Source organism: Mesoflavibacter sp. (genome assembly GCF_964226795.1).
Classification (GTDB): Bacteria; Bacteroidota; Bacteroidia; order Flavobacteriales; family Flavobacteriaceae; genus Mesoflavibacter; species Mesoflavibacter zeaxanthinifaciens.
In genome coordinates, this window is the sequence record NZ_CAXQQP010000016.1 from 57,672 (window position 1) to 115,342 (window position 57,671).

The window sequence follows — 57,671 nt, forward strand, 5'->3', positions numbered from 1 at the left end:
TTATCTGATTTACCTATATGATTATGTTTTCTATCAATCCAATCTCTTAAAAATTCAAAATTAGGTTGAATAATAGCTGCTGGCATTTTTTCGCCTTCCCCAACAACCATTGCTTGTTCTATAAATCTTGACTGTTTTAAGTCGTTTTCTAAAAGGGTAGGAATGACATATTTTCCTCCAGAGGTTTTAAACATTTCTTTTTTACGCCCCGTAATTTTTAAGAAACCATCAGGATCAATTTCACCCTTATCTCCTGTATGAAAATAGTCTCCTGTCATTACACTAGCCGTTTTTTCTGGATCTTTGTAGTAACCTTTCATCACGTTTGGTCCTTTAATTAGGATTTCGCCATCTTCTGCTATTTTTACATCTACATTTCTTATCGGTTTACCAACGGTACCAACCTTAAAATGATTTTCTCTGTACATGCCTACAGAAATAACAGGAGATGTTTCTGTTAATCCATATCCTTCCATAACCTTCATGCCTGCAGCACAAAATATGCGTGTTAATCTTGGTGATAAAGCTGCGCTACCAGATACCATAGTAGTTAACTCGCCACCTAAAGCAGCTCGCCATTTACTAAAGATTAATTTATTAGCTATTTTTAGTTTAAACTCGTACCAAGCACCATTTTTACCGTAAGGTTCCCATTGTTCTCCTAATTCTATAGCCCAATGGAAAAGTCTGCTTTTTATACCGCTTAATTCTGTTCCTTTTGCATAGATTTTGTCATATACTTTTTCTAACAATCTAGGTACAACACTCATTAAATTTGGTTTAATATCCTGAGCGTTTTCTGCAATTTTATCTATTGCTTCTGCAAAATAAATACTTGTTCCTGCATATTGATAAATGTAAATTAATACACGTTCAAATACATGGCAAATTGGTAAAAAGCTTAATACTTTTGTTTGACCAGTAGAAATTGGTAATCGTGGTATACTATCTAATACGTTACTAGTAATGTTATTATGACTTAGCATAACACCTTTAGGCTTACCTGTTGTACCAGAAGTGTATATTATTGTAGCTAAATCATCAGGTGTTACTGCATCTTTTCTAGCTTCAACTTCTGCTTGATTACTATCATCTTTTCCTAAATCAAAAAGTTCTGAATAGTGTTTACAGCCTTCAATATGATCAAAAGAGTAAACTTCTTTAAGCTTAGTTTTGTCTTTAACTTTGTTTATTTTTTCTAATACTTCTTTATCTGAAACAAAGCAGTATATAGATTCGCTATGATTTAAAACATACTCGTAATCTTCTGCAGATATGGTCGGATATATAGGAATATTTTGCGCACCAAGTTGTAATACGCCAATATCTACAATATTCCATTCTGTTCTGTTTGTAGAAGAAATTACTGCAATTTTATCGTTTTTATTTACACCTAATCTTAATAAAGCTCTACTTAAAGCATTAGCTTTATCTATATATTCTTTGGTTGAAGTTGCTTCCCATGTACCATTTTTTTTGGTAACTAAAGCAGCTTCTAGGTTGTGTTTTTCAAGTTGGTAATAAGGAAAATCGAAAAGTCGGGTTACTTCAATCATTATATTTAAATGAATTAAGGGGAATGCAAATTATGAAAAAATGATTTAAGGTTAACAAAAATTATTAAAATTTAAATAAAGCTTTCATTTTTTTGCCAAAAAAGGAGCTGTAATTAAACAGCTCCTTGCTAACTGATTGATAGCTTAAAATGATACTTTTAATATATTTATTTAATAACTAACTATTTTTAAATGAATCCCTTAACTTTCATTTAAATTAAACAAATAGTACCATTTGATAGCTAAAGTATTGAATTTATAATGAAACGGGATGTAAAATATCGTAAAAATTAAATTGTTAAATATTTTCTTATTAAAGAATTATCTCTTTTGACGTATTCTGAAGGTTTTATTTTCATAAAAAGCTTAAAGTCACGATTAAAATGAGATAAATCATAATAATTATAAAATTCTAAGGCTTGATTAAAATCAATTTTATTACTCTCGTAAGCTTTCATTAAATGCCAAAACCTATAGAGTTTAATATATTTTAAAGGTGTTAAGCCAACTATTTTTTTAAATTGAATCTCTAGATTTTTTTGTGATATAGTAAGAAATTCTAAAAGTTCATCTACAGTAATTCTCCCTTTTTTTTGATGAATCAAATCTACAGCAATATCAACATAATTAACATTCTTATTATCAATTTTGGGCAAGTCATACATTAAACTTTCAAAGTCTAAAGCAATTTCTTTAGCTGTTTTATCAGGATTAAACAACGGATTTATTTGTTCATAAAATTCATTACAAAACTCTGATAATGGAATATGAGAATCTGTTATAGAAGACATTTGTTTTCCTAATACCTTGTGTAGTGTGGTTGCGCTAAAATTAGCAACAAAAACTCTAACAGGTTTTTTAGGTATAAACTGATAGGATCGGTAAGATTGACCAGATATAACAAGTCCTTTGTTAAAAAAGGACTTGTTATTAATTTTAACTTCATGTTTTACGTCAGAGAAGAAATAGATAATATGACTTTGAGCTGTAGGCAATAAATCTACTACGTAAGGAAAGTCATTTTCTTCAATTTGTACTTCAACAAAAGAGCCAATAAGCTTGTTAGGCCTATGGCAATAAATTCTTTCAAACTTCATTTATAATACTTTACACACTTTTAAGTGAGTGAAATGTAATAAAAAAAGATTGAAATATTATACGGTTTTTAATTTTTTTTGTTTTCTATCCATTTTCTAGCTTTTACAAAAGCTTCTATCCAAGGGGAAACTTCATCTTTTCTGTTTTCTGGATAATTAGCCCAATTCCAAGGGAAAATAGAACGCTCTATATGTGGCATTGTTACTAAATGTCTTCCGGTTTTATCGCATAACATTGCTGTATTGTAATCAGACCCGTTAGGATTTGATGGGTAATCATTATAAGCATATTTAGCAACAATATCATAATTGTTTTCATCTTTTGGAAGGTTAAATTTACCTTCACCATGACTTATCCAAACACCTAAAGTACTTCCTGCTAGTGTTGACAGCATCACCGAATTGTTTTTTTGTACAACTACAGAAGTGAAAGAACTTTCGTGTTTATGAGAGTTATTATGTACCATTTTCCCATGATTTTCATGCTCTGGATTTATCAGTTCTAACTCCATAAATAATTGACAACCATTACATATACCTACAGAAAGTGTATCTTCTCTTTCAAAGAAGTTTTTAATAGCTTTGTTAGCTTTGTCGTTATATTTAATTGCTCCAGCCCAACCTTTTGCAGAGCCTAAAACATCACTATTAGAAAAACCTCCAACTGCACCTAAAAACTGAATATCTTCAAGTGTTTCGCGACCAGAAATTAAATCGGTCATATGCACATCTTTTACATCAAAACCAGCTAAATACATAGCGTTAGCCATTTCGCGTTCAGAGTTACTTCCTTTTTCTCTTAAAATAGCAGCTTTTGGTCTATCTGAAGATTGGTTTTTGTTGTAAAAACTTAATTCGCCAGTAAAATGTTTTGGAAAATAATAGTTTAGCGGTTGTTTTGCGTAGTTTTCAAAACGTGTTTTTGCTAATCCGTTAGCTGTTTGCTTTTGATCTAATAAATATGAAGTTTTGTACCACATGTCTCTTAGTCTAGAAACTGTCATTGTATAAACTTCATCATTATTTATAATACTTAATACATCGCTTGTAGTTGGTTTTCCTATGTTGAAAAACTCAATATTAGCATCATTTAAAACTGTTTCTATTGAATTATCGGAAGCTTGGAAAACTATTCCTGAATTTTCAGCAAATAATAACTTTACCGTGTCTTTTTCATTTAAAGCAGAAAGATCAAGCTCAGCACCTAAATTGATATCTGCAAAGCACATTTCTAATAAGGTGGTTATTAATCCACCAGAAGCAACATCATGACCAGCAACAATTTTTTGGTCTTTTATTAATTGTTGAATCGTGTTAAATACCGTTTTTACATAACCAGCATCTTTAACGTTTGGTGCTTCATTACCAACTTTATTTAAGATTTGAGCAAAACTACTTCCGCCTAATTTAAATTGATCTTGTGATAAGTTGATATAGTATATATCTCCGCCATTTCTTCTTAAAACAGGCTCAATAACATTAGTGATATTATTACAATTTGCTGCAGCAGAAATAATAACTGTACCAGGAGAAATAACCTCTTGGTCAGGATATTTTTGCTTCATTGATAATGAATCTTTTCCTGTAGGAACATTTATGCCTAAGTCTATAGCAAAATCTGAAATTGCTTGAACAGCTTCATATAATCTAGCGTCTTCACCTTCATTTTTACAAGGCCACATCCAGTTTGCAGATAAAGACACCGATTGTAAACCATCTTTTAATGGTGCCCAAACAATATTAGTTAAAGCTTCGGTAATACTATTGCGGCTTCCAGCAACTGGATTAATTAATCCTGAAATAGGCGAGTGACCTATTGATGTTGCTATACCTTCTTTACCTTTAAAGTCTAATGCCATTACACCAACATTGTTTAATGGTAATTGTAATGGTCCTGCACATTGTTGTTTAGCAACTTTACCACCAACACAACGGTCTACTTTATTGGTAAGCCAATCTTTACAAGCTACAGCTTCTAACTGTAACACTTGATCTAAATAATCGTAGATTTTGTCTTTATCGTAAGCGATTTTACTGTAATTAGAAGCTACAGTTTTATCAGTCATTATAGTTTTTGGCGAGCTTCCAAACATATCTTCTAAAGCTAAATCCATTGGTTTGTCACCATTAGTTTTAGACTGGAAAGTAAAGCGGTTATCGTTAGTTACATCACCAACGGTGTACATTGGTGCGCGTTCACGCTCGGCAATTTTGTTTAAGGTTTCGATGTGTTTTTCGGCAATAACTAATCCCATTCGTTCTTGAGATTCGTTACCAATAATTTCTTTAGCAGAAAGTGTTGGATCACCAACAGGTAAGGCATCTAAGTCAATTTTTCCACCGGTGTCTTCAACTAATTCGCTTAAACAATTTAAATGTCCACCAGCACCATGATCGTGAATAGAAACTATAAAATTCTCGTCACTTTCTACCATTCCGCGTACAGCATTAGCCGCACGTTTTTGCATTTCTGGGTTAGAACGTTGTACAGCGTTTAGCTCTATTCCTGAAGAAAACTCACCTGTATCTGCAGAAGAAACTGCAGCTCCACCCATTCCGATACGGTAATTCTCTCCACCAAGAATTACAATTTTATCACCATTTTTTGGAGTGTTTTTTAACGCTTGATCTGCTTTACCGTAACCAATTCCGCCAGCTTGCATAATCACCTTATCAAAACCTAAAGCTTTAGCATCTTCTTTATGTTCAAAAGTTAAAACAGATCCGCAAATTAAAGGTTGTCCAAATTTATTTCCAAAATCTGAAGCACCATTACTGGCTTTTATTAAAATATCCATTGGTGTTTGGTATAACCATTTGCGTTCTGGAAACGCTTTTTCCCACGGACGATTGTCTTCTAATCTAGAATATGAAGTCATGTAAACCGCTGTTCCGGCTAAAGGTAAAGAACCTTTTCCTCCAGCAAGTCTGTCTCTAATTTCTCCACCAGATCCTGTTGCAGCACCATTAAAAGGCTCGACAGTAGTAGGGAAGTTGTGTGTTTCTGCTTTAAGCGAAATAACAGATTCATAATCTTTAGTTTGATAAAAATCCGGAACATCTGCACGTTTTGGAGCAAATTGTTCAACTACTGGACCTTTTATAAAAGCCACGTTATCTTTATAAGCAGAAACGATATCGTTTGGATTAGTTTCTGAAGTCTTTTTAATTAATTTGAAAAGAGATGTAGGCTTTTCTTCACCATCGATTACAAAAGTACCATTGAAAATTTTATGACGACAATGCTCACTATTTACTTGAGAAAAACCAAACACTTCAGAGTCTGTTAATGGTCTTCCTATTTTTTTTGAAACGCCTTCTAAATACTCAACTTCTTCATCACTTAAGGCTAAACCTTCTTGAGCGTTGTAAGCAGTTATATCTTCTATGTTTTTAATGGCTTCTGGTTGAATGTTTATAGTAAAACTATCTTGATTTAAACCATTAAATTTCTCTGAAATCATAGGATCATAATCCTTAAAATCTTGTGTGCAAGATTCAAATTCTTCAATTCTAATGATGCCATCAATGCCCATATTTTGGGTGATTTCTACTGCGTTGGTACTCCATGGAGTAATCATTGCTGCACGTGGACCAACAAAAAAAGCATCTAAGGATGCTTGTTCTATTTTAGGCTGGTTGCCAAATAACCACGTTAATTTATTGATAGTTTCAGTAGATAATTCTTTTGTTGCTTGAACAGCAAATACTTTACTGTTTTGGTTTCCGAAGAAATGAATCATTATTTCAGGAGTTTTGTGTTGTTTTTAAAGCATCAAATTTACATCTTTTAGTTAGATTATTTTATTAAAAAGTTGTCATTTTTTTTTAGTTATTCACGTGGTTATTAACCATAAAAAAAGCGACATCTTGGTGTCGCTTTTTTTATTAACAAGTTTGATAACTTATTCTCTAATTAATTTTTTTGTAATACTACCATTACTAGTTTCTAGTTTTAGGATGTAAATTCCTTTTTTAAGACTAGATACATTAATTTTTTTGTTGTTTGTAGTTACCGTTCCGCTTAAAATTTTCTTACCTAAAATATCATAGATTTGATAGCTAGTTGTTGATTTTACGTCTGCGTTTAAAGTGTTTCCTTTAATTGGGTTAGGGTAGATTTTGAATGTTGATTTTTCAAAATTTGAAGTTGATAATGTAGGTTGCCCCAAACTATCACAAGTGTCTTGAAGATAACTATCCCATTCTGACAAACTAAAAGAAGTTGTAGGATTAGTAATAGTAGACTTTCTAACTAAAGTAGTGTTTTGAGCAAAAGTAGAAGAGTTACCTTCTTCTCCTATAATATCAATTAAAGTTCCGTTTTTAAATAAACCAATAGCGTCATTACCATTAAATCCTGTGATTGTATTATTGGTGTAATCTGCTTCAGATTCGCAACCTAAAGATAGTCCGCTGTTTACAATTACGTAAACATCTCCAGCAGCAATTGAAGCACCTGAAGGAAAAGAAACATCACTTCCAAAGCTATTACCGTTTGAGCCTAATCTTAAAGTGTAATTTGCTAATTGTACAGTTGAGTTTGTATAATTAGCAATCTCTAAAGCTTTATTATTACCGCTACCTTCTATGTACTCAGAAAAGAATAACTCGTTTATACCTGCTGGAACATTTGTTGTCATTTCACAATCTTGATTACTTACATTTGAAGTATTTCCTGCTGCATCTAAAGCATAAATTGTAAAGCAGTAGTTAGTTTCTGAAGTTAATCCTGTAACAGTAAAATTAGTTACAGCTGTTGAGGTGTTTGTATAGAAAGAGCCATCTACAAAAATATCATAACTTGCTACAGCAACATCGTCTGTTGAAGCCGTCCAAGTTAAATCTATTGTAGATGCAGTAGCATTGGATGCTAGTAAATTTGTTGGAGTAGTTGGCGCTGTAGTGTCTGTTGAAGGATTCCAAATTAAATTAGCATAAGCTGGATTGTCTACAAATGGGTTACGATTACCTTGTGATAGATAAGCAGCATCATTTCGGTCTATTTCAAATTGAGAAGGAGGATATGTATTATGCCAATCTAACATAGTGTTAATAAACCAAGTTTCATAAAATTGATCACTTGTTCCGTTTAATGGATTGTATTGAACTGTATGTGGATCCCAACCTGAGTCGTCCCAATTGTCTTCGTATCTTACTGCAAAATATAACATTGCACGTGCAACATAACCTTTAAATTCGTCTATAGGTTCAAAACACCTTCCTGTGTAACCATAATTATTTCCTGTTCCCCATTTAGAACCATTACTGTAAGATGTATTAGTACTTGTTACTACACCAAATGGGTAATTACTACGTCCATTATTTACAAAACCATCTGTAGGTATTACGTGATGGATATCTGATACCATTGGAAGGTTTTCTGAATTATTAAAAAATCCTTGAGGAAATAAATGTTCTCTATTATAGCATTGTCCTTCTGCGTTGTATGATCCACCACATTGGTCTGAAACAGAATGATTATAATTATAAGTATCTGTTTGTGATGGTTTTTCTGTATAAATATCTAATACAGAGCCATCGTTTTCATAATAGTTATCGGTATCTGTTAATGCGTATTCTTGATATAGATTATCATAACTATTACTATTCCAGGTATGACCATTTGTTATGATAACTTTTAATTGTGTTTTTAAGGTATAACCAGTACCTGTTGCTGTACTGTAATATCCTGCAGGAACTTGAGCAAAGCCAAAAGATGTAATTAATAAGGCTATTAAAATGTAAATTTGTTTCATTTAGTTTTAATTTTGGGAGAATAATTTATTTTCTTTTTAATAAAGCCATGTAAAATCCGTCAAATCCAGACTCATGAGCCAATATTTTTTTATCTTTTACAAATGTAAAATTCTTTCCTTCTTCTGAAGCTAAGAATTTATCTACCTGCTCTTGATTTTCTGATGGTAAAATAGAACATGTAGCATAAACTAATTGTCCGCCAGATTTTACCATTTTAGAATACGAACTTAAAATTTCGGCTTGCGTGTTTTTAATTCGGTCTAAAAATTCTGGCTCTAATTTCCATTTAGCATCAGGATTTCTTCTTAAAACGCCTAAACCAGAACAAGGTGCATCAATTAAAACACGGTCTGCTTGGTCATGTAATTTTTTAATGACTTTGGTAGAGTCTATATGTCTAGGTTCAATATTATGCGCGCCATTACGCTTTGCACGACGCTTTAATTCTTTCAACTTATTTGCATAAATATCTAAAGCAATTATTTGTCCTTTATTTTGCATAATAGAAGCTAGGTGTAATGTTTTACCGCCAGCACCAGCACAAGTATCTACTACACGCATACCTGGTTCTACTTGCAAAAAGTCTGCCACTAATTGAGATGATGCATCTTGAACTTCAAACAATCCATCTTTAAAAGCTTCGGTTGAAAACACATTAGCACGTTCTTTTAAACGTAATGCGTCTGGATAATCTTTTAAAGTTTCGGTGTCTATATCTAAGTCAAAAAGAATATTTTGAAGCTTTTCTTTAGTCGTTTTTAAGGTGTTTACTCTTAAAATTACATCTGCTTGCTCGTTAAGGGCTTGGATTTCTTTAGTCCATTTGGCTTCTCCAAGTTCTTTTACAGCAATGTTGTCGATCCAATCTGGAATAGACTCTTTAATTTTTCTAATTTTAGAAAGCTCGTCAAAACGTCCTTTAATTTTTCGTGTTGGTGTGTTTTCAAAATACTTCCAATCTGGTAATTTAATTCCTTTTAAAGTTGCCCAAACCGCAAACATACGCCAGATATCATCTCTACTAAAAGGTTCTTTTACGTTAGCAATTTCAGCATATAAACGCTTCCAACGTACGATGTCGTAAGTGGTTTCGGCTACAAAAGCACGATCACGACTTCCCCAACGTTTGTCTCTTTTTAAAAGTTGTTGTACTACTTTGTCTGCGTATTGACCTTCGTTAAATATTTGAAGTAAACCGTCTACGGTTGCAAAACATAAGTTTCTGTGTAAGCGCATATTTTAAAATTTAAAAGCAGACAAAGTTAAGGTTTATATGTGGATTTTGAATGACTTTGTTAAATATTTCAATTTGCTTTTCTATTTTTATTGAAAATTATTAACGATGAAATTATTCCTTCAGTTTATTATAGCCTTCATGTCTCTACTAATTGTCTTTAGTTGTAAATCTTTAAAAGAAGAAAGTCGTACTGAAAAGGAAGTTAAAAATTTTACTTCAGTTGAAATTGAAACTTTAATTGAAGATTCTACTTTGAATGTTAGAGCTTTGGAATATTTCGATACTAATAAATCCTTTGGCTTTTTGACTTCAACAGGTAATCTTGGAGGAATACTAACAAGAGATAATGAATATGATAATAATGAAATTAATAAAGTAGTGTATCCAACTTTTATAGATAGTACTAATTCAAAATTAAATTTTAGATCTTTAGCTTTAGTAAATAATTTAGGTTTTGCATTAAGTATTGGTAATCCAGCATTGCTATATCGAATAGATTCTGAAGGAGCAATAGATTTGGTCTACCAAGAAAATCACCCAAAAGCTTTTTATGATTCTATGGAATTTTGGAATGACCAAGAAGGTATCGCCATTGGTGATCCTACTGATGACTGTATGAGTATAATTATTACCAGAGATGGAGGAGACACTTGGACTAAATTGTCTTGTGAAGATTTACCAAAAGCTAATGAAGGTGAAGCAGCATTTGCAGCAAGTGATACCAACATTGCTTTAGTAGGCGATAAGACTTGGGTAGCAACAGGAGGAAAATCTAGCCGAATATTGTTTTCGGCAGATAAAGGAAAAACTTGGGATGTTTTTGATACGCCAATTATACAAGGAAAAGAAACTACCGGAATGTATAGTATAGATTTTTATGATGAAAACCATGGTTTTGCAATTGGTGGCGATTATACAGATGCAGATGCTAACCAAAAGAATAAAATAGTGACTAATGATGGCGGAAAAACATGGCAAGTTGTTGCAGATGGAAGTGGACCAGGTTACCGTAGTTGTGTGCAATATGTTCCAAACAGCAATGCACAACAATTAGTCGCGATAGGTTTTAAAGGTATAGATTACAGTGCAGATGCAGGACAAACCTGGAAACATCTAAGCGATGAAGGTTATTATACATTAAGATTTTTAAACGATAGTACTGCTTATGCAGCAGGAAATGGTCGTATTAGTAAATTAAGTTTTAAATAAAAAAAGCAGCCATTTGGCTGCTTTTTTATGTTTAGTCTTTTCGTGCTTCTCGATGTCTACCTCTAAACTCTTCAATCATCTTACGTTTAAAGGTGCGTTCTGCATGCATTAACTTTACAATTTTCTTGTAGCTTATTACTTTAGTAAGTTTATCAATAAAAGCTTTTTCATTTTTTACTTTAGCTTCTTCATTTGCTTGCATTTCTTTAAGTAACGCTTCAGATTCTGATTCGGTAAGTTTTTCTATATCTAAATCTTTTCTTTTCTTTATTGAAGATTGAAAATATTTATGTTTTTCTTCTTCGTGTGCATTATATATTGGCCAAAAGTTTTCGGCTTCTTTTTTTGTTAAGTCAAGTTGCTCTGTAATATGGGCAACTTTTAGTGCTTTTAATTTCTCACTTATTTTTTTTGTGTAACCTTTTTCTTTTTCTAATTGAGCAAAAGTGCTTATAGAAACAAATAATAAGATTATAGTAAATATTTTATTTTTCATGTGTTAAGTTTTTATTCGTCTAAAAAATCTTCTAAATCTATGTCGTCTAAATAGTTGTCTATAGAAATACCGTTATAGTCAATAAAATCTGTTTGTGATAATTGATCGGTTTCAATTAGGTTGCTAATATCATTAAGTTCAACTTCATTTAAAATATAGGTTTCAACAGTATTTGTATCTAGGTTGTCAAAAGTGACTTGTGTTTTAAAAGGATTTAAATTAAAAAATAAAACAAACATTGCTGCAATACTGGCTACTGTAATTATAGTTTTTTTGTTGAATAATTTAATTATTTTAGTCTCTTTAGTTTTGCTTAAAATATTATCCTCAATAGTATCAAAATAATTGTCTGGTGTTTTAAATCCAGAATCTTTGCCAATTTCTTCTAAACTAATTTGAGACATAATTTGGTCTTCAATAGTATTAAAATAGTTATTTGGTGTTTTAAAACCAGATTGTTTGATGTTATTTAAGTTTTCTTTTTTCATTTCAATATTTAGACGCTTTTTTTTAATAAAGGTTTAATCTTGAGTTAAGTAGGTTTCTATTTTTTTTACGGCAATGTGGTATGATGCTTTTAAAGCGCCTTCGCTAGTTTCTAAAATTTCAGATATTTCGCTGTATTTTAAATCTTGAAAGTATTTCATGTTAAATACTAATTGTTGTTTTTCTGGTAGCGTAGCTATTGCTTTTTGTAATTGTAATTGAATTTCTTCTCCTTCAAAATATACGTCACTTTCCAAATTTTTAATTGCTAGACTATTAGTTTCTTCATTATTTATATTTAGTCTTTTTGCGTTTTTTTTAAGGAGTGTTAAGGCTTCATTAGTTGCAATTCTGTATAACCAAGAATATAATTTACTTTCTCCTTTAAAGTTATCTATGTTTTTAAAAACTTTGATAAACGTGTTTTGTAAGACATCGTCTGCATCGTCATGGGATTTTACTATATGTCTAATATGCCAATATAAACGCTCTTTATAAAGCGAAATAAGCTTTTTAAACGCATGATTTTTTTGATCTTGCGATTGTAATTGTGCTATTAATTGGTTTTCGTCTATTATCATATAATTTGTTAGACTATATTTTATTTACATGGTTTAATTGCTTGACAGAATTTAGATTTTTTTAACTAAAGATTAGTTGTTTTTAGTATGGACTAATCGATACAGTATTTTTTTTAATATTTTAAATGCTATTAGTCGTCTCCAAATTTAACAATGAATAAAAAAAGGATAAACATTTGTTTATCCTTTTTGTTTATTTAGAGTTTTGTTAGTCAAAGCTTTGCATTTCTACTAACCTTTTGTACATACCATTTTTTGCTAACAACTCTTGATGTGTTCCTTGTTCTACAATTTCGCCTCTTTGCATAACTACAATGTTATCTGCATTTTGTATTGTAGATAATCTATGTGCTATGACTATAGATGTTCTGTTTTTCATCATGTTTTCTAAAGCTTCTTGTACTAGCTTTTCGCTTTCTGTGTCTAGTGCAGAAGTAGCTTCGTCAAGAATCATAATAGGTGGGTTTTTAAGTACAGCTCTTGCAATACTTAAACGTTGTTTTTGTCCGCCAGAAAGCTTGTTACCAGCATCACCAACATTAGTTTCTATTCCTTCTGGTAGGTCGTTTACAAATTCCCAAGCATTTGCAACTTTTAATGCATCAATTACTTCTGCATCGGTTGCATCTGCTTTACCTAATAATATATTATTTTTTATAGAGTCATTAAATAATACGGAATCTTGTGTAACTAATCCAATTAGGTGTCTTAAAGCGTCTAATTTGACTTCTTTAATATTGGTATTATCTATTAAAATTTCTCCTTTATTTATATCATAAAAACGAGTAAGTAAATTTGCTATAGTACTTTTACCGCTTCCAGATTGACCAACTAACGCTACTGTTTTTCCTTTTTCTACTTTTAAATTAAAGTTTTTAAGAACAAGATCTTTATTGTTATAAGAAAAGTCAATATTATTAACTTCTATAGCATTATTTAGATCATTTAAATCTACAGGGTTTTTAGATTTGTAAAAATTATCTTCTTGGTCGATAAGTTCAAAAACTCGATCTGCTGCTGCTAATCCATTTTTTACAGCGTAAGAGGCTTTAGATATTGCTTTTGCAGGAGTTAAAATATTATAGGCTAATCCCATGTAAGCTAAAAACTCTGATGCTAAAAGTACTGGTTGACCATTAGGTAGTTTTTCTATTAAAACCATTCTACCTCCATACCAAAGTAGTGCGCCAATAGTTAAGATACCTAAAAACTCACTTAAAGGTGAAGCTAAATTGTTTTTATTACCTATAGAAACTCTTAATTTAAAAATTCTATTAATAGAATCGAAAAAAGTAGATTTAACCTTTGATTGAGCGTTGTAGCTTTGTATTACTTTAAGTCCACTTAGACTTTCTTCAACTAAAGAAATAAAAAATCCAGATTCCTTCTGAGCTCTTGTGGATTTAGATTTTAAACTTTTGCCTATTTTGGATATAATAAATCCAGATATAGGAATAAAAATAAAAACAAATAGTGTTAGCTTAACACTTATTTTAAGCATTATAGCAATTGTAAATATGATGGTTAAAGGTTCTCTTACTATAAGTTCGAAAATGAGGAAAAATGAGTTTTGTAACTCTCCTATATCACCAAGCATTCTAGCCATTACGTCTCCTTTTCTTTTTTCTGAATAATAAGAAATAGGTAATGATAGAATTTTATCAAACATTTTTATTCTTAAGTCTTTTAAAACTCCATTTTTAAAATATGTAAGGTTATATGCAGCTAAATAGTTAAACAGGTTTTTTAATAAAAAAGTAATAATAACTATAGATATAACTAGTAATAATGCAAATTGAGGACCTTTTTGTTCTGTTAATTCAGAAATGTAATAGTACAGCAATTCCTTACCATAACTTGTAATTTCTAAAAACGAAGTATATACAGGTTTTTTGATGTTTGTTTTAGTCTCGTCAAATAAAACTTGCATCATTGGTATTAATGCTACAAATGATAACGAACTAAAGAGAGCAAAAAGAACATTGAATATTACGTTAGATACTATGTTTTTTTTATAAGCTTTTGCGTAGGGAATTATTTTTTTTAGGCTTTTATCCATTTAATTAAGTTGCATATCATTTATGATAGCGTCTATTTTTGCTTCCAATTTTTGTTCCGTTATAGTGAAGTCTGACACATTGTCTAAAGTAGTATTTACACTAATGTAAAATTTAATTTTAGGCTCGGTACCACTTGGTCTTAATGCTATTTTACTACCATCTTCTGTGTAATAAATTAGTACGTTAGATTTTGGGATTTCTATCGTTTCTGTAGTGTTGTTAGTTAGGTTTTTAGCTTCTGATAATTGATAGTCTTCAATACGTATAACTTTAGACCCGTTAACTTCTGTTAAAGGATTTTCTCTAGCGTCAATCATCATTTGTTTAATTTGTTGCGCGCCTTCAATTCCTTTTTTGGTCATTGATATAAGTCGTTCTTTATAAAAACCGTGTTCTAGATACAGATTTATAAGTTCTTTGTAAAAACTACTATTTTTTGCTTTGGCTTGTGCTGCAATTTCAATCGCTAGAAGGGAAGAGGTAACAGCATCTTTGTCTCTTACAAAGTCGCCAACCATAAATCCAAAACTTTCTTCGCCACCACCAATAAAGTCTAAGTCCGGAAAGTCTTTAATCATCTTAGCAATCCATTTAAAACCAGTTAGTCCGACTTTGCATTCTACATTATAAGCTTGTCCTAAAACAGACATCATTGGTGTAGATACAATTGTACTGCCAATAAATTGGTTGTTGTTAATTTTGTTATTGTTTTTCCATTGTTTTAAAAGAAAATCTGTCATTAAAACCATGGTTTGATTTCCGTTTAAAAGCGTCATTTTATTATCAAGATCTCTTACTGCAATACCTAATCTATCACTATCAGGATCTGTCCCAATAACAATGTCTGCATTAACTTTTTCTGCTAATTCTAAAGCCATTTTTAAAGCTTCAGGCTCTTCTGGGTTAGGCGAAACTACCGTAGGAAAGTCACCGTTTGGTTCGCGTTGTTCTTCAACAATATGTACATTTTTATATCCAGCACGTTTTAACGTTTCAGGAATGGTTGTTATAGATGTACCGTGTAAAGATGTAAATACAATATTTAAGTTATCTTTTGCGTCTTGACTTGTGTTAAAACTTCCGTTTTTAACAGATGCGTTTAAAAATACATCATCTACATCTTGACCTATGTATTGAATATTTTCTTCTTTTGCTTCAAAGTTAATTTCTGAATATTCAAGGTTATTTATTTCTTGAATAATTTCGGCATCTTGTGGCGGAACTAATTGTCCTCCATCTTGCCAATATACTTTGTAACCGTTATATTCTGGCGGGTTGTGTGATGCGGTAAGTACAATTCCACAATGACAATTTAGATGTTTTAAAGTGAAAGAAAGCTCTGGTGTAGGACGCAAATCTTCAAATAAAAACACTTTAATATTATTTGCCGAAAACACATCTGCAACTACTTTTGCTAGTGTTTTACTATTATGTCTACAATCAAAAGCAATAGCTACTTTTAAGTCTTGATTAGGAAAACTTTTATGTAAATAATTGCTTAAGCCTTGTGTATTTTTTCCAAGTGTATATTTGTTGATACGATTTGTACCAATACCCATAACGCCGCGCATACCACCTGTACCAAATTCTAAATTTTTATAAAAACTTTCCTTTAATTCTTCTGGTTTTAAAGCGATTAAATCTTTTATGTAATCTTGTGTTTTTTTATCGAAAGTTGGCGTTAACCAAGTGTTGACACGTTCTAAAAGTTCTGGGTCAATATATCTCATAACGTAAATAAATTATATACAAAAGTAAGCATTTACAAAATGCTAAAGTTTTTACTCTTTTAAATTTAAAGATTCTTTAATTAAATAGCGTTTTTTGTTTGCGTTTTGACGTAAAATAATTTCTCCTAAAAAACCAGCTATAAAAAACTGAGATCCTAAAATCATTGTTGTAAGTGAAATGTAAAATTGAGGTCGTTGTGTAATTAATCTTCCTGTTGGATTAAAAAATAGCTTATCAATACCTAAATATACAGCAAAACCAAAACCAACAATAAACATAATAACACCTAAAGCACCAAATAAGTGCATAGGTCTTTTTCCAAATCTAGATATAAACCAAATGGTTATTAAGTCTAAAAAACCGTTAATAAAACGATCCATACCAAATTTTGTTTCGCCATATTTTCTGGCTTGATGTTGTACGACTTTTTCACCAATTTTGGTAAAGCCAGCATTTTTAGCAAGTACAGGTATGTAACGGTGCATCTCGCCATTAACATCTATATTTTTTACTACGTTTTTATTGTAGGCTTTTAGTCCGCAATTAAAGTCATTTAATTTAACACCAGATGTTTTTCTTGCAGCCCAATTAAAAAGCTTAGAAGGTAGGTTTTTGGTAAATTTATTATCAAAACGTTTCTTTTTCCAACCAGAAACAAGGTCAAATTTTTGTTTAGTAATTAAGTTGTAAAGTTCTGGTATTTCTTCTGGATTGTCTTGTAAATCTGCATCCATAGTGATTATTACATCACCTTTAGCTTGGGCAAAGCCTGCATGTAATGCTTGAGATTTACCAAAGTTTTTTAAAAATCTAATTCCTTTTACATTTTTATCTTGCTCTTTTAAAGAGCAAATGGTTTGCCAGGATTGGTCTGTGCTACCATCGTCTATAAAAAGAATTTCATAAGAAAAACCATTGGATTTCATGACTGATGAAATCCAATGGTGTAACTCTGTTAAAGATTCTTGTTCGTTAAGTAGTGGTATGACTACTGATATATCCATAATTCAACTTGAAAATTATTTCAAATATAGAATTATTATGCGTTATCATCAGATTTTTTCATGATTAATGCAGCTATTAAACCAATTATACTAAATATAACAAGTTGGATAACTAAAGACTGTAATACGCTACCAATACTAAATTGGTTTGGTTGCTCGCGCATTTTTTCAACGGTTTCAACAATTGATTCTTCTGGAGCGTTCCAGTTTCTCATCATCTCTGCAGTTCCTTCAATAGTTTTTTCCTTTAAAGTTATAGCAGCATCAGGATCAATAACATTGAAAAGAACTATTGCTACCACACTAGCTACAATTAATCCAATTAATACCGTTATGAAGTAAGATGTAAAAGCTTCTTTAAATGATATAAAACCATTTTGAGACTTTTTAGATTTTACTATAGATATAATACCAAAAATAATAATAGCTAAAAGCATTGCTATTCCTACAAATGGATTTGTTAGTAATTCAAGATTAACAGCATACGATACAACGTATACAACAGCGATAAAAAGCCCTAAATACAATCCATAATTAGATGCAATAGATTTAATAGTTTTTTCCATAATATTTTGATTTAAGTTAGTATTTGTAAGTTAGTATAATTTTACAACAAATTGTTACATAAAAAATGAAATAAAAAATTTTAATAAATTTGTTGTTGATTTGTAAAAAATGCTTAAATTTGCACCTCGAATTTAGTAAAGACACAAAAGCATTAAGCGATGAAAAAAGGTATACATCCAGAAAATTATAGATTAGTAGCATTTAAAGACATGTCTAATGAAGATGTTTTTATAACAAAATCTACTGCAAATACTAATGAAACTTTAGAAGTTGATGGTGTTGAGTATCCATTAATTAAAATGGAAATTTCTAGAACATCTCACCCTTTTTACACTGGTAAGACTAAATTAATTGATACAGCTGGACGTATCGATAAATTCAAAAACAAATACGCTAAATTTAAAAAATAAGTTTAGACGCAATCATATATTAAAAGCCTTTCAATATTTTTTGAAAGGCTTTTTTGTTACCGCTAATTAATCTATTTTTATATTTTAATCTAAAAGTTACAATGAATTATATTCTATTTGACGGACCAGTAAGAAACCAATTACTACCATTTACATATACAAGACCAGTTGCAGATATACGCGTAGGTATTTTGACCATTAGAGAAAAATGGGAACAGTATCTTAAAACAACCACAACAACGGTAACCGAAGATTATTTGTCGGACAAATATCCCATGGTAGAAATGGAAGAAAATATTATGCTTAATGCGTCATATTTACCAAACCCAGAATTAATAGAATTAATAATTGGTCTTGAAAAAAATCAAGCAATTTTTAAAGATGAAGACGTTATTGCTTTTTTTACTACAGAAGCCGAAGAGGATATTGATTTTGATAAGTTTGAAGCGATAGAATTTGATAACGATATACTAAAAATAGAGCATACTTGGGATATTTTTTCTAAAAACGGAGAAGCAATACAACAAGATTTTGATTTATTGACTAATGACCGTACATCGCAACCAATACCATCAAGTAATAACGTAATTGCACCAGAAAATATATTTATAGAAGAAGGCGCTAAGCTTGAATTTACAACTCTAAACGCTAGTTCTGGACCAATTTATATTGGTAAAAATGCCGAAATTATGGAAGGCTCAATCATTAGAGGTCCGTTAGCATTGTGTGATAATGCTTCTATTAAATTAGGAGCTAAAATTTACGGTCCGACTACTATTGGTCCATTTTCTAAGGTAGGAGGAGAAGTTAATAACAGTGTACTATTTGGATATTCTAATAAAGGACATGATGGGTTTTTGGGTAACTCTGTTTTAGGCGAATGGTGTAATCTTGGTGCAGATAGTAATAATTCTAATTTAAAAAATAATTACGCAGAAGTAAGACTTTGGGATTATGATACCGAACGTTTTGCTAGAACTGGACTTCAGTTTTGTGGTTTAATGATGGGTGATCATAGTAAATGTGGCATAAATACAATGTTTAACACAGGAACAGTTGTAGGTGTTAATGCTAATATTTTTGGAAGTGGCTTCCCAAGAAATTTTGTGCCAAGCTATAGTTGGGGCGGAGCATCTGGGTTTTCTACATATTTAACTAAGAAAGCTTTTGAAGTAGCAGAAGTAGTAATGTCTAGAAGAAATATAGAGTTTACATTACAAGACAAAGCTATTTTAGAACATGTTTTTGAAATCACAAAAAAATATAGAAAAGACTAAGATTATCTAAAAATTTTGCATTTAATAAAAAAGTATTTTAATATTGGATATACTTAAAACTGCCCCAAGTTTATGAAACTAATATTTAAGGATGTAAAGCTATTCACTTTGCTATACTTTTTGGTGTTTATAATTGATACTTTTATTAAAAATTCTCAGTTTCGTTTCCCTTTTAGATATATTTCTAAGACATTTTTAATCTTAATTTTACTATTATTTTATATAGTTAATCAAAAAGATTTTAAAATTAAAAGGTTATTTCCTTTTCTAACTATCCTTTTTATATACATTGTCTTTGTTGCTTCTTTAATTTTTGACAATTTAGGAGACTTCTTTATACCTGTTTTACTTTACTTTTTTGTATCTATGTTAATCTTCTTATTTGCTTATCTAAGGTATGATGTGGTAAATAGTTTAAGTTTTTATTTAGTTTTTGCAGGTGTTGTATGTAGTGTGTTTTCAGATTCTATATCGGTATTACAATCGTTTTACAATCAAAACTTTGGTCTTAATCAGTATTCTGTAATGTTATTTTACGGATTATTTCAATATCTTGTAGTGCTTGGTATAACAAAAGAGACGGTTTTAATTAATGAATAAAGTAAACTAATGTTAACGATAATTTTAATTATATTTATAGGAAAACATTTTATCAAATTAGCTGAAGCTTATAATAAAAACAAGTGGTTGTATGCTGTTTTAGGAGTAATAAGCTATTATGCAGGATCAATAATAGGTGGTGTTATTATTGGTGTTTTAAGCGAGGTTTTTGGTTGGTATATAGATTGGGAAAATACTTTGTTAATGACCTTGATCGCGATACCTTTTGGTCTTGGTACCGTAGCCTTGTTTCATTATTTATTAAAGAAAAACTTCGAGCAAAATAAACCAGAACCAATTCAAAGTATAGAAGATATTGGCAAATCAATAGAGGAAGAAAAAGAAGAAGAAAAGCCTAAATTCAGAATTTAAAGTTCTTTTTTAACCCTTTTCAACTGCAATAAATTTATAGGATTATTACCTATACCTGAAACTTTTTTTTGTGTAAATCTTACCACTTCATCATAATATAAAGGTACAATAGGTGCTTCTTTTAAAACTAAACTATCCATTTTAGAATATAGCTTAGCACGTTCATCTACATTAGATTCTAAAAAAGATTGTGTGTACCAAGTGTCAAAAGTTTCATCTTTAAAGTGTGTGTAATTTGGTCCGTTTGGCGCAAAATTTTCACTGTAAAACAATGATAAATAATTTTGGGCATCAGGATAATCTGCAACCCAACTTGCTCTAAATAAGTCTAATTTACCATTTGCTTTACCTTCTTTTAAAGTTGAAGCTGGTATTACATCTACATTGACAATAAGTCCTATTTTTGTCAATTCTCTTTGTATATACTCGCAAAAATTAAGGTAATTACTTGTCGTAGTAATGGTTATTTCTGGGTTTAAATTGCCAGTTTTTGTTTTGTAGTTTTCAATAAGTTGCTTTGCTTTTTCTGGGTTATATTCAAAACCAGTATTTTTATTATAACCTGGTAAACCTTTTGGGATAAATCCACCATTTGCGGGTATACCAATACCGTTACGTAAATAGGTTATCATTTTTTTTCTGTCAAAACCGTAATTAATTGCTAATCTTAAATTTTTTGAGTTGATTTCATCTTTTCCACTATCCATAAAAAAGGCTAAATATTCCGTATTTAAATAAGGACCTTTTATGATATTTACGGTTTTGGTGTATTTCTCTCTAAGTTCACCTTTGGTTGTTAAAATTTCATCTTGATAAGAAGCATCTAAGCTATTTAAAAAATCAAGATTACCTTGTGCAAATTGCATAAATTCACTTTGTTTATCTGGTAAAAAAGTTATAGCTACAGCTTCTAAATATGGTAATTGGTTGCCTTTAGCATCAGTTTCAAAATAGTTGTTATTTTTTCTAAAAACTAACTTTATATTTTCTTCCCAACGTTTAAATTTAAATGGACCAGTACCAATTGGGTTGGATCTAAAGTTGGTGCCGTAATATTCTACAATTTCTTTAGGGACTACACTGCAGTACTTCATGGTTAGTAAGCCTAAAAATGCAGGGAAAGGTTGCTTTAGTTTTATAGTAAAAATACTATCGTTTTCAGCTTTAAAGCTTTCTACTTTATTAAAAACCCAACGACCGGAAGAGGCTACTTTTGGATCTAAAATTCGGTTAAAACTATATTCAAAATCTTGTGCTTTTACAGTTCTGGTGCTGTCTTTTTTAAACAATTTATGTTTATGAAAATAAACATCATTTCTTAATACAAATCTGTAAGTTAAACCATCTGGAGAAACCATCCATTTTTTTGCAATACTTGGTATGACTTTTAGACTGTCATTCATTTCAACCAACCCATTAAATAGTTGATTAATAGCCCAAATATCTGCATTGTCTTTAGCAAATGCGGGATCTAAAGAGCCTATGTTTTTGTGTTCATTATATCTAAAAACTAAATGGTCTTTATTGTCTTTTTTAGTTGAATTACAAGACCAAAACAGTAGTAAACTAAAGCTAAAATATAATAAGTGTTTCATTGATTAGTTTTCTGGTGTAGCTCTCCATTTTAAGATAGTATTGCAATATAAGTAAGTAAAAACAATACCAACAACAAATAAAATTAAACTTGACCACAAACCTAAGTCACTTAATAGAACAAAGCAATTTTCAGTTCTTTCAGAATAATCAGGAAATTTTAAGCGACACGCATCGCTTTGGTGTGATGTAATAATAGCCATAATTAATAATACGTAAGCGACAAATCCAGACAATGTTAGATTGATAAAAATACTGCCTACTAGCTTATTTAATTTAGTGACTCCAAATAGGCCAATAATTATTATAATGGATGCAATTAATAATATAAAATACATCATAAAGTATTCAAAATCAATACCACCACTTCTTGAGGTAAAGCCTATAGCAGCTGCTACTAATGATATAAAAATAGTAAGTAATATACCGCTAACAATAGTAAATAAAACAGATTTTAAACTGGTTACTCTAAAACAGAATATAAGTAATGCAATTGCAAAAGCAATCCAAATAAAAGCATGTATGCTAGCATCTATAATAGTTTTGTTTTTTATATCGTCTAAGTTTTCAAATACAATTTTAAGATGATCTGAGTCAAAAAACTTGTTAGTCATTATTTTATCTTGATAGACTTCAAAGTCAGATCGATCTATGTTGGATCTGTAACTTTTTTTGTAAGGATAATCTCTGTTGCTTATAAGGTGTTTTACTTCAAAACCTGTTGGATTGTAAACCATTTTAAACCAGCTGTCTGTGTCTAAATTGGTTTTTATTCTATACTTTTTAGATACTTGTAAAAAGCTGTTTAACAACTGTTTTATTTCATCTGGGTTATTTCTGTTTAATAAATCAAAATTTCCTTTTTGTACTAATTGTTTTTTAGACACATTTCCATATCTATCGTCTAAAGGATTGTATTCATATCTAGAGTATAAATAGTCAACATCGTCTTTATCATAACTGTAAAATATTTTGGAATAGTTGTAATAATTTGGATTAGCAGATTTTAAATATGCAGAAACATCTACAACAGAATCTTTATAAGCATATATTGTGGTAGTGTCTTTATGCTTATAATACACGTAGCCTTTTACATTATAATGAATAGGTTTGTCACTATCATAATAAGAGACAAATTTTAAGTTATAAAACTGATATTTTTTTCCTAAAAAATCAAGATAAGGTTTATCTAAATCAATTTTAGAGTATTCAGTTTCACAATGTAAAGAATCAAAAGGTTTAGGATAAACTAGTCGGTCTACAGTATAGTTTTTTAAAGAGTGCGATAAAAATACACTAGCCTTATTAGCAGTTAAAACTTCATTTTTAGTAATGTTATCAGGATATTTATTGACGATATATGTCTTTAAACCAAAATTATACGAGAAGTAGAAGGTTATCGAAAAAAATATGATAATGAAGTATAATACAAACTGCTTAAATAGCTTAAAAGCAGTTGTTGGATAGTAGTTTTTAAACGCGTTGTTTTTAAACATAAATACTAGCCAAAGTACTAGCATAACTACAGAAATCATCATGCTAAAGAAAATTGCGCCATTATCAAAAAAGATATTTTCTGCGCCTCTATTTTGTAAGCTTTCTGGGTTAGTTAATGTAATTAAACCAAATAAAAAGAATAGAATATGAATTATTAAAGAAGCACCTAACATCCAAACTACTTTGGTGTTCCATAATGTTGGATGACGCTCGATTAAATATTTATTTATTTTAGAAATGAATTGCTGCATTTTGAATAATAGAGATTAGGATACAAAAAAACGTCTGGTAGATTTAGTTATGTTTCTGGTATAGGTCACATCAATTTGATGATTGCCTAGCGCTTCTAAAACTTGATAAAATTGAGTGTTAGCATCAAAATATGCTACATAAATTCCGCCATTAAAAACTAATTTTTCAAGTTGTAAAGGATTAAAAATTTGCTGAAGTTTTTCACGTTCGCAATTACAATCAATTTCTATGATTAGTTGATTTTTTATTGTTGTTTCTTCAGTTTCAGAGTTGTTGTTATCTGTGTATTTTCCGTTTTTTAAATAAATAACCTTATCCGAAACTTTTTCAACTTCATATAATTGTTGAGAGCTTAAAATTAATGCAATAGGATGATTTAGTGAGTTGCAAATAGATTTTAAGTCTTCAAGGATAACTTGTTGTGCTAAAACATCAAGGTTTGCTAACGGCTCGTCAAGTAATAGTAATTCTGGTTGACGCAATAAAGTTCTTGCAAGTTCAAAACGCATTTTGTAACCAGAAGATAATTCGCTCCATTTTAAATGTTTGTAATCCCAAAGACCAAGTCTACAAATCATCATTAAAACTCTGGTTTCATTTTCTTCTGGACTAATTCCATAATTAGACAACACAAATTTTAAGTTGTCTTTTAAACTACCGTACCATTTTTGGGTACGTTGCGGTATGTAAACTAATTTATATCTTAGTTCAAAATCGGTATTTACTTTACTATCAAAATCATAGTTTAAATTACCAGAAGTATGTTTTAACTCTTTAGCAAGTACACGTAAAAGTGTTGTTTTTCCGTTTCCATTTTCACCAACTAAACCATAAACATTTCCTTTTTTTATAGAAAGATTGATAGGTCCTAAACTAAAACTATTAGTTCCATAACTTTTAGTGATGTTTGTTGCTGTGACAATAGGTTTAAAATTGTTGTAAACTTCAATAGGAATTTTAGAAATATCCTCTAAAACCTTCAAGCATTTAGTTATAAACTCGGTTTCGTTATCAGGATGTTTAGATTTCCAATCGGTAACTTCAATAATTTGTTTGTAAATCTCTAAGTTTTGTGTGTCTAAAGCACAATCCATAAGTTTTCTGTAGCCTAAAACAGTATCTTTATTTTCAAAAAAACGATAGACTTCTTGTAGTCTTTTTTCTAATGTAGACATATTGATTTTAAAGGTTTAAACGCTTTTTATAGCAGGAAAAATTACGTATTTTTGCAGCCACAAATTTTAATAGCACTAGGTAAATATAACAAAACTTACTTAGCATAAACACGAATTGCATTGAATAACAAAAAGAAAGTTGGCTTTTATACTTTAGGTTGTAAACTTAATTTTTCTGAAACATCAACCATTGCACGCTCCTTTAAAGACGAAGGTTTTGAGCGTGTAGACTTTAATGATCAAGCAGATATTTATGTTATAAACACATGCTCTGTAACCGAAAATGCAGATAAACGTTTTAAAACCATAGTAAAGCAAGTGCAAAAAGCAAATCCAGAAGCTTTTATTGCTGCAGTAGGTTGTTATGCGCAGTTAAAGCCACAAGAATTAGCAGACGTAAATGGAGTAGATTTAGTGCTTGGTGCTACCGAAAAATTTAAGATTACAGATTACCTAAACGATTTGTCAAAAAATGATTTTGGCGAAGTACACTCGTGCGAGATAGAAGAAGCCGATTTTTACGTAGGAAGTTACTCCATAGGTGACAGAACACGTGCTTTTTTAAAGGTGCAAGATGGTTGTGATTACAAATGCACGTATTGTACAATTCCTTTAGCTCGTGGTATTTCACGAAGTGATACTTTAGAAAATGTACTAAAAAATGCTAAAGAAATTTCAGAAAGAAACATCAAAGAAATTGTCTTAACAGGCGTAAACATAGGCGATTACGGTAAAGGCGAATTTGGTAATAAAAAACACGAACACACATTTTACGAATTAGTACAAGCTTTAGACGTAGTTGAAGGTATAGAGCGTTTACGTATCTCTTCTATAGAACCTAATTTGCTTAAAAATGAAACTATAGATTTTGTAGCCCAAAGTAAAACGTTTGTGCCACATTTTCATATTCCGCTACAAAGCGGAAGTAACGATATGCTTAAAAAAATGAGACGTCGTTATTTAAGAGAATTGTATGTAGATCGTGTAGAACAAATTAAAAAAGTGATGCCTCATGCTTGTATTGGTGTAGATGTTATTGTTGGTTTTCCTGGTGAAACTGATGAGCACTTTTTAGAAACCTACAATTTTTTAAACGAATTAGATATTTCATACTTACACGTATTTACATATTCTGAAAGAGAAAATACAGTAGCAGCTACAATGGATGGCGTTGTGCCTAAAAAAGTAAGATCAAAACGAAGTAAAATGTTACGAGGATTAAGCGTTAAAAAGCGTCGTGCATTTTACGAGTCACAAATAGGTACAAAAAGAACCGTACTTTTTGAATCAGAAAATAAAGAAGGTTACATACACGGCTTTACAGAAAATTATGTCAAGGTTAAAGCACCATGGAACCCAGAATTAGTCAATACGCTTCATCAAGTCCAGCTTACTAAAATAGACGCAGACGGTTTAGTAAGATTTGATTTTGTAAACGTAGAAGTGATATAAAACAAAACATCCGAAGTGATTAACCTCGGATGTTTTGTTTTTAAGTTAAATTAACCCTAATTAGATTCTTACACCAACAGGTAATAACCTTTTAAATTGGCGGTTTTTTCTAATAAATTTAGCAATGTAAGGACTTGTTGGGACAACGCTTAAGTTGCGCTCTTCGATATTATCAAAAACTATTTTAATAAAATCTGTTTTAAACTCGTCATTATCAAGTGCTTCAGGAACAATTAACTTGGTTAAAAAAATCTTTTTTTCTTGAAGAGAATACTCAATTTTAGCAAAATGATCATCTATTTTCAGTTCAAATTGACGTAAAAAATCGTTGTCAATCAGCTCAGCTGCATCAATCATATTTATAAAGTTTTATTAATTATCAAGGAAGTTTCAAAAATAGTACCAAACTATTTTTTAGTTTTATACTACAAATTTACAAAAAATAATAACAACAATAGTTGTTTAAGTTGTTAAAAGCTTATGAATCAGCAGTTAATACCAGTTTACTTAATGCCAGGTATGGCGGCAAATCCTACAATTTTTGAATATATAAAATTACCCGAAGATCAGTTTGAAATTTTTTGGTTATCGTGGAAAATGCCTTTTAAAAAAGAAACTCTACAAGATTATGCCAAACGTATGTGCGAAGAAGTAAAGCATGAAAACCCTGTACTTTTAGGTGTGTCTTTTGGAGGTATTTTAGTGCAAGAAATGAGTAAACATATTAGTGTAAGAAAATTATTTGTTGTTTCTAGCGTTAAGACTAAACATGAGCTGCCAAAACGTATGAAGTTGCTTAAAGTAACAAAAGCTTATAAATTGCTTCCTACGCAATTAATGGGTAATATAGATTTATTAGCAAAATATGCTTTTGGAGAAACGATTACTAAACGTGTAGAGTTGTATAAAAAATACCTATCTGTTAGTGATAAAGCTTATTTAGATTGGGCAATAGAGCAAGTAATATGTTGGGAACAAGATCAACCAATACCAGAAGCTATACACATACATGGCGATAATGATATGGTGTTTCCGTGTTCTTACATATCAAATTGTACAAAAATTAAAGGCGGAACACACATTATGATTATAAATAAGTATAAATGGTTTAACGAAAATTTACCAAAACTAATCCTAGGTATTTAATAAAAAATCAAATAAAATTTTTAAATTTAGAAAAAGAAATAATGAAGATGAAGTTAGTTAAAAACACATTAGCAGCAGTTGGTTTAGTCGCTATTGGAGCATTATCTATCAATGCTATGCAAGAAGCACCAACAGACGAAAATTTTACAAAAAAACTTATAAACGATTACAACGTATACGCATTACAAGTTCCGGATTATATGGATTTTGCAGGCGAAGAAGTACCATTATCTAATCCTGATATTTTAGAGCGAATGGATAGAGAGCTTTTAGTAAATACCTATTGGCAATCTAACGGTCTATTAATGTTTAAAAGAGCTAAAAAATACTTTCCTATAATAGAACCTATTTTAGCAAAACATGGCGTGCCTGATGATTTTAAATATCTAGCAGTTATAGAAAGTGGCTTAACCAATGCTAAATCACCAGCTGGAGCAAGTGGGTTTTGGCAAATAATGAAAGCTACAGGTCGCGAACATGGTTTAGAAGTTAATGATAATGTAGATGAAAGATATCATCTAGAAAAAGCAACAGAAGTGGCTTGCGATTATCTAAAAAAAGCAAAAGAAAATTTAGGTAGTTGGACACTTGCAGCTGCAGCTTATAATGCTGGTAATGCAGGTATAAAAAGAAGGTTAGATGCACAACAAGTTAAAGGTTATTACGATTTGTTGTTAGGTGAAGAAACTGGTCGTTATGTATTCAGAATTTTAGCTTTAAAAGAAATTTTATCAAACCCTTCAAAATATGGTTTTAATTTTAGAGATAAAGACTTATACTCTAAAGTACCAACATATTTAGTAGAAGTAGATACAGCAGTTACAGATTTTGCTGGTTTTGCAAAGCAGTTTGGTATAAACTATAAAATTTTAAAACTACACAATCCTTGGTTAAGAGAGCCGCATTTAAATAATAAATCAAGAAAGCAATATTTTATAGAATTGCCTAAAGAAGGTTATTATAACATACAACCTTAAATGATAGAGTTTTTACAATCACATTGGTGGACAATAGCAATAACGCTAAACTATATATTGGCACTAATTGCAGTTGTTACCATTCTATTTAAATCTATAAACCCAACAAAAACACTAACATATATTATTGTATTGTTAGTGTTTCCTTTTTTTGGTTTAATCGTTTATTATCTGTTTGGTCAAGAGTATAGAAAAAATAAAATCTTCAATAAAAAAGACATTTTAAATAATGAATTAATACAATCTATTGAAGATAAATTAGAAATAAAACCCGAAGCTTTAACTTTTTATGAAGCAGAAGCAGAAGAAGATCAAATACGTTTAGTTCAACTACTTCAAAAAAATGATAAATCACCATTAACACAGTATAACGATGTTGAAATTATAATTAATGGTGAAAATAAATTTGAAAAGCTCTTTAAAGATATAGAGTCTGCAAAACAACACATTCACGTAGAATATTATATTTTAAAAGATGATAAAATTGGCACAAAATTTTTAGAGCTATTACTTAAAAAAGCAGATCAAGGTGTACAAGTAAAGCTAAGCTATGATGATGTAGGAAGCAAAATTTCATCTAAAATGAAAAGAAGGCTTACGCAATCTTCAATAGAGCATCATCCGTTTATGCCAGTATTATTTCCAAAATTTACTGGTAAAATGAATTACCGAGATCACCGGAAAATAGTGATTATTGATGGCGAAATTGGTTATGTTGGAGGAATAAATGTTTCGGACACTTATGTGAATTATCCTGAAAACAAAAAGTATTGGAGAGATACACATCTTAGAATTACAGGTGAAGCAGTTTTTACACTTCAAGTTCAATTTTTAACCAACTGGAATTTTGTTTCAGATAAAAAAATAGAGCTAAATCAAACCTATTTTCCAAAAAATAAAACAGAAACCATTACTCCAATTCAAATTGCTGCAAGTGGTCCTGATACCGATTGGGCAAACATTATGGAAGCTATTTTCTTCTCAATAGTAACTGCAGAAAAATACGTGTATATAGCGACACCTTATTTTATTCCTAATGATCAAATTATAACCGCAATGCAAGTGGCTTCAAAAAGTGGAGTAGATGTTAGGATTTTAATACCAGATAAATCAGACTCTTGGATAGCACAACATGCAACAAACTCTTATTTAGAACAATTGTTTGATGCCAATGTTAAGGTTTACAGGTACAAAAAAGGATTTACTCATGCAAAAACAATGGTTATTGATGATGTCTTTACAACCATTGGTACTTGTAATATGGATTATAGAAGTTTCAATATTAACTTCGAAATTAATGCATTAATCTACAGTAAAGAACAAGCTTTAAAAGCAAAACAGATGTATTTAAACGATTTGGATGATTCTTTGTGTATGGACTACGACCAATGGAAAAACAGAGGTAAATTAGAACGTTTAAAAGAAGCTTATTGCAGGCTTTGGGCTCCGTTGTTATAATTATTTAATTCAAAATTTTTTAGTCGTATATTTAAAGGGCTAAATTGATAATGAAATTAAAACATCAACCAACATAAATATTTATAAAGTAAAAAGAATAGTTTGGGTTTTTATATTCTTTTTTCTTACACATTGGTCTGTAATTGCTCAATTACCAGACTTTAATCTAGTAGTAACTGCAACTGACGAAACGTGTTCTGGTAACGGTGCTTTGACAATGAGTGTTAATAATACAGCAGTTGGAGCAACAATTACATATTCATTATTTTTACTACCAGACAGTACAAATCCAATTGCAGAAACTACAGCGTCTTCTTTTAGTAGTTTGCCATCTGGAGATTACATTGTCGTTGCGACACAAACTCTTGGAAGTGAAGAAAATGAGCAACAACAAGACATTACAATTAACAATTTAACTACAACTTTAGATTACGATATTTCGCATTCAACCACGTCAAATTGTGACGAGTTTGGCACAATCACAGTAAATATAACATCTGGTAATCCTGTGTCTTACGAGGTGATTTCTGGACCAGAAACGGTTGCTCCTCAAACTTCAAATGTTTTTACAGATTTGCCTCAAGGTACTTACATTATTAGAGTTTATGACGATTGTGATAATGCGCTCTCAAAAACCTACACCATGTTACTAGATATTAATGACTTAATTATAGGCGAAGTAGGTTTGCCAATTGTATATGATAATTGTGATGAAGCAGATGTCGAAATTTCTATTGATGCGGCAGAAGGTACAACAATAATTTATCCGCTTTCGGTAACGTTAACACTATATCCACCAGATGGTTCTCCAGAGATTGTTTTTAATCAAAATATTACAAGTGGAGACGATTTAAATTTTACAATAAATCAACTAATTCCGTTATTTGGATCAGATAGTTTTGATGTAAATATTTCAATTCAAGATTCATGTCAACTTCTATTTGAATCTGATCAAATTGTAAACCCAAATCCAAAAGTAAATTTAACCACGACAGAAGAATTTTGTGGCGAATTTTTAAACGTAGCAATAAACAACTATTTGCCACCTTTCACTTTAAGTTTTACATCTGCGCCTTCAGGTTTTAATCCAACAGATTACAACAATAGTTATCCAGGACCATTTACTGAGGATGATGGAACTATAATTTTTGGTTTTGACGATAATCCAGTACCAACAGGTATGTACACTGTAGAAGTTGTAGATGCTTGCAATCGTGTAGGAACGGGTACTATTTTTGTAGACGAAGTTGTTGTAGATCCGTTAGTAATAACAAGCAATAATGGATGTTCTGCAAATTCTGGTATTTTAGAAGTTAGAATTCCTGAGCGAGAAGTGATTACAGCAACCATTATTAGCGCACCATCATCATTTCCAGAAATATTACCATTTAATGCAGACGAGTTTATTGTTGGAGATATTTTAACCATTCAAGATAACAATCTTCCTGCAGGAGATTATGTTGTTACTGTAGTTGATAATTGTGGTGTAGAATATACTTTAGATGCTAATATTCCGGTGTTTCAGTTTCAAGGATTAAATGTATCAACGCTTCCAAATTGCGAAACAGAAACAGGTTCTTTAAATCTAAGCAGTAATCATGGACAATTATCAGAAATTATTATTGTCGCTGCACCTTCCGCTTTCGCGGAAACTATTCCTTTTAATGGTACCAATTTATTAGATGCAAATGGTAACCTTTTTATAAATAATTTACCCGTTGGTGATTATCAATTTGAATCTACTGATACCTGTAATTTTGATTACACAACTAATGTTACCATAAATAGCTATACCAGTAATCCTTTTGCATACTCATTAACCAGAAACTGTGGTTCTTTTGATGTTACTATTAATGATTTAGATCAAACAGTAACTAACCAAACATATTGGTTGCAATATTACTTTGAAGAAAATGAAGTTTGGGGACATCCAAATACCGGTGTAGCGTACACAGAAGGCGATATCCCAAATAGCACAACTGCTATTGAAATAGAAAATATGGAAACACTCTACAATATCTTTTTAACAGGAGATTTTAGATTGATAAAAGTATTTCAATCTATAAATTCAGAAAATCCAGACGTGTATTGTTTAGATCAATTTGCCAATTTCACTGTATATTCAGATTTAGTCATTTCAGGAGTTTATAATCTAAATTGTTCTAGTGGCGGTAATCCGTCAGACGTCGTAGTAGAAGCTATTGGTGTAGCGCCTTTCAATTATAGTATTATTTCCCCAATAACAATAAATAACGGAACTAATAATGTGTTTTCAGGCTTACCTAATAATATTTACGAAATTAGAGTAGAAGATACCTGCGGAAGCATTGAAAATATAACCATTAATCTCGAAAATTTATTACCATTAGCTAGAGCAAACCAACCAGACGACTTTATAATTTGCAAAGCAGATGGTATAGACCAAGAAGTGTTTCAATTAGACACTCAAAACGAACAAATTTTAGGAAATCAAAATCCAAATAACTACACAATAACCTATCATTTATCCCAGTCTGATGCAGATACAGGTAATAATCCGTTGCAAAATCAATTTACAAATAATACCAATCCTCAAACGGTTTACGCAAGGGTTATACATAATAATTTAGCATTGTGTCATGCAACAACGTCATTTCAAATATATGTTGGTCAAGTACCTGTTTTAAGTGAAGAAGAAACAGTTTACATCTGTCCTAATGGTACAGCAACATTAATAGCAGATTCTGGTTTTGATGTGTATTTATGGTCAACAGAAGAAACAACACAAAGTATAATTGTAGATCAAGCTGGTACTTATACAGTAACTATTATAGATGAAATAGGAGACTTTTATTGTGAAAGCACAAAGAATTATCAAGTAATAAATTCAGAACCAGCAACTATCGAAAATATAGAAATTTCAGATTGGACTGCTAATGAAAATTCAATAGCAGTAATGACTTCTGGAGCAGGAAATTACCTATATTCTTTAAATGGAATTGATTATCAAACTCAAAACACTTTTTCTAATTTAGAACCAGGAGAATATAGAGTTTACATTAAGGATAGTAATGGATGTGGTATTGTAGATAAAGACGTTTATCTATTACATTACCCTAAATATTTCACTCCAAATGGAGATGATATAAATGAATTTTGGCAGATAAAATTTGCTAATCTAGAACCAGATTTAAAAGTCTTTATCTTTGATAGGTACGGTAAATTGTTAAAACAATTTGGAAGTCAAGACGCTGGTTGGGATGGTACTTATAATGGTAATACTATGCCAACCAACGACTATTGGTTTGTTGTAACCAGAGCAAATGGTTTAACTTACAAAGGGCATTTTACGTTAAAACGATAAACGCCTATCTGCTTCTTCTTTTTTGAGACCTTAAAGATCCACCTTGACCATAATGTTGCTTAGGCATTTGCGCCTGCTTCATATTTTGCTTCATCATTTTTATTTGGTCAGTAAGCATACCTTGTTTGTCTAGTTTTTGTGCTTCGGCAAGTAGTTTTGTAGCTTCTTGTTTTCTTCGTTTAGAAAAAGCAATACCAGCTAAGTTTAATTTTGCCATAGCCATATCGTGATCCATCGACAACCCTAAGCTTACTGCTTTTTTAAAATAACGTTCTGCTTCATTTACATTGTCTTGAGATACCATTATCCCGTGTAAAAAGTTATAATACCCTTGTTGCTTTTTTACTAATGCAGCTTCAGGATTTTTAATTTTATTAAGCCATTTTTTTGCGCCGTCAAAATCTTGTTTTCTTAGGCGTAAAAAGGCAAGAAGAATAAATTCATTTTTAAAATATAAAAACAGGAATACTAAAGAAAGTAAAAGGTACATGATACCATTACCTATTTCACCATCAATAAATTGCCAGATTGCAACTCCAAATATTCCTACCGCTAGTATTAGTTTAAAAATTTTATTGTACATGTTTTATTTAAATGGTTTATATGTTGTTGTTGAAATTATTGTTGTAGGGATTTCTACACTTTCCATACCTTTCATAATAGAAATTCCTTTTGCTATAGAAGTTATTTTAGCTTCTATTGGCCAACCAGAAGTTTTGTTAGAAGTGATAACAGATTGTTGCGTACCTTCTAAGCTCATGGTAAGTGTATCTTCTTTAGATGTTAAAGTTATGGCACTATTGCAAGAGATATGTAAATTGTTATCAACCTTATCTAGTTGCCAAGTATTCTTAGCTTTCATGTCTCCTTTAAACTCATTATTCCATGATTCACCAATAGTTACCGTTTTATTTGGATACATAAAAGTAAACTGACCAAGACTTTCAATAAGACTTTCGCCTCCAAATTCATTTCGTATAGATTCTTTCATGATTTCTTTAGTAAAATTATCAAAATCAAGATCGTTAATCATATTGTTAATTAAATCCTCGGTACCAACTAAACTTACAATTTTTCCTGTTTTTAGCATGTTTATCTCTAAAGCAGTTTCGGTTAACCCTTTAAAGATTTTTCCTTCTACATCGTCTTCATTAATATCTTTTTTAGTATCAACATTAAATATGGTTCCTGCTAAATTGGAAGTGGTTTTCATGAAAAATGAATCATACTTAAAGTTAATAATATAAGAGCTATCTGTCTCTTTTTTGATGTGAAACAGATAATCTCCACCAAGATTATTAATAATTTTATGTTCTTGATCATTCATTTTTTGAACAATTTCTTGCTCAGAAACCTGAGTAATCTTTAAGGTGTCACCAACATTTAAGTTATATCCAAGATAGTGTTGTGCTTGTGTAACACTAGTAAAACCTATCAAAAGGACTAATAAAAATAATTTTTTAAAGGACATAAAAGCATTGTTTTATTTGCTTTTGCAAAGAAACTAAAATTTTATTGAAAAATATTTTTAATTTTAGGTTTGTCAAATTAAAAACCCTTTGTATATTTGCGCTCAGTTTTGGAGATTTCAAAACCAGAATTATATTAAAAATTACATTTTCAGATTTAAAGATAATATACAATGAGTAAAAGAACGTTTCAACCATCGAAAAGAAAAAGAAGAAACAAGCATGGTTTTAGAGAAAGAATGGCTTCTGCTAATGGTAGAAAAGTATTAGCGCGTCGTCGTGCTAAAGGAAGAAAGAAATTATCTGTTTCATCTGAAACTAGACATAAAAAATAATGATTAACAATTGTTAATATATAAAGGCGTTGCTTAGGTGTAACGCCTTTTTTTATATCTAATTATCACTATTTTTGAAAAACCAAAAACAACACATAATACAATGCCTAAAAATCCTAAATTAAAATCTATCCTTATTATTGGTTCTGGTCCAATTATTATTGGTCAAGCGTGCGAATTTGATTATTCTGGTTCACAAGCATTAAGATCTTTAAGAGAGGAAGGAATCGAAACTATTTTAATTAACTCTAACCCAGCAACTATCATGACTGATCCAAAAATGGCAGATCATGTGTACTTGCTTCCTCTTAATACAAAGTCTATTGTTAAAATATTAAAAGAGCATCCTCAAATAGATGCTGTTTTACCAACAATGGGAGGACAAACAGCGCTTAACCTTTGTATTGAAGCAGACGAAAAAGGTATTTGGGAAGACTTTGGAGTAGAAATTATCGGTGTTAATATTGATGCCATTAACATTACAGAAGACAGAGAAAAGTTTAGAGAGTTAATGTTAAAAATAGGTGTTGGTATGGCACCTCAAGCTACAGCAACTTCATTTTTAAAAGGTAAAGAAATAGCTCAAGAATTTGGTTTCCCGTTATGTATTAGAGCATCGTTTACCTTAGGAGGAGCAGGAGCAGCAATTGTTTATGACGAAAAAGAATTTGACGACGCTCTTACCCGTGGTTTAGAAGTATCACCAATACATGAGGTGATGATTGATAAGGCTATGATGGGTTGGAAAGAGTACGAGCTAGAGCTTTTAAGAGATAAAAATGATAATGTTGTAATTATCTGTACGATTGAAAATATGGACCCAATGGGAATCCATACCGGGGACTCAATTACTGTTGCGCCAGCTATGACACTTTCTGATAAAACATTTCAGAAAATGCGTGATATGGCAATAAAAATGATGCGTAGTATTGGTGATTTTGCTGGTGGATGTAACGTACAATTTGCGGTAAGTCCGGATGAACATGAAGAAATTATCGCAATTGAAATTAATCCACGTGTATCTCGTTCGTCTGCATTAGCAAGTAAGGCAACAGGATATCCAATTGCAAAAATAGCAGCTAAATTAGCTATAGGTTATCATTTAGACGAACTTCAAAACCAAATTACAAAATCAACTTCTGCTTTATTCGAGCCAACATTAGATTATGTTATTGTAAAAATACCACGTTGGAACTTTGATAAATTTGAAGGATCAGATCGTACTTTAGGTCTTCAAATGAAAGCGGTAGGAGAAGTAATGGGTATTGGTAGATCTTTTCAAGAAGCCTTACATAAAGCTACCCAATCTCTAGAAATTAAAAGAAATGGTTTAGGAGCAGATGGTAAAGGATATAAAAACTATGACCAGATTATAGATAAACTAACTAACGCAAGTTGGGATAGAGTATTTGTAATTTACGATGCAATCCAAATGGGTATTCCTCTAAGTCGTATTCACGAAATCACAAAAATAGACATGTGGTTTTTACGTCAATATGAAGAGTTGTATCAATTAGAAAAAGAAATTTCCACATATACAATAGACACGATAGAAAAAGACCTATTATTAGAAGCTAAACAAAAAGGATATGGTGATAGACAAATAGCACACATGCTTAATTGTTTAGAAAGTCAAGTGTATAATAAACGTGATGAATTAGGCGTAAATCGTGTGTACAAGTTAGTAGATACTTGTGCTGCCGAGTTTGAGGCAAAAACACCTTATTACTATTCTACATTTGAAAATGATGTAGAAACCGTAGACGGAACACGTTTACCAGATAATGAAAGTGTAGTTTCTGACAAGAAAAAAATTATTGTTTTAGGATCTGGACCTAACCGAATTGGTCAAGGAATAGAGTTTGATTATTGTTGCGTTCATGGTGTGTTAGCTGCTGCAGAATGTGGCTACGAAACTATAATGATAAACTGTAACCCAGAAACTGTATCTACAGATTTTGATACCGCAGATAAACTATATTTTGAGCCAGTATTTTGGGAGCATATCTACGATATTATTCGTCATGAAAAACCAGAAGGAGTTATCGTTCAATTAGGTGGTCAAACTGCATTAAAACTTGCAGAAAAACTATCTAAATATGGCATCAAAATTTTAGGTACTAGTTATGAAGCTCTAGATTTAGCTGAAGACAGAGGAAGTTTTTCTAAACTTTTAAAAGAAAATAATATTCCTTACCCTAAGTTTGATACAGCCGAAACAGCAGAAGAAGCTTTAGCTGTAGCAGATAAATTAGATTTTCCAATTTTAGTACGTCCATCTTATGTACTTGGAGGACAAGGAATGAAAATAGTAATTAATAAGAAAGAATTAGAAAAGCACGTTGTAGATTTACTACGTAGTATTCCTAATAATAAATTATTACTAGATCATTATTTAGATGGCGCAATAGAAGCAGAAGCAGATGCTATTTGTGATGGCGAAAATGTATACATCATTGGTATAATGGAGCATATAGAACCATGTGGTATTCACTCTGGAGATAGTAATGCAACGTTACCTCCTTTCAATTTAGGTGACTTAGTAATGCAACAAATAAAAGATCATACTAAAAAGATAGCATTAGCATTAAACACAGTAGGTTTAATCAATATACAGTTTGCGGTAAAAGACGATACTGTTTACATTATCGAAGCAAACCCAAGAGCTTCTAGAACAGTACCATTTATAGCAAAAGCATATGGAGAACCTTATGTAAATTATGCTACTAAAGTAATGTTAGGAGAGAAGAAGGTAACCGACTTCGATTTTAATCCGAAGCTTGATGGATATGCTATAAAACAGCCAGTATTCTCGTTTAATAAATTTCCTAATGTAAATAAGCAATTAGGACCAGAAATGAAAAGTACAGGAGAAAGTATCTTGTTTATAGATAGTCTTAAAGATGATGAGTTTTATGATCTTTATGCAAGACGTAAAATGTATTTAAGTAAATAATTATATTGCTAAACAAGTTTTAGTTAGCTGGTAGTCAGTATGTTTTGGTTTGTTTTTTGTATATTTAATAACAAAAAAACAAACTATGATGAAAAAACTACTCTTAATTTTAACTTGTTTAGCAACTTTTAATATAGTTGCACAAACACAAACAGTAACTATAGATTGGTCTTTTGGATCAAACTCTGATGTTACACCAACTACAGATCCTACAAACGCAGATAGAACTATAGAAGTAGGAGATACTGTAATTTGGAATTATTACGCAACAGGAACACATACCGTAACAAGTAGTGCAGGAAGTACTGAGACTTGGGATAGCGGTTTTATATCTTCTGGAGCAGGAGTGACCTTTCAAAGAACATTTACATCTGTTGGAACAAATCCTTACGTATGCACACCGCATAGTGGTAACATGTATGGCGTAATTACTGTAGTACCAGAAGGTACTTTAAGTGTTCCTAACTTTGAAGAAGCTTCTAAAAGAATAGATGTCTATCCAAATCCAGTTTCAACGCAGTTAAATATTAATTTTCCTGCTTTTGATGATGAATATTATATTGAAATCTTTAATGTTTTAGGAAAAAAAATCTACAGCAATACTGTTTTAACACAGAAAAACAAAATATCTGTTTCAGATTGGAATAACGGAGTGTACTTGATTAAAATAAGCTTTAAAAATGAAAAGCAATCAATTACCAAAAAATTTGTAAAGATTTAAAAAAAAGCCTCATTTATTGAGGCTTTTTTTAATTAAACTGTTCTGGTAATTCAATTTTAACTTTGTATTTTTCTAATAAGGGTAAGTAATCAATATGAGAAAAATCTTCGCTATCAAACTCGCTTTGACGTTGTTTTTTAGTTTCCATTCGTTTGATGGCTTTTAAAAAACGTTTAACTTCATTCATGTCATTTAAAATTAAACCTGGTACTTTTTTAGAGTCGCCACTTTCATCTTTTGCAACCATGGTAAAATAAGACGAGTTGCAATGTTTTACAGCTCCTGTTTGTATGTTTTCAGATTCTACTCTAATACCAACTACCATAGATGTATTGCCAACAAAATTTACAGAAGCTTTCATAGTAACAAGCTCGCCAATTTCTATTGGGTTTAAAAAATCTACAGTATCTACACTTGCAGTTACACAGTAAGTTTCTGAGTGTTTTGAGGCACAAGCAAAAGCAATTTGATCCATTAAATTTAAAATGTAACCACCATGAATTTTTCCTCCAAAATTAGAGTGTGAAGGTTGCATTAATTGCGAAATACTTACACGTGACGCATCTACTTTTTTATAGGATTTATTGCTCATAATTGTTGTTGTCTAATATAAATTTCAATGTCTTTTTTGTAGTAAAAACCAAATACAATAAAAATTAAACCAAAAATTATTGTTCCAACTGTAAGAACTGTATCTAACTCTTTGTTACTTGTTTCTAAATTAGGTTGTACAATTGATTCTAGACCTATTGAAAGTAAACCTGCTCCCAATAAAAAAACAAAGATATATCTAGCTCTTAATAGCCATCTATTAATAGTGTATAAAGTTTTATTAGACATTTAGATTTTAATTACGCTCTTTTTCTTCAACTTTAGTTATAAAATATTTGGTATCACCAAGCCAGAAAAAACTTTGATAACGCTCTACATAAGACAGTTTTACAAACTGACCTTGATATTTATTTAAATCTTCAATAACTTGAGATTTTCCTTTTTCTACAGAAAACTGAAATATTTGTGCTTCACTAACACCTTGACTTATTTCGCCTTCCCAAGTTTTAAACATCACACCTTTTTTACTAAACTTTACAAGTTCTCCAGCTCTTACACCTTCGCTGTAAGGCACAAAATAGATAAAGGCAAAGTAGCCAGCAACTAAGATTAGAATGATTACTATTGATTTGATTAAAAATTTCATATAATATTAGTTTAGTCGTCGTTTATAGCTCGTTTTACAATGTTTTCTGGTAAAGATTTTTTGGCTTTAGCGCCTAATTTTTTAATTTTTTCTACGCTGGTAATTAAGTTTCCTCGTCCTTCTACTAACTTATTCATTGCAGAAGAATAATCCTTTTTAGCATCGTCAATTTTTTTACCAACACCAGTTAAATCTTTAACTAAGCCTTCAAATTTATCATATAATGCACCAGCTTGACGTGCAATTTCAATTGCATTTTGTTGTTGTTTTTCGTTGTTCCACATACTGTCTACAGTTCTTAAAGTAGCAAGTAGGGTAGAAGGTGTTACAATTACAATATTTTTCTCAAAAGCTTTGTTGTAAAGCGTGTTATCTTCGTTTATTGCTATTGCAAATGCTGGTTCTATTGGGATAAATAGAAGAACAAAATCTGGCGATTCTATATCGTATAAATCTTGATAATTTTTTTCAGATAGTTGCTCGATATGTTTTTTTATCGAATTTAAGTGCGCTTTTAAAAATATTGCGCGTTCGTCTTCATCTGCATTAACGTAACGTTCGTAATCGGTTAAAGACACTTTACTGTCAATAATCATTTTTTTGTTATCCGGTAAGTGTAAAACCACATCGGGTAAGACTCGTGTTCCATCTGCACGAGTAAAACTTTGCTGTACAAAATACTCGCGGTCTTTTTCTAAACCAGATTTTTCAAGAACACGTTCTAGTACTAATTCGCCCCAATTTCCTTGCATTTTACTATCGCCTTTTAATGCTCTAGTAAGGTTTGTGGCTTCTTTAGTCATTTGTTGATTTAGGTCTTTTAAGCCCAGTAATTGCTCTTTTAAAGCACTATGCATGCTTATACTTTCCTTTTGTGTGTCTTCTACTTTTTTCTCGAAGGTTAGAATTTTTTCCTGTAATGGATTTAAAATATTCTTGATATTTTCTTTATTCTGCTCGGTGAATTTATTTGACTTTTCCTCAAGAATTTTATTTGCCAATAACTCAAAATCTTTACGTAATTGCTCTTGTTGTTGTGCTAATTCTTCATCACGTTTTAAATTTTGTTGCTGAAGATTGTCATACTCTGTATTACGTCTGGTTAATTCTGCGTTTAAAAATTCTTTTTCGCGCCTAATGTCTTCACGCTCGTTTTCGGTTTTTGTAATTTGTTGACGTAATTCATTTAATTGATGATTAAATGTTTCATTTTGTTTTTGGTTTTCACTGTCGTGAAAGGCTTTAAACTCGTTAAATTGTTGTTGTAAATTGGCATTACGTTCTTCTAAAGTACTTTTTTCACTTTTACTTTTTAGTTTGGTAAAAAGCATACCTAAATAACCGCCAATTGCTGCCGAAATTAGTATTGCTAAAATAAGAATGATGTTGTAGCTCATTTAAAATTTTGATTTTTTCAAAGATAAAATAAAGTTATAAGTTGAAATCTACAAGTTAAAAAGTTTTCTCAACTATTTCTTCACTCTAAAACTTCCTGTTTTTTCATCAAAAACAATTAAATCTTTAGGGAAAAGACTTTCAAAAATACCTTTTGAAATAAGGTTACATGGTTGATCAGAAACTACTTGGTCTTTTGTCATTACAATCATACTGTCACAAAGTTGAATGGCTAAATCAATTTCATGTGAAGAAAATAATATGGTTTTGCCAGTATCTATCGTTAATTGCTTTAGCAGTTTTAAAAGATATGCTTTATGATACATATCTAAATGCGTTGTAGGCTCGTCTAAAATAATAATTGGTGTGTCTTGGGCTAAAGCACGTGTAATCATTACTTTTTGAAGTTGTCCATCGCTTAGCTCAAAACATTTTTTGTGTTGTAAATCTTCAATATTTGTAAGTTGAATGGCTTTTTTTATAGCCTCTAAATCTGTTGTTGTTAAGTTGCCTATCCAGTTTGTATAAGGTTGTCTTCCCAGAGCGACAAGCTCAAAAACGCTTAAATTTTTAGATGAAATAGGCTCTGTCAAAACCAAACTCATCTCTTTTGCTAATTCTAAATTATTATAATTTTTTAGTGATTTCTCCTTAATAAAAATGTCACCGTTTAAAGCAGGTTGAACTTTGGTTAATGTTCTTAATAATGTAGATTTTCCTATTCCATTTCCGCCGACAAGCGCTATTAATTCACCTTTATTTAGACTAATATTTATGTTTTTAGCAATAGGTGTTTCTTTCTTTTTAGAAATATAACCTATGTCTAAATTTTTAGTTTTTAGGATGATATTTTGGTTTTTTACATTCATTTTAAAATATCATTTTACGTTGTCTAACTAGTAACCAAATCACTATTGGTGCACCAAATAAAGAGGTTATTGCATTAATTGGTAACGAATAATCGCTGTTTGGTAATTGTGCAATACTATCGCAAATAAGCATAATAATGGCTCCAATTAAAAACACAGCTGGTAATAATATTTTATGGTTTGAAGTCTTAAATAATTGTCGTGTTAAATGCGGAATTGCCAAACCAATAAAAGCAATTGGTCCAGCAAAAGCGGTAATAGTTCCTGCTAATAAACTAGTTGCAATGATGATGATAAATCTACTTTTCTTTAAATCTAAACCTAAACTTTTAGCATAATTATCGCCTAATAATAAAGAGTTTAACCCTTTAATTGAAAGGATACTAAAGAACAGTCCAAAGCTGTAAATAATAATAAATATGATTAACTCTTGCCAATCTAAATCGCCTAAACTACCAAATCCCCAAAAAATGTATTGTTGTAATTGCTCTGCAGAACTAAAATAAGATAACACACTAACTATTGCAGCAGTAATGCTACCAAACATTAACCCTATAATTAAAATTGCCATCGTATCTCTAACTCTACTTGATACGATAAGTACAAGTAATAATACTAAAAAACTACCTAAACTTGCAGCAATTACCAAACTCCATTTGCTAATTAAAAACGTACCTAAAAATCCACCAAAGACCGAGCTGCCTAAAATAACTAAAGCAACACCAAGACTTGCACCAGAAGTAATCCCTAAAACAAATGGACCAGCTAAAGGATTTTTAAATAAGGTTTGCATTAACAAACCAGAAATACCTAAGCCAGAACCTACTAAAATGGCTGTAATCGCTTTAGGTAAACGGTAATTTTGAATGATATATTCTTTATTAGTTAAGGTGTCTGAAGATGAAAAAAAACTATCAATAATGGTAGAAAATGAAATCTGTACAGATCCTAAACTAATGTTTAAAATAAACAAAGCAATAAGCCCTAAACTAAGTGCTAAAAACGTCCATTTGTATGACTGGTTTTGATTCACTTTAAAGCTTTAAAAAAATAAGGTTTGTAATCTTTTAAAAGTTCTGGATGACCAATTTTAATTATGTCTTTTAAAACTAAATCAGGTCTTGCAAAACCTGTTTCGTAGTATAAAACGCCACCAGTTGCGCCAGTTGCATTAGTAAAAGAGTATACTTGATTGTTTTTAAAAGCGTCAAATTGTGTGTAATGCGGATTAGCTTCTTTTAGTGCATCCATAGAAGAATAATACGACGGACTTAACCATAAATTGGCTTGTTTGGCTTTTGCAAAGACACTTTCAAAATTTAAAGCTAAACTACCAGCAGCTTCAGTGTCTGCATATAAATAATTAAGGTTAGCATCTTTTAAAAGCTGTGCTTCGGTACTAGTTCCGCTTGGTAAATACCATACATCTTTGTGTAATGCGCCACTAATTACAGTTGGTTGATTGGTAACTGTTTTTGCTAATTGTTTTGCGTCTTTATAACTTGTTTCAATAGATTTAAAAATAGAATCTGCTTGTTGTTCTTTATCATACAATGCTCCAAAAAACTTAATCCATTCTGCTTTGGCAAGTGGCGATTTTTCTACCCAATCTCCGTTATAAATTACAGGTATGTTTGCTTTTTTTATGGTGTTTAAAGATTTACTTTTTCCGTCTACACCAAAACTAACGACAACATCAGGATTTATGCTTAAAAGGACTTCGGTATTTAGGCCTTCATTTTTACCAAGTTCTCTTACTAAACCATCGTCAATACGTTGTCTTGTTTTAATTGAAGATATATAGTTTGTACCAGGAAAACCTACTAAGGTTTTAACTTCATTTAACAATTCTAAAGCAGGAATATGAGTTGTAGATGTTACTACAATGTTCTGAATAGGAATGGTAATAATACCATCAAATTCATCTTTATTTAATGTTGTTTTTGCAGCGTTTTCTTTAGATATTAAAGCGTAACGGTAATTTTTATCTGCTTTTGGCCAAGGGTTTGTAATAGTTAATACTTTAAAATTCCCGTTGTTTTTTATACTAAAACCTTTTGCGTAATTTAAGTTTAAATTAGTTTCAATAACGTTTGGTAAAGGTTTTTTTATGCCCTTATCTTCTTTACAATTAGTAAAAAGCGATAAAAAAATAGAAATATAAAATAGTAGGTGTTTTTGTAACATTTGTAACTGTTGTTGACTAAAAAAGCATGTAAATTTATCAAAATTATTTGCCATGCGAGACGGTTCAAATTTAACAATATATATAGTAGCAGGTGTTATTATTCTTCATTTTTTATTAGGCTTTGTGTATTTGATTTATAAAATGAATAAGAAAAAATAGTCTTTATTTATTTTATCTGTTACATTTGCAGCAGATTTTGGTTTTGATATAATATTATTTGTATCAAATTAAAAGGGAATCTGGTTAAAATCCAGAACTGTTCCCGCAACTGTAAGCTATAAAGCTTGTTATTTTACTTCATGTCACTGTCTTTATTAGATGGGAAGACCAATAGCAAGACGCAAGTCAGGAGACCTGCCAAATTCTATAATTATAATTAATAACCTTCGGGAAAAAGGTTTTAAGGTTTATGAAATTATTTTATAGTCTTGTTTTTTTGTGCTTTAGCACAATTGCTTTAAAAGGGCAAATCAAAGTAGATTCTGTACAAACGTTAGAAACTGTTGTTTTAAGCGATGTTAAGTTACAGCAGAATAATTATGGGTTTAAAACAACAACATTAAAAGATTCTGTGTTACAAAACGACTCTAAATCTTTTACAGATATTTTGCGTTTTAATAGTAATGTTTACTTTAAAGAAAATGGTTATGGTATGGTGTCTTCCCCATCATTTAGAGGTACAAATGCCTCACAAACCGCTGTAATCTGGAACGGAATTTCTATAAACTCTCAACTTAATGGTCAAACAGATTTTAATTTAATTAACGTTAATAATTTTGATAACGTCGTTATAAAAAATGGAGGCGGAAGTGTACAGTACGGAAGTGGCGCAATAGGCGGTAGTATTCACTTAAATAATAAGTTAAATTTTAGCTCGCATTTTGACAATCAACTAAGGTTAAACTATGGAAGTTTTAACACACAAAAAGCAAGTTTTAATACTAATTATGGTAGCTCTAAATTTGCAGTAAATTTTGGGTTTCAATATGTGACTTCAGATAATGATTACAAGTATTTAGGTACAAATGAAGTTAATGAAAACGGAGCTTTTAATAATTTAAATTTTAATGTCAATTTAGGATATTTTATATCAGAAAATAATATCTTAAAACTATATCATCAAGCGTTTTTAGGTGAACGAGAGCTGTCTGGTACCTTAAATACAATTTCTAGAAATAAATATTTAGATGAAAACTTTAGAACATTATTAGAATGGGCAAATATTGGTAATCGTTACACCTCAAAAGTAAAAGTAGCTCATTTACAAGAGCTGTTTAAATTTTACCAAAATAAAGACTTAGATGGTTATAGTTATGGCAAAGTAAATACCTATCTAATTAAACATGTTTTAGATTACAATCTTTCCAAAAAAATAGCTTTAAAAAGTATCCTTGATTATAATTATTTTGAAGCAGATGGTAGTAGTTTTGGGTCACCAAATCGTAATGCATTTTCTGCAACAGCAATAGCTACTTATAAACCTGATACAAAATCTACTATAGCTTTTAATATTAGACAAGATGTTACTTCAGATTTTGAAAGTCCATTGTTATTTTCTTTAGACGGAAGTTATCAGTTTAATAACTTTTACAAAATAATGTTAAATGCCTCTAAGAATTTTAGAGTACCAACATTTAACGACTTGTTTTGGCAACCTGGTGGCAATCTAAATCTTAAACCAGAAACGTCTTATCAAGTAGATTTAGGTCATCAATTACAATACAAATGGGTAACATTAGACCTTAATACATATTATATTAAAAATGAAAATTTAATACAATGGAAACCTAGTAACTCTGGTTTTTGGTCACCAATAAATATAGATCAAACACATAGTTATGGTGCAGAATTAGGTTTGAAATTAAACAAAACATTTGGAAGTCATACTATTACTTTAAACGGAAACTATTCTTATACTATTTCGGAAGATTTAGAGACTAATAAACAGTTAATCTATGTACCTAAACATAAAGCTAATGTTAGTATAGCTTACAATGTTAAAAGATTGTCTTTTTACTATCAGCATATGTTTAATGACATGGTTTTTACTACCGAAGATAATATTATAAGTCCACTTTACAGCTTACCTAAATATGATTTAGGAAATATCGGCATTTCTTATCAATTAATACAAAACAAAAATCATAATCTTAGATTAGGTTTAGACATTAATAATTTATACGATACACCATATCAAAATGTAATTTTTAGACCTATGCCTAACCGAAATTATAACATTCAATTACACTATAAATTTTAATAACAACTCATGAAAAAACTATTGTATTCAGTATTAGGATTATCCCTTTTATTTTCTTGTTCTAACGATGATGATGGAACAATGCCTCAAGAACCGTTAGGCGATTACGAAAACGGATTTATTATTAGTGCAGAAGGAGGACCATCTTCTGTGTCTTATATCTCTAACGATTTTTCTACTTCAGAAAATGACATTTATTTTAATGTAAATGGAGAAACACTAGGCGTATATTTACAGTCTATTGGTTTTAATGGTGATAAAGCCTACATCATCCAAGATTCTGGTACAATTACAGTAGTAAACCGTTATACTTTTGAGTTAATTACAACAATAACTACAGGATTAACAACACCAAGATATATAGGATTTAATGGCTCTAATGCTTACGTATCAGATTGGGCAGATCCATTTACTACTACAGACGATTATATTGCTGTGGTAGATTTAAACTCTTATACAGTAACATCTACTATACCAGTAAGTGAAGGACCAGAACAAGTATTAGCTAATAATGATAAAGTATTTGTGTCTCATAAAGGTGGATATGGTGCAAATAATGAGGTTTCTGTAATAACAACATCAAACTCAACAGTAGCAACTATTTCTGTAAACGATGTTCCAGACGAAATGGTTTTAGACTCTCAAGGAAACTTATTAGTTTTAAGTGAAGGTGGACAGTCTTGGCAAGCTACTGGAGAAACTTTAGCATCAATTACAAGAATAAATACTAATGATAATTCAGTAATATCTACAATCGAATTTGCTACAGGTAATCACCCAAGTTTAATGTCGTATTCTAACGGAATGGCTTATTATATATTAAACAATGAAGTTTATGGATTAGCAGATACGGCTACAAACTTACCAAGTTCTTCTTTATTTAGTGTGGAAGCAGGATATGCTTATGGTATGTTTGTAAAAGATGGTAATTTGTTTTTAACAGATGCAAGTTTTTCTGCACAGAGCACATTAAAAGTCTATGATATTTCTAGCGGAACTTTATCTGAAAGCTTTAGCGTTGGTGTTGGAGCTTCTAAAATATACTTTAACTAAAAGATAAGTTTAAATTATAATAAAAAAGCCTCAAAATAATTTATTTTGAGGCTTTTTTTGTTTAAAGCATTGGCACGTCATCCGGTTCTAAATACATATTTGTACCAGTTGGCGTGTGTTTGTTAGAATAGTCAAATAGTTCAATTTTATTTTCTATAATGGTTTCTCCTGTTCTTCCATTACCTGTTAGGTGTTGTATGGCTCTAGCTAAAAGCGGTTCGTCTTGTTGTCCTAAAACGCCTAAATTAGATAAACTTTCATCTAAAGATATATCTGGTGTTAAACCATTAGTATAGTCTGAAAAACCATCTGCATTTTCACTTCTTCCAACTAAAGGTTGCATTGCCCAAGTGTGATTAGGATTTATACTTCCGTTACAGTTTGTATTAGGTGGTAAAAAAGCACAGTCAGGATTGTCGTAAAGTGTTATTGAAAATTCATTTTTTCCTCTAGTTACATCTCCAATATGAATAACATCAATGTAAGGTTCTAGTGCGTTTATAACTAATTCGCTAGCAGAAGCAGAAGAGTTTTGAGCTAATATGTATACTTTATTAAGGTTTAAACTATTTATAGAATTTCCGTTAGAAAGCGTTTGAGTAAAGTATCGCGTAACATCTTCATCTGTAAAAGTAGATTGAATTTTGTTATTCCAAATTTGTTTTAAGTATACATCGTTAGTAGTGTTTCCTGTAATCATACTACCTAAATTAATAGCACTATTTACACTGCCACCAGGATTATACCTAAGGTCAAGCACTAATTCATCTACACCTTCAGCAACAAAATTTGCAAAGACTTGGTTAAGTTGTTGGTCGTAGTCACTTAAAAAACGGTTGTACATTAAATAACCTACTTTTATACCGTTTACTTCAAAAGTGTTAGAAATATAAATTGGATTTTCTTGATAGATTTGTTTTGTAAGCGTAATTTCTTCACCTGTCAAAATCAAGTTGTCATTATTATCTAGTTCTGCCAAACCAATAGTATAAACGTCGCTAGATATAAGACTTAAGTAATTATCTTCAGTTAATTGTGTTCCGTTTACGGTTAAAAAAATATCGCCACGTATAACGTTATTTTCAGAAGCACTAGAGTTTGGTAAAACGTATTGTACATAACCAAAAACATTTGGACCATTATCTATTAGTCCTAATCCAAAAGCCATACCGTTATTTTTGGATACGCCACTTAAAGAGCCACTTAAAGCAAAATAATCGTCAACAATCCAGCTAAAACGATCTTCATCACTTAAAAGTGAATAAAATAATTGGTTAGGCGAATCAAAGCTATTTAAAAAATTAATGTAGTCTGTATCGTTAGAAAATCTGTTGTCAGCCAAATCTGGAGCGCTATCGGTACCTTGCCAAAAGTACCATAAGTTTAGACCTTTCCATACAAAATCTTTAATCTCGGTATCAGAAATAGGATCATCATCAATATCACTAAAACAACTTGTTAGGGCAAGAAAAAGTAGCCCGATAACGGAAAATTTGTAATTCAATTTCATAGTTTTCTTTTCAATTTTTCTACTTAAAAGTACTTAATTTACAATCAAATAAAAAAACTTTGTAACAAAATTAATAGTTACTCGTCGTAATAGAAACCACCAAAACCAAAATGACACAGACTGAGTTTTTAAATACAGTAATGCCTTTTAAGGATAAAGTATTTCGTTTAGCAAAGCGATTACTTGTATCTAAAGAAGAAGCAGAAGATGCAACTCAAGAAGTGTTATTAAAGTTATGGAGAAATAAAGGTAAAATAAGCGATTATAAAAACGTAGAAGCGTTTTCTATGACCATGACAAAAAACTTTTGCTTGGATAAATTAAAGTCTAAACAAGCACAAAATTTAAAGATTGTTCATAGTAACTATCAAGATCATAAAGTAGCCTTGCAAAAACAAGTAGAGCTTAACGACAGTATGAGCTGGATAGCAAAAATAATTGAAGATTTACCAGAGCAACAAAAAATGGTCATACAACTTAGAGATATTGAGCAATATGACTTTGACGAAATAGCAAAAATGCTAGATATGAAACCTACAGCAATACGTGTAGCCTTATCTAGAGCAAGAAAAACAATAAGAGAACAACTAACAAAAACACATAGTTATGGTGTTAAATAAGATAGAAAAATTAATTGAAAAGTACGAAAACGGAGAAACAACGCTTAAAGAAGAAGCACAGTTAAAAGACTATTTTTCGCAAGAAACTGTAGCGCCTCATTTACAGCATTACAAAGCCATGTTTAATTACTTTTCTTTTAACCAGCAAGAAACCTTTACAAAACAACTTCCATTAAAAACTAAAACGAAATTTAATTATAAGTGGTTAAGTGTTGCAGCAGTAATTGCGTTGATGGTTGGGTTTTATTTTAATCAAAATGAAACTATTACAGAACAAGACAAACAAGATTATGAAAAAGCAAAATCATATTTACAGTTAGTATCTCAAACCCTTAATAAAGGGACTAAACAAGTAGAGTATTTAACCGCAATAAACCAAGCAGGTAAACAGGTTAACTATTTAAAAGAAATGAACAACCCAATAGAAAGAATTTACAAATAAAAACAAGATGAAAACAACTAAAACAAATACAATGAAAAAATCAATATTAATAGCAGTAATAGCATTATTAATGCTTCCATTATCAGGAATGGCTCAAAATGTTTTTGAAAAATATAGTGATAACGAAAACGTAACTTATGTTTCAATAAAGCCAAAAATGTTTCAAATGTTAGCAAAAATGGATATAAATACAGACGATCCAGAAGCGCAAGAATACATTAATATGGTAAATAGTATTACCAGTTTTAAAACTATGGCAACAGACGATAAAGATATTTCTTCAGATATTGTAAAATGGGTAAAATCAAGAAGCGCATCTTTAGAAGAACTTATGATGATTAAAGACGATGGTGTAAATATGACGTTTTATATTAAAGAAGGTAAAGACGAAGATCATGTAAGCGAATTATTAATGTTTGTTAATGGTTTAGAAGCTGTTACAAAAAACAGTAATATTGAAATTAACGGAAAAAAACGAAGTATAGAAACCGTAGTAATTAGCATAACAGGAGATATAGATTTAAATCAAATATCTAAACTTGCTAACAAAATGAATTTACCTGGTGGTGATGAATTAGAGAAAAAAAATAAAAAATAAACATCATGAAAAGCCAACTAAGATCAATACTAACCATACTTACTTTAGCACTGTTTTTTGTAAGTTGTAAAGATGAAAACTCTATACAAACCTATTTTGTAGATCATAAAGAGCAAGCAGAGTTTTTATCATTAGATTTATCTGCAAAGATGATAGATCTGTCTAAAGCAGATTTGTCACCAGAACAGAAAGAAGCCTATAACTCAGTTAAAAAATTAGATGTGTTAGCTTACCGTGTTAATGATGGAGATTTCGTAGCTTATGAACAAGAACTTCAAAAAGCAAAAAAAGTACTAAATAATGATAAGTACGAAGAGTTGATGGAGTTTAAAGATAATGGTATAAGTTTTAAAATAAGTACGATAGGTAATGAAAACACAGTAGACGAGTTTTTAGTACTAGCAAACTCAAAAGAAATGGGTTTTACATTTGTCAGAGTAATAGGTGATGAGATGAAACCAGAACAATTAGTAAAATTAATTACCGAATTTCAACACGCAGATGTTGATAATAACCAACTAAATCAATTATTTAATTATTTTAAATAATTAAGGTTTAAATGTTAATTAAAAAGGCTTATCTGTTTAGATAAGCCTTTTTTTATTTTTTTATTCTTTATCAAACGTCATCGTCTGGTTCTTTTTTAATTAAAATTAAATTAACAATAACAAGACAAAAAGAAATAAGTAAAGCACCAATAACAATAGGATTATATAACACATCAAATAAACCTCCTAAAAAAAATACTAGAAGGGTTATGGTTGCAAATAATATAGAAGTCTTGTCTTTAAACATTTTAAATTCCTGTATAGTTACTAGGTGTTATAGCTTTTAATTCATTTTTTATCGAATCATTTACGTCTAATGTATCAATAAAATTTGAAATAGAATTTTGGTTTATAGTTTCATTAGTTCTTGTTAAACCTTTTAAAGCTTCGTAAGGGTTAGGATAACCTTCGCGTCTTAAAATGGTTTGAATGGCTTCTGCAACTACAGCCCAATTGTTTTCTAAGTCATCAGCAAACTTTACTTCGTTTAAAAGTAATTTACCTAAACCTTTTAAAGTTGAAGCAAAGCCAATTAAAGTATGTCCAAATGGTACACCAACATTACGTAAAACAGTACTATCTGTAAGGTCGCGTTGTAATCTAGATATCGGTAATTTTGCAGAAAGATGCTCGAAAATAGCATTTGCAATACCTAGGTTTCCTTCAGAGTTTTCAAAATCTATAGGATTTACTTTATGTGGCATTGCGCTACTACCAACTTCTCCTTTTTTAATTTTTTGCTTAAAATAGTCCATAGACACATACGTCCAAATATCTCTATCAAGGTCAATTATAATGGTGTTGATGCGTTTTAAGCAGTCAAATAAAGCAGCCATGTGGTCATAATGCTCTATTTGAGTTGTTGGGAAAGAATGTTGTAAACCTAATTTTTCTTGAACAAAACTAGTCCCAAAAGCTTTCCAATCTATATTTGGATAAGCAACTTTGTGTGCGTTGTAATTACCTGTTGCACCACCAAATTTTGCAGCGCTTGGTATATCGTTAAGTAAGTTAAATTGCTCTTCAAGTCTCACAACAAAAACCATAATCTCTTTTCCTAATCGTGTAGGAGATGCTGGTTGACCGTGTGTTCTGGCAAGCATTGGTACATCTTTCCACTCTTCAGCAAGACGTTTTAATTCTTTTAAAACATTAAGGTATTCTGGTACGTAAGCATCATTCATTGCTTCTTTAATACTTAATGGTATTGCTGTATTATTAATATCTTGAGAGGTTAAACCAAAGTGAATAAATTCTTTATGATCACTTAGTCCAAGTGTATCAAACTTTTCTTTAATAAAGTATTCAACTGCTTTTACATCGTGGTTGGTTACTTTTTCTATGTCTTTGATGGCTTGCGCGTCTTCAGAAGAAAATTCTTTGTAAATTTTTCTTAGATCTTCAAATACAGATGTATTAACATCTTCTAGTTGAGGTAAAGGCACTTCACAAAGCGCAATAAAATATTCAATTTCAACTAAAACACGATATTTGATTAATGCTTCTTCAGAGAAAAAATCTTGTAACTTTTCTACTTTATTTCTGTATCTACCATCAATAGGAGAGATGGCATTTAATTGGCTTAAAGACATATTTTGCTTGTTTTTTTGAAAGGCATAAAGATAGTTTTTTAAGAGGAAGACAAAAATTAATCAGTCTATAATTTTTTCAAAAAAGTTAAGCTTTGATTTTTTTTAAAATGTGTCTTGCTCTAGCTTTAAAAGCGGCACTTTCATTATAAAAATCACGCTCTAATATAATAGCTAATTCTGGATGGATCCAATTAAATTCTTTTCCAAAAAGGTATAAAGTAGTCATAGAATACGCTTTTGGCGCTACTTTATAATCTCCAATCATATACTCAAAAGCAACTTCAATAATACGTTCTTTATGCGTTTGTGTTAAAGCGTCTTTTATTTTATTTTCTGTTTTAGAAAAGTAGGCGTTAGCTAAGTATTCGCAAATTTTAGCAACAGGTCTTACAGCTTGTTCTTTTTTAACCCGATGCATGTTTGTGGTAAATAGATCTAAATAAGGAATGATAACATTTAAATTATCCTTGCATACAAACTCTAAAACCCATGCTGCTCTTGGAGAGACTTTATCATCAACTTGCATTAAAATCTCAATAAGTTTTGGGATCAAACTACTGTCATTAATAACCATTTGGGCATAATACATTCTTTTTTCTCTAGAATGGTTAACGTAATTTAATTCTTTATAAAGCGTTTCTGTAGTCAAGATTTACTATTTTTAGCGTTTAAATTTAATTAAAATGAAAATAGTAAAGAAAATTCTAATAGCATTGCTTGTGGTTTTAGTTATTGCTCAATTTTTTTCACCAGATAAAAATACAGGAGATACTAAAGATCTTACTGCTTTTTTAGAAGAGACAAATCCAAATGAAGAGGTTAAAGCTATTTTAAAAAATACTTGTTTTGATTGTCATAGTAGTAATACAGTTTACCCATGGTATAGTAAAATTACACCAGTAAATTATTGGATGGCAGAACATGTAGAAGACGGAAAAAAACACCTAAACTTTTCTAAATGGTCAGAATATTCTGTAAAAAGAAAAGATCATAAATTTGAAGAATTAATAGAAGAAGTTGAAGAAAAAGAAATGCCTTTACCTAGCTATACTTTGTCCCATACAGAAGCAGATTTAAGTCCAGAACAAATTGAAGCTGTTGTTGCTTGGGCAAAAAAAGTACGCATGGGTTATGCATTGCAATCTATTCCTCAAAAATAATTAATGAGTAAAAAGTTATTAATCATAGGGTTTGTTTGGCCAGAACCTAAAAGTTCGGCTGCAGGTAGTAGGATGTTACAGCTTATTGAAATGTTTCAGCAAGCTGATTACAATATTACTTTTGCTACAACTTGTAGTAAAACAGATAACGCTTATGATCTTGAATCTATTAATATAAAAGTTGAAAGCATTAAGTTGAACGACTCTAGTTTTGATACTTTTATAAAAAAACTAAACCCAAATATTGTCCTTTTTGATCGTTTTATGACCGAAGAACAGTTTGGTTGGCGTGTTGCAGAACAATGTCCTGATGCTTTAAGGATTTTAGATACAGAAGATTTACATTTTTTAAGAAAAGGAAGACAACAAGCTTTAAAAGATCAAGCACTTTTTAATATTTCTTATTTACAAAATGATTTTGCAAAACGCGAAATTGCAAGCATTTTAAGATCAGATTTAAGTTTGATCATCTCTCAAGTAGAACAAGATATCTTAATAACACAGTTTAATATAAGCCCAAACTTACTGTATTATTTACCTTTTATGTTGGATCCAGTGTCTATTGAGGATCAAAAACAAGTTCCTAATTTTAAGCAACGTCAACACTTTGTAACCATTGGTAATTTTTTACATCAGCCTAACGAAGATGCGGTAAATTACCTTAAAACCGATATTTGGCCATTAATAAGAAAAGAATTGCCAAAAGCCGAAATGCATGTATATGGCGCATATGTATCACAAAAACATTTACAATTAAATGATCCTAAAAATGGATTTTTAATTAAAGGATTTGCCGAAGATGTTTCAGAAGTTGTAAAACAAGCCAAAGTACTTTTAGCACCATTACGCTTTGGTGCTGGTTTAAAAGGAAAAATTATTGATGCCATGAAAACAGGTACACCTTGTGTAACAACAACTATTGGAGCAGAAGGTATGTATGGCACATTAAAAGACACTAATGCTTTTATAGAAGATGATGCCAAAAATTTTGCTAAACAAGCAGTAGAACTTTATACCAACAAAATTTATTGGCGTGGTAAACAAAAAAATGGGTTTAGAATACTTAATACATTTTTTGACAAAAATATCTACTTAAAAGATACTATTGAAACTATAAAGCATATTGAAGCCGAATTACCGCTTCGTCGTCAAAAAAACTTCATAGGACAAATACTACAACATCATACACTACAAAGTAATAAGTATATGAGTAAGTGGATAGAAGAGAAGAATAAATAAAATAGAACATTACATTACTCTTTTTATTACTTTCGCAACCCTAAACTTATAGGATTATTTTTATGATTTCAGTAGATAATTTAGCTGTAGAATTTAGTGGTACAACGCTATTTAAAGACGTGTCTTTTGTTATAAACCCAACCGATAAAATTGCCCTTATGGGAAAAAACGGTGCAGGAAAATCTACAATGATGAAGATTGTTGCAGGTGTACAAAATGCAACTAGAGGACACGTGCGTACACCAAAAGATGCTGTAATCGCCTACTTACCACAGCATTTATTGACAGAAGATAATTGTACAGTTTTTGAAGAAGCAGCAAAAGCATTTAAACATGTTTTTGAAATGCGTGATGAAATGGACAAGCTAAATAAAGCATTAGAAACACGTACAGATTACGAAAGTGACGAGTATATGTCTATCATAGAAAAAGTGTCCGATTTAGGTGAAAAATATTATGCATTAGAAGATGTTAATTATGATGCCGAAGTAGAAAAAGCACTTAAAGGTTTAGGTTTTAAACAAGAAGATTTTACCCGTCAAACCAATGAGTTTTCTGGTGGTTGGCGTATGCGAATCGAGTTAGCAAAAATATTATTACAAAAACCAGATTTAATCCTGTTAGATGAGCCTACAAACCATATAGATATAGAGTCTGTAATTTGGTTAGAAGACTTTTTAGTTAACAAAGCCAATGCGGTTATGGTAATCTCTCACGATAGAGCATTTATTGATAATATCACCAATCGTACTATAGAAGTAACTATGGGACGTATTTACGACTATAAAGCCAATTACAGCCATTATATACAATTACGCGCAGATAGACGTAGCCATCAATTAAAAGCGTACCAAGAACAACAAAAATTTATAGCCGATAATATGGCGTTTATAGAGCGTTTTAAAGGCACATATTCTAAAACTAATCAAGTTGCTTCGCGCGAGCGTATGCTAGAAAAGTTAGAAATTATTGAAATTGACGAAATAGATAACTCTTCATTAAAATTACGTTTTCCGCCAGCACCAAGATCTGGAGATTATCCTGTTACTGTTAAAGACGTTTCAAAAGCATACGATAATAAAGTCGTTTTTAAAGATGCAAATATGTCTATAGCAAGAGGCGAAAAAGTCTGTTTTGTTGGAAGAAATGGTGAAGGAAAATCTACAATGATAAAAGCCATTTTAAACGAAATTGAAGTTGATGGTACTTGCCAATTAGGACACAATGTTAAAGTTGGTTATTTTGCTCAAAATCAAGCCTCTTTATTAGATGAAGAATTAACTATTTTTCAAACTGTAGACGAAGTTGCGCAAGGCGATATTAGAACACAAATAAAAAATATTTTAGGTCGTTTTATGTTTGCTGGTGATGATGTTGATAAAAAAGTTGGTGTATTATCTGGAGGAGAAAAAACCAGATTAGCAATGGTTAAATTGCTTTTAGAACCAGTTAACTTGTTGATTTTAGATGAGCCTACAAACCATCTAGATTTAAAATCTAAAGACGTTTTAAAAGAAGCACTTTTAGAGTTTGATGGTACATTAATTTTGGTGTCTCATGATCGTGACTTTTTGCAAGGCTTATCTCAAAAAGTATTCGAATTTAAAGATCAACGCGTTATAGAACATTTTGAAACTATAGATGCGTTCTTAGAGCGTAATCGTATAGAGCGAATAGCAGATATTAATCTTAATAAATAAGCACTAACGTATTTTATTTATAAAATCTTTAATACCTTCTGTAGCAGTTTTACCTATTACGGTTAAATTCTCTTTTGATGCTATTGAAGGTTTAGGATCTATATAAAACTTAGGAGTATTCTGCGCAGTGTAATGCATCAAACTAGCAGCAGGATAAACTTGTAAAGAGGTACCAATAATTAATAAAATATCGGCAGTTTGACAGATGCTAATAGCTTTTTCAAATAACGGAACATCTTCTCCAAACCAAACAATGTGTGGTCTTAATTGTATCCCGTTTTTATCTGTTGTACCTAAAACAATATCATCTTCCCAATGCACAACAGAAGTTTCATCAGCAATATTTCTTGCTTTAAATAGTTCACCATGTAAGTGAATTACATTACTGCTGCCTGCACGTTCATGTAAATCGTCTACGTTTTGAGTGATTATAGATACTTTAAAGTTGTTTTCAAGTTCGGCTAAAGTATTGTGCGCAGCAT

Annotated in this window: 51 protein-coding genes and 1 riboswitch (2 of these 52 cut by a window edge); of the genes, 22 read left to right on the top strand and 29 right to left on the bottom strand. The window is 30.8% G+C overall.

The window, feature by feature from the left end; translation table 11 throughout:
* The 5 genes from ACEQT4_RS12690 to ACEQT4_RS12710 all read right to left on the bottom strand — a co-directional run.
* On the bottom strand, positions 1 to 1,556 hold the 5' portion of the coding sequence (locus tag ACEQT4_RS12690) for a long-chain fatty acid--CoA ligase (protein ID WP_370228167.1). Its footprint begins 214 nt before the window's first position; 1,556 of the gene's 1,770 nt are visible here — the first part of the coding sequence; the start codon lies at positions 1,554 to 1,556; its stop codon lies beyond the left edge, outside the window.
* A gap of 290 nt (positions 1,557 to 1,846) precedes the next feature.
* The gene (locus tag ACEQT4_RS12695; protein WP_027878621.1) at positions 1,847 to 2,653 is read right to left on the bottom strand and encodes an AraC family transcriptional regulator; all 807 of its coding nucleotides are present in this window, start codon (positions 2,651 to 2,653) and stop codon (positions 1,847 to 1,849) included.
* A 68-nt stretch (positions 2,654 to 2,721) separates the two neighbouring features.
* The gene (gene purL, locus ACEQT4_RS12700; RefSeq protein WP_370228170.1) at positions 2,722 to 6,396 is read right to left on the bottom strand and encodes a phosphoribosylformylglycinamidine synthase; all 3,675 of its coding nucleotides are present in this window, start codon (positions 6,394 to 6,396) and stop codon (positions 2,722 to 2,724) included.
* A gap of 162 nt (positions 6,397 to 6,558) precedes the next feature.
* The gene (locus ACEQT4_RS12705; RefSeq protein WP_370228172.1) at positions 6,559 to 8,412 is read right to left on the bottom strand and encodes an endonuclease; all 1,854 of its coding nucleotides are present in this window, start codon (positions 8,410 to 8,412) and stop codon (positions 6,559 to 6,561) included.
* Positions 8,413 to 8,437: 25 nt separating this feature from the next.
* A complete protein-coding gene (locus tag ACEQT4_RS12710; protein WP_370228174.1) occupies positions 8,438 to 9,649 on the bottom strand; it encodes an RsmB/NOP family class I SAM-dependent RNA methyltransferase in 1,212 nt (403 codons plus the stop codon).
* Between the two features lie 106 nt (positions 9,650 to 9,755).
* On the opposite strand from ACEQT4_RS12710, the gene ACEQT4_RS12715 reads away from it, so the two are divergent.
* Positions 9,756 to 10,859 carry a WD40/YVTN/BNR-like repeat-containing protein gene (locus tag ACEQT4_RS12715; protein WP_370228176.1) on the top strand — a complete coding sequence of 368 codons (1,104 nt, stop codon included), beginning with the start codon at positions 9,756 to 9,758 and terminating at the stop codon, positions 10,857 to 10,859.
* Between the two features lie 31 nt (positions 10,860 to 10,890).
* On the opposite strand, the gene ACEQT4_RS12720 is transcribed toward ACEQT4_RS12715, so the two are convergent.
* The 7 genes from ACEQT4_RS12720 to ACEQT4_RS12750 all read right to left on the bottom strand — a co-directional run bounded on the left by ACEQT4_RS12720 (position 10,891) and on the right by ACEQT4_RS12750 (position 17,783).
* Positions 10,891 to 11,355: a hypothetical protein gene (locus ACEQT4_RS12720; RefSeq protein ID WP_027878626.1), complete on the bottom strand. Its 465-nt coding sequence runs from the start codon at positions 11,353 to 11,355 to the stop codon at positions 10,891 to 10,893.
* A gap of 11 nt (positions 11,356 to 11,366) precedes the next feature.
* Positions 11,367 to 11,843, bottom strand: coding sequence for a hypothetical protein (locus ACEQT4_RS12725; protein WP_370228178.1), 477 nt, complete (start codon positions 11,841 to 11,843; stop codon positions 11,367 to 11,369).
* Between the two features lie 33 nt (positions 11,844 to 11,876).
* Entirely contained in the window at positions 11,877 to 12,422 is a 546-nt protein-coding gene (locus ACEQT4_RS12730) for an RNA polymerase sigma factor (protein WP_370228180.1), read from the bottom strand.
* Positions 12,423 to 12,630: 208 nt separating this feature from the next.
* Positions 12,631 to 14,481: an ABC transporter ATP-binding protein gene (locus ACEQT4_RS12735; protein WP_106676928.1), complete on the bottom strand. Its 1,851-nt coding sequence runs from the start codon at positions 14,479 to 14,481 to the stop codon at positions 12,631 to 12,633.
* Positions 14,482 to 16,212: a phospho-sugar mutase gene (locus ACEQT4_RS12740; RefSeq protein WP_370228182.1), complete on the bottom strand. Its 1,731-nt coding sequence runs from the start codon at positions 16,210 to 16,212 to the stop codon at positions 14,482 to 14,484.
* A gap of 51 nt (positions 16,213 to 16,263) precedes the next feature.
* On the bottom strand, positions 16,264 to 17,217 hold the full coding sequence (locus ACEQT4_RS12745; protein ID WP_370228184.1) for a glycosyltransferase family 2 protein: 954 nt from the start codon (positions 17,215 to 17,217) through the stop codon (positions 16,264 to 16,266).
* Between the two features lie 35 nt (positions 17,218 to 17,252).
* Positions 17,253 to 17,783 carry a DUF4199 domain-containing protein gene (locus ACEQT4_RS12750; protein WP_106676922.1) on the bottom strand — a complete coding sequence of 177 codons (531 nt, stop codon included), beginning with the start codon at positions 17,781 to 17,783 and terminating at the stop codon, positions 17,253 to 17,255.
* A gap of 159 nt (positions 17,784 to 17,942) precedes the next feature.
* Here ACEQT4_RS12750 and ACEQT4_RS12755 point away from each other — a divergent pair, with 159 nt between their 5' ends.
* The 4 genes from ACEQT4_RS12755 (at position 17,943) to ACEQT4_RS12770 (ending at position 20,443) form a co-directional block, all read left to right on the top strand.
* Positions 17,943 to 18,194: a type B 50S ribosomal protein L31 gene (locus tag ACEQT4_RS12755; protein WP_027878633.1), complete on the top strand. Its 252-nt coding sequence runs from the start codon at positions 17,943 to 17,945 to the stop codon at positions 18,192 to 18,194.
* A 101-nt stretch (positions 18,195 to 18,295) separates the two neighbouring features.
* Entirely contained in the window at positions 18,296 to 19,471 is a 1,176-nt protein-coding gene (locus ACEQT4_RS12760; protein WP_370228187.1) for a GlmU family protein, read from the top strand.
* 72 nt (positions 19,472 to 19,543) lie between these two features.
* Positions 19,544 to 20,071: a lysoplasmalogenase family protein gene (locus ACEQT4_RS12765; RefSeq protein ID WP_370228189.1), complete on the top strand. Its 528-nt coding sequence runs from the start codon at positions 19,544 to 19,546 to the stop codon at positions 20,069 to 20,071.
* Between the two features lie 9 nt (positions 20,072 to 20,080).
* A complete protein-coding gene (locus tag ACEQT4_RS12770; protein ID WP_370228191.1) occupies positions 20,081 to 20,443 on the top strand; it encodes a hypothetical protein in 363 nt (120 codons plus the stop codon).
* Here ACEQT4_RS12770 and ACEQT4_RS12775 read toward each other — a convergent pair.
* From ACEQT4_RS12775 to ACEQT4_RS12785, 3 genes are read right to left on the bottom strand one after another with little or no spacing between them, the layout of a single operon-like run.
* Positions 20,440 to 22,038, bottom strand: a complete 1,599-nt coding sequence (locus ACEQT4_RS12775) for an ABC transporter substrate-binding protein (RefSeq protein WP_370228193.1) — start codon at positions 22,036 to 22,038, stop codon at positions 20,440 to 20,442. The genes ACEQT4_RS12770 and ACEQT4_RS12775 overlap by 4 nt on opposite strands.
* 3 nt (positions 22,039 to 22,041) lie before the next feature.
* Positions 22,042 to 23,784 (bottom strand): hypothetical protein, encoded by a 1,743-nt coding sequence (locus tag ACEQT4_RS12780; RefSeq protein ID WP_370228195.1) that lies wholly within the window; start codon positions 23,782 to 23,784, stop codon positions 22,042 to 22,044.
* 15 nt (positions 23,785 to 23,799) lie between these two features.
* Positions 23,800 to 24,960 (bottom strand): ATP-binding cassette domain-containing protein, encoded by a 1,161-nt coding sequence (locus tag ACEQT4_RS12785; RefSeq protein WP_370228197.1) that lies wholly within the window; start codon positions 24,958 to 24,960, stop codon positions 23,800 to 23,802.
* A 120-nt stretch (positions 24,961 to 25,080) separates the two neighbouring features.
* Here ACEQT4_RS12785 and mtaB point away from each other — a divergent pair, with 120 nt between their 5' ends.
* Positions 25,081 to 26,412, top strand: coding sequence for a tRNA (N(6)-L-threonylcarbamoyladenosine(37)-C(2))-methylthiotransferase MtaB (mtaB, locus tag ACEQT4_RS12790; protein ID WP_370228199.1), 1,332 nt, complete (start codon positions 25,081 to 25,083; stop codon positions 26,410 to 26,412).
* A gap of 60 nt (positions 26,413 to 26,472) precedes the next feature.
* Here the strand turns inward: mtaB and ACEQT4_RS12795 are convergent, their stop codons facing one another.
* On the bottom strand, positions 26,473 to 26,769 hold the full coding sequence (locus ACEQT4_RS12795) for a GNAT family N-acetyltransferase (RefSeq protein WP_027878641.1): 297 nt from the start codon (positions 26,767 to 26,769) through the stop codon (positions 26,473 to 26,475).
* A gap of 123 nt (positions 26,770 to 26,892) precedes the next feature.
* Here ACEQT4_RS12795 and ACEQT4_RS12800 point away from each other — a divergent pair, with 123 nt between their 5' ends.
* From ACEQT4_RS12800 to ACEQT4_RS12815, 4 genes are all read left to right on the top strand, one after another.
* Positions 26,893 to 27,558 carry an alpha/beta hydrolase gene (locus tag ACEQT4_RS12800; RefSeq protein WP_370228201.1) on the top strand — a complete coding sequence of 222 codons (666 nt, stop codon included), beginning with the start codon at positions 26,893 to 26,895 and terminating at the stop codon, positions 27,556 to 27,558.
* 47 nt (positions 27,559 to 27,605) lie between these two features.
* A complete protein-coding gene (locus tag ACEQT4_RS12805; protein WP_370228203.1) occupies positions 27,606 to 28,535 on the top strand; it encodes a lytic transglycosylase domain-containing protein in 930 nt (309 codons plus the stop codon).
* The gene (gene cls / locus ACEQT4_RS12810; protein WP_027878644.1) at positions 28,536 to 29,993 is read left to right on the top strand and encodes a cardiolipin synthase; all 1,458 of its coding nucleotides are present in this window, start codon (positions 28,536 to 28,538) and stop codon (positions 29,991 to 29,993) included.
* Between the two features lie 217 nt (positions 29,994 to 30,210).
* Positions 30,211 to 33,336 (top strand): T9SS type B sorting domain-containing protein, encoded by a 3,126-nt coding sequence (locus ACEQT4_RS12815; RefSeq protein ID WP_370228205.1) that lies wholly within the window; start codon positions 30,211 to 30,213, stop codon positions 33,334 to 33,336.
* Between the two features lie 4 nt (positions 33,337 to 33,340).
* Here the strand turns inward: ACEQT4_RS12815 and ACEQT4_RS12820 are convergent, their stop codons facing one another.
* Entirely contained in the window at positions 33,341 to 33,919 is a 579-nt protein-coding gene (locus ACEQT4_RS12820) for a hypothetical protein (RefSeq protein WP_027878646.1), read from the bottom strand.
* A gap of 3 nt (positions 33,920 to 33,922) precedes the next feature.
* Complete coding sequence (locus ACEQT4_RS12825; RefSeq protein ID WP_370228207.1) at positions 33,923 to 34,807, bottom strand: DUF6263 family protein; 885 nt, start codon at positions 34,805 to 34,807, stop codon at positions 33,923 to 33,925.
* A gap of 171 nt (positions 34,808 to 34,978) precedes the next feature.
* Between ACEQT4_RS12825 and rpmH the strand changes: the two genes are divergently transcribed.
* The 3 genes from rpmH (at position 34,979) to ACEQT4_RS12840 (ending at position 38,817) form a co-directional block, all read left to right on the top strand.
* A complete protein-coding gene (gene rpmH, locus ACEQT4_RS12830; RefSeq protein ID WP_027878648.1) occupies positions 34,979 to 35,140 on the top strand; it encodes a 50S ribosomal protein L34 in 162 nt (53 codons plus the stop codon).
* Positions 35,141 to 35,243: 103 nt separating this feature from the next.
* Positions 35,244 to 38,096: a carbamoyl-phosphate synthase large subunit gene (gene carB / locus ACEQT4_RS12835; protein ID WP_370228210.1), complete on the top strand. Its 2,853-nt coding sequence runs from the start codon at positions 35,244 to 35,246 to the stop codon at positions 38,094 to 38,096.
* Between the two features lie 88 nt (positions 38,097 to 38,184).
* Positions 38,185 to 38,817 carry a T9SS type A sorting domain-containing protein gene (locus tag ACEQT4_RS12840; RefSeq protein WP_370228212.1) on the top strand — a complete coding sequence of 211 codons (633 nt, stop codon included), beginning with the start codon at positions 38,185 to 38,187 and terminating at the stop codon, positions 38,815 to 38,817.
* Positions 38,818 to 38,845: 28 nt separating this feature from the next.
* Here ACEQT4_RS12840 and ACEQT4_RS12845 read toward each other — a convergent pair whose 3' ends face one another.
* From ACEQT4_RS12845 to ACEQT4_RS12875, 7 genes are all read right to left on the bottom strand, one after another.
* Positions 38,846 to 39,409, bottom strand: coding sequence for an acyl-CoA thioesterase (locus ACEQT4_RS12845; RefSeq protein ID WP_370228214.1), 564 nt, complete (start codon positions 39,407 to 39,409; stop codon positions 38,846 to 38,848).
* Positions 39,406 to 39,657: a hypothetical protein gene (locus ACEQT4_RS12850; RefSeq protein WP_370228216.1), complete on the bottom strand. Its 252-nt coding sequence runs from the start codon at positions 39,655 to 39,657 to the stop codon at positions 39,406 to 39,408. Before ACEQT4_RS12850 ends, ACEQT4_RS12845 begins: the two co-directional genes overlap by 4 nt.
* Positions 39,658 to 39,664: 7 nt before the next feature.
* Positions 39,665 to 40,015, bottom strand: a complete 351-nt coding sequence (locus ACEQT4_RS12855; protein ID WP_370228218.1) for a 6-phosphogluconate dehydrogenase — start codon at positions 40,013 to 40,015, stop codon at positions 39,665 to 39,667.
* Between the two features lie 11 nt (positions 40,016 to 40,026).
* On the bottom strand, positions 40,027 to 41,412 hold the full coding sequence (rmuC, locus tag ACEQT4_RS12860) for a DNA recombination protein RmuC (protein WP_370228220.1): 1,386 nt from the start codon (positions 41,410 to 41,412) through the stop codon (positions 40,027 to 40,029).
* A 72-nt stretch (positions 41,413 to 41,484) separates the two neighbouring features.
* A complete protein-coding gene (locus tag ACEQT4_RS12865) occupies positions 41,485 to 42,279 on the bottom strand; it encodes an ABC transporter ATP-binding protein (RefSeq protein ID WP_370228222.1) in 795 nt (264 codons plus the stop codon).
* A gap of 1 nt (position 42,280) precedes the next feature.
* The gene (locus ACEQT4_RS12870) at positions 42,281 to 43,312 is read right to left on the bottom strand and encodes a FecCD family ABC transporter permease (RefSeq protein WP_370228224.1); all 1,032 of its coding nucleotides are present in this window, start codon (positions 43,310 to 43,312) and stop codon (positions 42,281 to 42,283) included.
* Complete coding sequence (locus ACEQT4_RS12875; protein ID WP_370228226.1) at positions 43,309 to 44,520, bottom strand: ABC transporter substrate-binding protein; 1,212 nt, start codon at positions 44,518 to 44,520, stop codon at positions 43,309 to 43,311. Before ACEQT4_RS12875 ends, ACEQT4_RS12870 begins: the two co-directional genes overlap by 4 nt.
* Positions 44,521 to 44,647: 127 nt before the next feature.
* Positions 44,648 to 44,844: riboswitch (cobalamin riboswitch) on the top strand.
* A gap of 32 nt (positions 44,845 to 44,876) precedes the next feature.
* Between ACEQT4_RS12875 and ACEQT4_RS12880 the strand changes: the two genes are divergently transcribed.
* Both ACEQT4_RS12880 and ACEQT4_RS12885 read left to right on the top strand, forming a co-directional pair.
* Positions 44,877 to 46,727 (top strand): TonB-dependent receptor plug domain-containing protein, encoded by a 1,851-nt coding sequence (locus ACEQT4_RS12880; RefSeq protein ID WP_370228228.1) that lies wholly within the window; start codon positions 44,877 to 44,879, stop codon positions 46,725 to 46,727.
* Between the two features lie 9 nt (positions 46,728 to 46,736).
* On the top strand, positions 46,737 to 47,780 hold the full coding sequence (locus ACEQT4_RS12885; RefSeq protein ID WP_027878660.1) for a YncE family protein: 1,044 nt from the start codon (positions 46,737 to 46,739) through the stop codon (positions 47,778 to 47,780).
* 61 nt (positions 47,781 to 47,841) lie between these two features.
* Here the strand turns inward: ACEQT4_RS12885 and ACEQT4_RS12890 are convergent, their stop codons facing one another.
* Complete coding sequence (locus ACEQT4_RS12890) at positions 47,842 to 49,290, bottom strand: S41 family peptidase (RefSeq protein WP_370228230.1); 1,449 nt, start codon at positions 49,288 to 49,290, stop codon at positions 47,842 to 47,844.
* Positions 49,291 to 49,400: 110 nt separating this feature from the next.
* On the opposite strand from ACEQT4_RS12890, the gene ACEQT4_RS12895 reads away from it, so the two are divergent.
* The 4 genes from ACEQT4_RS12895 to ACEQT4_RS12910 are packed head-to-tail and all read left to right on the top strand — an operon-like array spanning position 49,401 to position 51,498.
* Positions 49,401 to 49,910 carry an RNA polymerase sigma factor gene (locus ACEQT4_RS12895; protein ID WP_027878662.1) on the top strand — a complete coding sequence of 170 codons (510 nt, stop codon included), beginning with the start codon at positions 49,401 to 49,403 and terminating at the stop codon, positions 49,908 to 49,910.
* Entirely contained in the window at positions 49,897 to 50,352 is a 456-nt protein-coding gene (locus ACEQT4_RS12900) for a hypothetical protein (protein WP_027878663.1), read from the top strand. Before ACEQT4_RS12895 ends, ACEQT4_RS12900 begins: the two co-directional genes overlap by 14 nt.
* Before the next feature lie 31 nt (positions 50,353 to 50,383).
* Entirely contained in the window at positions 50,384 to 50,950 is a 567-nt protein-coding gene (locus tag ACEQT4_RS12905; protein ID WP_027878664.1) for a DUF4252 domain-containing protein, read from the top strand.
* Positions 50,951 to 50,955: 5 nt separating this feature from the next.
* Positions 50,956 to 51,498, top strand: coding sequence for a DUF4252 domain-containing protein (locus tag ACEQT4_RS12910; RefSeq protein ID WP_370228233.1), 543 nt, complete (start codon positions 50,956 to 50,958; stop codon positions 51,496 to 51,498).
* 248 nt (positions 51,499 to 51,746) lie between these two features.
* On the opposite strand, the gene purB is transcribed toward ACEQT4_RS12910, so the two are convergent.
* Positions 51,747 to 53,090, bottom strand: coding sequence for an adenylosuccinate lyase (gene purB / locus ACEQT4_RS12915; protein WP_370228235.1), 1,344 nt, complete (start codon positions 53,088 to 53,090; stop codon positions 51,747 to 51,749).
* A gap of 85 nt (positions 53,091 to 53,175) precedes the next feature.
* A complete protein-coding gene (locus ACEQT4_RS12920; RefSeq protein WP_370228237.1) occupies positions 53,176 to 53,739 on the bottom strand; it encodes an adenylosuccinate lyase in 564 nt (187 codons plus the stop codon).
* 34 nt (positions 53,740 to 53,773) lie between these two features.
* Here ACEQT4_RS12920 and ACEQT4_RS12925 point away from each other — a divergent pair, with 34 nt between their 5' ends.
* The 3 genes from ACEQT4_RS12925 (at position 53,774) to ACEQT4_RS12935 (ending at position 57,189) form a co-directional block, all read left to right on the top strand.
* Entirely contained in the window at positions 53,774 to 54,250 is a 477-nt protein-coding gene (locus ACEQT4_RS12925) for a heme-binding domain-containing protein (RefSeq protein ID WP_370228239.1), read from the top strand.
* A gap of 3 nt (positions 54,251 to 54,253) precedes the next feature.
* Positions 54,254 to 55,489, top strand: a complete 1,236-nt coding sequence (locus ACEQT4_RS12930; protein WP_027878669.1) for a glycosyltransferase — start codon at positions 54,254 to 54,256, stop codon at positions 55,487 to 55,489.
* A 62-nt stretch (positions 55,490 to 55,551) separates the two neighbouring features.
* Positions 55,552 to 57,189 (top strand): ABC-F family ATP-binding cassette domain-containing protein, encoded by a 1,638-nt coding sequence (locus tag ACEQT4_RS12935; RefSeq protein WP_370228241.1) that lies wholly within the window; start codon positions 55,552 to 55,554, stop codon positions 57,187 to 57,189.
* A gap of 3 nt (positions 57,190 to 57,192) precedes the next feature.
* Here ACEQT4_RS12935 and ACEQT4_RS12940 read toward each other — a convergent pair whose 3' ends face one another.
* On the bottom strand, positions 57,193 to 57,671 hold the 3' portion of the coding sequence (locus tag ACEQT4_RS12940) for an NAD-dependent deacetylase (RefSeq protein WP_370228243.1). It continues 196 nt past the right edge of the window; only the last 479 of its 675 coding nucleotides appear in the window; its start codon lies off the right edge, out of view — the gene reads right to left on this strand; the stop codon is at positions 57,193 to 57,195.

What these genes read in the sequence shown, in the direction of transcription:
- purL (WP_370228170.1), bottom strand. Translation starts at nt 6,396, where the DNA reads ATGATTCATTTCTTCGGAAACCAAAACAGTAAAGTATTTGCTGTTCAA.
- ACEQT4_RS12880 (WP_370228228.1), top strand. Translation starts at nt 44,877, where the DNA reads ATGAAATTATTTTATAGTCTTGTTTTTTTGTGCTTTAGCACAATTGCT.
- ACEQT4_RS12925 (WP_370228239.1), top strand. Translation starts at nt 53,774, where the DNA reads ATGAAAATAGTAAAGAAAATTCTAATAGCATTGCTTGTGGTTTTAGTT.
- ACEQT4_RS12885 (WP_027878660.1), top strand. Translation starts at nt 46,737, where the DNA reads ATGAAAAAACTATTGTATTCAGTATTAGGATTATCCCTTTTATTTTCT.
- ACEQT4_RS12785 (WP_370228197.1), bottom strand. Translation starts at nt 24,960, where the DNA reads ATGTCTACATTAGAAAAAAGACTACAAGAAGTCTATCGTTTTTTTGAA.
- ACEQT4_RS12720 (WP_027878626.1), bottom strand. Translation starts at nt 11,355, where the DNA reads ATGAAAAATAAAATATTTACTATAATCTTATTATTTGTTTCTATAAGC.
- cls (WP_027878644.1), top strand. Translation starts at nt 28,536, where the DNA reads ATGATAGAGTTTTTACAATCACATTGGTGGACAATAGCAATAACGCTA.
- ACEQT4_RS12735 (WP_106676928.1), bottom strand. Translation starts at nt 14,481, where the DNA reads ATGGATAAAAGCCTAAAAAAAATAATTCCCTACGCAAAAGCTTATAAA.
- ACEQT4_RS12705 (WP_370228172.1), bottom strand. Translation starts at nt 8,412, where the DNA reads ATGAAACAAATTTACATTTTAATAGCCTTATTAATTACATCTTTTGGC.
- purB (WP_370228235.1), bottom strand. Translation starts at nt 53,090, where the DNA reads ATGTCTTTAAGCCAATTAAATGCCATCTCTCCTATTGATGGTAGATAC.
- ACEQT4_RS12715 (WP_370228176.1), top strand. Translation starts at nt 9,756, where the DNA reads ATGAAATTATTCCTTCAGTTTATTATAGCCTTCATGTCTCTACTAATT.
- ACEQT4_RS12825 (WP_370228207.1), bottom strand. Translation starts at nt 34,807, where the DNA reads ATGTCCTTTAAAAAATTATTTTTATTAGTCCTTTTGATAGGTTTTACT.
- ACEQT4_RS12780 (WP_370228195.1), bottom strand. Translation starts at nt 23,784, where the DNA reads ATGCAGCAATTCATTTCTAAAATAAATAAATATTTAATCGAGCGTCAT.
- ACEQT4_RS12745 (WP_370228184.1), bottom strand. Translation starts at nt 17,217, where the DNA reads ATGGATATATCAGTAGTCATACCACTACTTAACGAACAAGAATCTTTA.
- ACEQT4_RS12930 (WP_027878669.1), top strand. Translation starts at nt 54,254, where the DNA reads ATGAGTAAAAAGTTATTAATCATAGGGTTTGTTTGGCCAGAACCTAAA.
- ACEQT4_RS12770 (WP_370228191.1), top strand. Translation starts at nt 20,081, where the DNA reads ATGTTAACGATAATTTTAATTATATTTATAGGAAAACATTTTATCAAA.
- ACEQT4_RS12910 (WP_370228233.1), top strand. Translation starts at nt 50,956, where the DNA reads ATGAAAAGCCAACTAAGATCAATACTAACCATACTTACTTTAGCACTG.
- ACEQT4_RS12730 (WP_370228180.1), bottom strand. Translation starts at nt 12,422, where the DNA reads ATGATAATAGACGAAAACCAATTAATAGCACAATTACAATCGCAAGAT.
- ACEQT4_RS12865 (WP_370228222.1), bottom strand. Translation starts at nt 42,279, where the DNA reads ATGAATGTAAAAAACCAAAATATCATCCTAAAAACTAAAAATTTAGAC.
- ACEQT4_RS12800 (WP_370228201.1), top strand. Translation starts at nt 26,893, where the DNA reads ATGAATCAGCAGTTAATACCAGTTTACTTAATGCCAGGTATGGCGGCA.
- ACEQT4_RS12795 (WP_027878641.1), bottom strand. Translation starts at nt 26,769, where the DNA reads ATGATTGATGCAGCTGAGCTGATTGACAACGATTTTTTACGTCAATTT.
- ACEQT4_RS12875 (WP_370228226.1), bottom strand. Translation starts at nt 44,520, where the DNA reads ATGGCAAATAATTTTGATAAATTTACATGCTTTTTTAGTCAACAACAG.
- ACEQT4_RS12775 (WP_370228193.1), bottom strand. Translation starts at nt 22,038, where the DNA reads ATGAAACACTTATTATATTTTAGCTTTAGTTTACTACTGTTTTGGTCT.
- ACEQT4_RS12760 (WP_370228187.1), top strand. Translation starts at nt 18,296, where the DNA reads ATGAATTATATTCTATTTGACGGACCAGTAAGAAACCAATTACTACCA.
- carB (WP_370228210.1), top strand. Translation starts at nt 35,244, where the DNA reads ATGCCTAAAAATCCTAAATTAAAATCTATCCTTATTATTGGTTCTGGT.
- ACEQT4_RS12765 (WP_370228189.1), top strand. Translation starts at nt 19,544, where the DNA reads ATGAAACTAATATTTAAGGATGTAAAGCTATTCACTTTGCTATACTTT.
- ACEQT4_RS12725 (WP_370228178.1), bottom strand. Translation starts at nt 11,843, where the DNA reads ATGAAAAAAGAAAACTTAAATAACATCAAACAATCTGGTTTTAAAACA.
- rmuC (WP_370228220.1), bottom strand. Translation starts at nt 41,412, where the DNA reads ATGAGCTACAACATCATTCTTATTTTAGCAATACTAATTTCGGCAGCA.
- ACEQT4_RS12750 (WP_106676922.1), bottom strand. Translation starts at nt 17,783, where the DNA reads ATGGAAAAAACTATTAAATCTATTGCATCTAATTATGGATTGTATTTA.
- ACEQT4_RS12820 (WP_027878646.1), bottom strand. Translation starts at nt 33,919, where the DNA reads ATGTACAATAAAATTTTTAAACTAATACTAGCGGTAGGAATATTTGGA.
- ACEQT4_RS12695 (WP_027878621.1), bottom strand. Translation starts at nt 2,653, where the DNA reads ATGAAGTTTGAAAGAATTTATTGCCATAGGCCTAACAAGCTTATTGGC.
- ACEQT4_RS12905 (WP_027878664.1), top strand. Translation starts at nt 50,384, where the DNA reads ATGAAAAAATCAATATTAATAGCAGTAATAGCATTATTAATGCTTCCA.
- rpmH (WP_027878648.1), top strand. Translation starts at nt 34,979, where the DNA reads ATGAGTAAAAGAACGTTTCAACCATCGAAAAGAAAAAGAAGAAACAAG.
- ACEQT4_RS12895 (WP_027878662.1), top strand. Translation starts at nt 49,401, where the DNA reads ATGACACAGACTGAGTTTTTAAATACAGTAATGCCTTTTAAGGATAAA.
- ACEQT4_RS12815 (WP_370228205.1), top strand. Translation starts at nt 30,211, where the DNA reads ATGAGTGTTAATAATACAGCAGTTGGAGCAACAATTACATATTCATTA.
- ACEQT4_RS12935 (WP_370228241.1), top strand. Translation starts at nt 55,552, where the DNA reads ATGATTTCAGTAGATAATTTAGCTGTAGAATTTAGTGGTACAACGCTA.
- ACEQT4_RS12840 (WP_370228212.1), top strand. Translation starts at nt 38,185, where the DNA reads ATGAAAAAACTACTCTTAATTTTAACTTGTTTAGCAACTTTTAATATA.
- ACEQT4_RS12710 (WP_370228174.1), bottom strand. Translation starts at nt 9,649, where the DNA reads ATGCGCTTACACAGAAACTTATGTTTTGCAACCGTAGACGGTTTACTT.
- ACEQT4_RS12890 (WP_370228230.1), bottom strand. Translation starts at nt 49,290, where the DNA reads ATGAAATTGAATTACAAATTTTCCGTTATCGGGCTACTTTTTCTTGCC.
- ACEQT4_RS12900 (WP_027878663.1), top strand. Translation starts at nt 49,897, where the DNA reads ATGGTGTTAAATAAGATAGAAAAATTAATTGAAAAGTACGAAAACGGA.
- ACEQT4_RS12850 (WP_370228216.1), bottom strand. Translation starts at nt 39,657, where the DNA reads ATGTCTAATAAAACTTTATACACTATTAATAGATGGCTATTAAGAGCT.
- ACEQT4_RS12845 (WP_370228214.1), bottom strand. Translation starts at nt 39,409, where the DNA reads ATGAGCAATAAATCCTATAAAAAAGTAGATGCGTCACGTGTAAGTATT.
- ACEQT4_RS12755 (WP_027878633.1), top strand. Translation starts at nt 17,943, where the DNA reads ATGAAAAAAGGTATACATCCAGAAAATTATAGATTAGTAGCATTTAAA.
- ACEQT4_RS12740 (WP_370228182.1), bottom strand. Translation starts at nt 16,212, where the DNA reads ATGAGATATATTGACCCAGAACTTTTAGAACGTGTCAACACTTGGTTA.
- ACEQT4_RS12805 (WP_370228203.1), top strand. Translation starts at nt 27,606, where the DNA reads ATGAAGTTAGTTAAAAACACATTAGCAGCAGTTGGTTTAGTCGCTATT.
- ACEQT4_RS12855 (WP_370228218.1), bottom strand. Translation starts at nt 40,015, where the DNA reads ATGAAATTTTTAATCAAATCAATAGTAATCATTCTAATCTTAGTTGCT.